Raw genomic sequence first — 42,391 nt, 5'->3', positions numbered from 1 at the left:
TACTAATATCTGTAACATCTGTATTTTACAAAATATATCTAACAATTTGGGATATTAATTCAACAGTCTTTTTGATTTTTTAGTAACCATGGCTTACTTACAACTACCAAGCCTGTTCAGTGGTATACTGTAAAAGGTGGTAGTAAAACTTATGTTAATAAAATCATCAAAGAATTAAAGAATGCTAATGTAAAATTTGCTCCAATGGCAAAAATTGTATCAAGAACTGATAAAATCTCTATTACAGATAACCAAAATAATATTAATGAGTTTGATAAAGTTGTGTTTGCTTGTCATTCGAATGAAGTTCTTGAGCTACTTGATGATCCAAACCAAAATGAAAAAGAGCTAATATCTGCAATCAAATATCAACCTAACTCTGTTATATTACATACAGATAATGCTATTATGCCAAAACGCAAAACTGCTTGGTCAAGTTGGAATTACCTAAGTGCTGAAACTAAAGATAAACGTAATGTTGTATCTCTAAGCTATTGGATGAACAATCTACAGCCATTAAATACAGATACAGATTACTTTGTAACAGTAAATCCAGATCAAAAACCAGATCAAAAGAAAATAATTAACGAACATATTTTTGAGCATCCTGTTTTTGACAAAAAAGCAATACAAGCTCAACAGCAAATTGATAAAATACAAGGTGTAAACAATACATATTTCTGTGGTGCGTATTTAAGATATGGCTTCCATGAAGATGGTATACTTAGTGCAGTAAATGTTGCATCAAAATTAGGAGTAGATACTCCATGGTAAAAGATTTTGTTTTAAGCTCAAAAGTCTACCATAAAAGACATCATCCCAAACAAAACTCTTTTAGATATAGATCTTACTATATAATTTTAGATATGCTTGACCTAATAAGTAACAAACCAAAAATCTTTAGTTTAAATAAACTAAACTTGTATAGCTTTTATGATAAAGATCATGGCTATCGAGATGGCTCAAACTGCATAAAATGGGCTATTAACTTACTCGAGCAAAATAACCTAGAGTATGACAATATTAAACTTATGACAATGCCAAGAGTTCTTGGCTATCTTTTTAATCCTGTAAGTTTTTGGCTTTGTTACAATCAAAATAAACTTATCGCCGTAATTGCCGAAGTAAATAATACCTTTAAAGAAACTCATAGCTATATTTGTCATAAATCTGGTCAAGAGATCACCGATAAATGTTGGTTTGAAGCAGAAAAAGATTTTCATGTATCACCCTTTTACCCTCGTAAAGGTTTTTATAAGTTTAATTTCTCATTAAATCTAGAGAATAACGCTAAGAACCAAGTTATTATAAGCTACTATGATAATAACCAATTACAGCTTGGTACAGCTATAACAGCACATACAAAACCGTTAACTAGTCTAAACTTAATTAAAGAATTTTTTAGATCTCCACTGTTAACTTTAAAAGTAATATATTTAATCCATTGGCAAGCTTTAAAAATTGTATTTAAACGCATTAAATATATCCCAAAGCCTGAGCAGAAAAATATTAAAGTTAGTGTGGCCAAACCAGTTTAAAGACTATGAAACACCTAAGCACTCAAACCATCTTCTTTGATAAAACATTTATTAACAAAATTTAATTTTGCAGCAATATTACCACAATATTTTTTTGGTAATATTTAAACAAGTTATAAAATTGGTATTTACAAAATGTTTGAAAAACTAGTAAAGAAAAATCTCCTCGAATCACTAAAAAAAATACAATACGGCGAATTACATCTAACTACTCCTGAAGGTGACACAATATTTACCAAAGGTGAAAAATCTGGTCCAACAGCAGATCTTAAATTTAAAGATTGGCGTACAGTTGTAAACTTAAAACTAAAATCTGATATTGGTTTCGCCGCTGACTACCGTGATGGCTATTGGGAAACTTCTGATCTAAAATCACTTATCTTTCTAGGCTTAGAAAATGAAGAGGCTTTTGGCCAATATATGAAACCAAACCTACTTTTCAAGTTATTACAAAAGCTTGGTTATTTAACTAAACGTAATAATATCAAGCAAAGTAAAAAAAACATCCATGCACATTATGATTTAGGTAACGAATTTTATAAATTATGGTTAGATAAAACTATGACCTACTCTTCTGCTTTATATAAAAATGCTAATGAAACATTAGAGCAAGCACAAATAAATAAATACCAAAATATTATTGATAAATTTGGTAAAAAAGAAGGTTCAATTATTGAGATTGGTTGTGGTTGGGGAGGCTTTGCTGAGACCGCTTTAAATAATGGTAACTACTCTGTCAAAGGTATTACACTTTCTCAAGAACAACATGACTATGCTAAAGAGCGTTTAACTGGTAAAAATGCTGATATAGTTATCGAAGATTATCGTATCCAAGAAGGCAAATATGATTATTTAGTTTCTATTGAAATGATCGAGGCAGTAGGTAGAGAATACTGGAATACATATTTTTCAAAGCTTAAATCACTAATAAAACAAGATGGCAAAATTATCATCCAAAGTATAGTTATTGATGACAAGCTTTTTGCTGACTATGCAAAAGGTACAGACATGATTAGAACTTTTATATTTCCTGGTGGATTCTTACCATCTATCGAACAAATAAATATTGAACTTGATAAAGTAGGATTAAAATGTATCAATAAAGAATTCTTTGGTAAAGATTATGCTAAAACTTTAGATGAATGGGACAAAAGTTTTATCAATGTAGAGCAAGATCTAATTAAACTTGGTTTTGATAAACGTTTTCAACGAATGTGGCGTTTCTACCTAAACTCATGCAGCGCAGCATTTACTCATGGTCGTATTAATGTTGCTCAACTGGAGATAGTCCATGCTTAGGAAACTACTAATAATAGTATTTATCAGTTTTCCACTTCTAGCTACTTCTAAACCTTTGTCTTTAGCGCAAGTAAAAAAACAAGAATCCCAGCAAGTAGGTAAAATACATTTTAAAAAATGGTTCTTTAGTATTTATGATGCAACTCTTTTTACCCAAAATGGTACTTTTAGTTGGAATAAACCATTTCTATTAAAAATTCACTATCTAAGAAATATTAGTGGCCAAATTATTGCTAAACACACTATACAACAGATCTACGAACAACACCCAATGGATGTAAATGATAATTCCAAAGAATATAGTGAAATATTTAACAAGCTAATTCCTAATGTAAAAAAAGGTTCTAACCTATATGGTTACATGGATTAAAATGGTAATGGTTATTTATATTCAGACTCCGGATTTATTGGTGAAATACCCTCTAAAAAACTTTCAAGATACTTCTTTGAAATATGGCTAAGTGATAGATCATCAAATATTAAGCTTTCGAAGCAACTAAGGGGATTATTATGAAAAAATTAATATACAAAATAGGAGTAATTATTATGGCATTAGGACTTTTTGGATGCTCTGCAGATATTTCTAGTTACAAAGGCGAAGGTCCAAAGCTAGATCTTCAAAAATATCTGCAAGGTAAAATAGTTGGTACGGGAATTATCCAAGATTATAAAGTAAAGTTATCAAAAAATTTGATTTCTCTGGTATTGCTAGCTGGGATGGTGATATTGGTACATTTGATGAGAATATGGTTTATTATAATGGTGAAAAAGATCATCGCATTTGGAAAATTAAAAAGATATCTGACAACTATTATGAAGGCACAACAGGAGATGTAATTGGCAAAGCTAAGATTTATGTCGAAGGTAATGCTATGAACTGGCAATATCAAATGAATATCCCTGTTGGTGATAAAAAATATAAAATTAGTTTTGATGACTGGATGTATCTAATGCATGATGGAGTATTAATAAACAAAAATACTTTCAAAAAATTTGGCATAACTGTCGGATCGCTAACACTATTTATGCATAAGGAAAATACTGGAGAGTAGTATGCAAAAATTTGCAAATAAAACTATATGGATAATAGGTGCTACAGATGGCATAGGCAAAGCACTTTTACAAAGGCTAGATAGCTCCATAGAAGCTAAGTTTATAATCTCTTCTCGTTCTGAAGAGAAGCTTCAAAATATAGCCAGCCAACTGAAAAATAAAGCTGAAATAATAAGCTTTGATGTAGCTAACTTCTCAGAGTTCGAAAAAGCTGTTAAACCTGCCCTAGCCTATAAACCAGATTTCATAATCTATTTGCCTGCTTTTTATGAACCTTCACTAATTAGTGATATTGCTATTTCAAATCTAGATAAAACAATACAGACAAATCTTACAGCAGTATTTTATCTAATTAGATTTGTACTTCCATATTTAAAAAGCAATCCTAAATGTCAGCTAGCTATAACAGCAAGTGTCGCAGGCTATATTGGTTTGCCAAAATCACAACCTTATGCAGCAACCAAAGCTGGTGTAATCAATCTAGTTGAAAGCTTAAAGGCAGAGAACCCTAATTTAGATATTCGCCTAATTAATCCAAGCTTTGTAAAAACTAAACTAACTGATAAAAATAACTTTAAAATGCCTGCTTTACTTGAGCCAGAACAAGCAGCAAATAGTATTATAAAAGGTCTAGAGTCTAACAAGTTTGAAATTCATTTTACAAAAAAGTTCACTATAATTCTAAAGCTAATTGCATCACTACCTTATAAACTATACTTTAAAATTGCAAAAAAAATGATCTAAAATGGAGCGCTTATTATGAATCAACAATCAAATAAATTCACAATAATAGCCTTTAGTGCAATGCACTTAGCATGCTTAGCAATATTTTTTGTGAACTATAATATTACCGCTCTTTTAGTATTTCTTATAACCTTTAGTATGAGGACATTTGCCCTTACTGCTGGCTATCACCGTTATTTCTCGCATAAATCCTTTCAAACATCGCGAGTATTTCAGTTTATATTAGCTTTAGTAGGTACATGGGCTTCACAAAAAGGACCTCTCTGGTGGTCAGGACATCATAGATATCACCATATTCATTCAGATAAAGAAACAGATATGCACTCTCCTAAAAATGGTGTTTTTCAAGCTCATGTTGGTTGGGTTTTTGAAGCAAGAAGTGATGAGGTCGATCCAAAGTTTATTAAAGACTGGAATAAATATCCTGAACTAGTATGGCTTGATAAATATGCTCATGAATCTTTTGCATTATACTTAGTTGGACTTTTCATACTAGGCAGTTGTATTAGCTACTTCTATCCAACCCTTGAGACTTCAGGACTCGATTTTGTATTTTGGGATGGTATATTAAGTACAGTGTTACTTTATCATACTACTTTTAGTGTAAATTCAATTTGCCATATTTTTGGCTCTAGAGATTATCAAACCACAGATAACAGCCGTAATAATTTGTTAATCGCACTAATAACATTTGGTGAGGGTTGGCATAATAACCATCATAAGTTTGCATATTCAATAAGAAATAATCTCAAATTCTGGCAGATAGATATAACATATATGATTTTATGTATACTTAAGAAGTTTAGAATTGTTTGGGATTTTAAACAGCCTAGAAAAACTACCTAAATTAATTAAGAATGTTTTGAATAAAAATCTCTCCAGGTATCTATTAAAGCTCTATAAGACTTACCCGTTACCTTTCTACATAAATCTCTTGTACTATGACAATCTGATTCACTAGTGTCACCTGATTCAAGACGATTAACTTCTCTCTGGAGTAAATGAAAGTTTCTACGGTTTACTGCAAATTTTAAAGAAAACAGAAATCCTATAACGATCAAAACTAATGGTACTAATATAAATACCCAATGCAAATAAAATAAGGTCTCTGGTGTTTGGATCGTTGCATTTTTCTTATAGCCAATCACTGTTAGCAAAAGCCCTATTCCTGGTAAGATCAGAACACCTTGATAGAATTTCCTAGCAAAAGACATTGCTCCGGCATATATCCCTGTTCTTCTTTTACAGCTCATCAAAGTATCGACTTCTGTAACAAAGCTAAGCATAGTCATAGGCATTACGTAACATGCTGATAAACCTAGCCCAATCAAGCCAAAGTGAAGACTTACTGTGAATGGAGAGGCATTCTCAGGAGTTAAGCCTAGCATAGCAACTACAACTACAGCTACAAACCAAATGCAAGCTCCTATACGATATGCTGTAGCTTTACTATATTTACTAGCAATAAAAATATAAATAGGTAAAACTAACAATTGTACTATCCACATCGAGCTCACATATGACATAAGTTCAGGTTTATTTAAGTAAACATTTATATAATATGCTGAAAAACTCATAAGAATATCTAAGCCAGCAAATGCAAATAGATACAGTCCAAGATGATAACGAAATGTCTTGTTCTTAATAGCTGAGAAGAAACTTATAAATCCACTTAATGGTACCATAAACCATCTTAGACTTTTTTCTTTATAATTATTTTTAGGGGATATCTCACTTGTGCCTAAAAATACTATTACCCAAACACTTGAATAAAGTATTGCAAATACAGTAGCCATAACTACATAAGCTTTAGCACTATATGAAAAACTAACTAAAAGTAAAGGGGCAATAGCTGTAGATAATATCGCTGAGAACTGAGATGAACCCATTCTAAATGCCGATAAATATAACCTTTCTTTATAGTCATGGCTCATATCAGCAGCTAAAGAGGCATAAGGTGTATCTAATATCGAGTAGATAAAGTCAAATATACAATACATTACTAAATAATATAAAAATACCTAAAACTCATTGGAATGCTCTACATAAGATTCGTCCTATGGCTTGGTCACCTCTAGCTGGCGGTAAAATTTTTAACCCAGAAACAGCTAAAGAAAAAGAGCTTGTTGGATTTATGCAAACTCTAGTTACTAAATACAATGTAACTAGTATTGATCAAATTGCTATGGCATGGTTACTTAAGCATCTAGCTAATCCTCAAGTAATTATAGGTAGTCAAAATATTTCAAGACTAGAAAATACTGTAAAATCTCAAGAAATAGATTTAGAAATCCAAGATTGGTTTAAAATCTTAGAAATATCAAATGGACACGAAGCACCTTAAGCTTTATTTACTTCTTTCTTACTAGAATTATTCCTTTTTCTGCGCCTTGCTCTCTTCTTTTTGATATTTTTGTTTTTCTTTGGCTTTTTAGTAGCTGGTCTCTCAGAAGAACTCTCATTTAAAGGCTTACTAGAGCGAGGATCATACAATTCAAAATCAATATGAATTCTATCTAAATCAGCTCTAACAACTCTTACCGTTATATCCTGTCCAATCTTATAAACTTTGTGTGTTCTCTTACCGATTAATATATCTTTGTTTTCATCATAAATATAATAATCTCCAGGAATAGCTGAGACATGTATTAGGCCTTCTATATACATATCTTTTAATTCTGCAAAAAGTCCTAAACCATTAATATGCTTAACTTGAGCTTCTAAAACATGGCCAATATAATCTTGCATGAAATAGCATTTAAGCCAGTTTTCTACCTGCTTAGAAGCCCCATCAGCATTACGCTCTTGTTGTGAAGCGTTATCACAAATATTAGCTAATTCTGAAGCCTTATAGTCTGCTGCACCATGCTTATACTCACCAATAATTGATTTAATAATTCTATGTACTACTAAATCAGGATATCTACGAATTGGTGAAGTAAAATGTGTATATTCTTTATATGCTAGGCCAAAGTGTCCATCATTATTTATACTATAAACAGCCTGATTCATACTACGCAGAGTCATCATTTGGATATCATCATAATCAGCACGGTCTTTTATACTCTCAAGCATTTCTGACAATGCCTTTGGAGTGACCTTACCATTCTTACCATAAGCTAGATGAATACCGTGTCTAGATAAATATTTCTTCAACGTCTTCATTCGATCTTCTTTAGGTTCACTATGAACCCTAAATGGTGAAGTCTTTTTATGCTTAATCATAAATTTAGCAGCTGCTACATTTGCTACAAGCATACACTCTTCAATCAATCTGTGAGCATCATTACGATGTCTTGGAATAATTGACTCTATATGATTATGTTCATTAAGTATTATTTGTGTTTCAACGGTATCAAAATCTATTGCACCTCTTATTTCCCTAGCACCATGTAATACTTTAAACAACTCATATAAATCAAATAAATTAGGTACTAATTCAGGAGTCTTTTCAACAATAGTATTCTGTTTTTTCTCTAGAAGCTTAGCCACCTCTGTATAAGTAAGTCTAGCTTTTGAATTAATAACTGCTGAGTAAAAATTATATCTTGAAAGTTTACCTTCTTTACTAATATTCATCTCACAAACAAGAGAATATCGATCTTCTTTAGGTCTTAGTGAACATAGTCCATTAGAAAGTTTTTCAGGTAACATCGGTATAACATAACCAGGAAAATAAACTGACGTTGAGCGACGTTTTGCATCTAAATCTAGAGCTGAATCTTTTGCCACATAATTAGAAACATCCGCAATTGCAACATACAGTTTCCAGCTACCACTTTTAGTCTTATGTCCATATACAGCATCATCAAAATCTTTAGCATCTTCACCATCAATGGTGACAAAATGCTTATCACGTAAATCAACTCTACTTCCAACAACAACTTCTTCTGAAATATTATCTAAATATCTAAGTGCCTTTTTACTCCACTGTTCAATTAAGTCATATTTCTGAGTGGCCATCATCATAGCTTCTTTAACTGGAGATACAGCCTCTACTTCTTGTTTAAATCTAGCAACAGCGCAGCTATTTATACTTGGTTGAATGACTATTTCTGCTTCTATTAACGAATTATGTTCAATTTTTTCTTTTGGCGGTAAAAGAACTATATCATTAGTTATATTTTTGCTTATTGGTTTCAAAAAATGACAATCAAAATTCTTATAGTAATATCCTGTAACTGTTTTCTGAGCTCTTGAAACAATAGTTTTTATTTCAGCCTCAATTCTTCCTCTTTTATTTACGCCTAAAACCTTAGCAGTAACCTCATCACCAACCATTACTAATTTAGATTGATTTGATAGGATACTAACTTTAGTATTCAAAGTATTACTAAATAGCTCTAAACGTGAATCTTTATCCGATGTAACTTTTGAAGTTATATAAATAGGAATCATATCTGGCAAACTATAGTATGATCTATCTTTCTCTAATTGCTCATCTCTAACCATCGCTCCAAGACGATTGATTAAGCCTTCAAATAGGCTTTTCTTAAAAATCTCTAACGCAGTCGCGATATTTTCAATACTTACTGGTAGTTTCGTATCTCTTATATAATTTAATATAACCTCTCTACTTGGTATAGGATTATCATATTTTTGCGCTTCTAAATCCCTATTTGGATCATTTTGTATGCTGTATTTACTCACTTATCAATATATCCTGATCAAAAAATTTTTTATTTATTAATTTACCTTTCTCAAATTCAGCTATAGCAACAAACTTTCCATCATCATATATTCTAACTGTTTTATCTAAGTTTGGTTTATCTGCGAATAGCCCTCTTTTATATAAGTCTTCCTTCTCATTTTCTTCAAGAGAATATATTGGCTTATCAACAAACACACTCTCTATATTAGCTATACTAGCAATTTTTTCTTCAAAGTTTAAATCTTTTAGTTGTTCTAAACTAAATGCTTGGTCCAAGCTAAAAGGACCACTTTGAGTTCTTTGCAGGGAGATTAAATGTCCACCACAGCCTAATTCTTTACCAATATCTATAGCTAAGCTTCTAATATAAGTTCCTTTTGAACACTTAACTCTAACCTTTAGAGTTGTTTCAGAAAAATCTAATAACTCTAATTTATATATTTTTATATCACGAGACTTTATTTCTATACTTTTACCTTCTCTAGCAAGCTTATATAGTGGTTGACCATTATACTTAAGTGCTGAATACATTGGTGGAGTTTGAGATATTTCTCCACGAAACTTTTCTAAAATGGCTTCTACTAAAGATTCTGTTAGAATAGGTATATTGTTATTTTGGGCAATTATATTACCTTCAGCATCACCACTATCAGTTTCAATACCAAGCTTAATTGTTGTTATATATTCTTTATCTGCATCAAGTAAGTATTGAGCTATTTTAGTAGCTCTACCAAAGCATATTGGTAAAACTCCTGTCGCCATAGGATCTAATGTCCCTGTATGACCTGCTTTTTGCGCATTAAATAAATATTTTAATTGTTGTAGAACTTTATTTGAACTAATATCTTTATCTTTATCGACTACTATTACACCATTTAGGTTTAGTCTATTTTTTTTCATGTAAGCCTTGTTTTGCTAATATTTCTATCATCTTTCCTGCAGCTTGTTGTTCTGCTTTTCTCCGAGATGTACCTTGAGCTTTTACATTAATATTTAGCTCAATTGAGCTAGCTTTAATAGTAAAAATCTGCTCATGATCCTTACCTTCTATAGTTTCTATACTATACTCGGGCAAGCTTAAAGAGTTTTGTAAAAGAATTTCTTGAAGCTTTGATTTATTATCTTTTATTTTAACACTATCTAAATTTATATTTGCTATTACATCTTTGTACCAGCCAATAACAACCTTTTTAACGGTTGCAAAATCACTATCTAAATAAATAGCTCCAATTATAGCTTCAAAAATATCTTCGAGAATTTTTTCTCTTTTTTGACCGCCTTGTTCACTTGCACCCAAGATAACATACTCATCTATCTTAAACTGCAAAGCTAACTGGGCTAAAGTTGCTCCTTTGACAAGTTTTGATCTTATTTGAGAAAGCTTTCCTTCTGCTAAATCTGGAAACTTAGTATATAACTCTTCTGCTATTACAAAACCAAGTATTGAATCTCCTAAGAATTCTAATCTTTCATAGTTCTTTTTAGTTTTGCTACGGTGAGTTAGAGCCCTTAATAAAAGAGTTTGATCTTTGAAGTTATAACCAAGAATTTTGTAAAATCTAGAGTATTCAGGAATCATTTATCTAAAAGACCTTTCCTATTTGATCCCAACGAACCCTTTTATCTATTTTATCCCAGCTCATCCATACTAACTTAGCTTTACCTACTAAATCTTTTTCTGGAACAAATCCCCAATAGCGACTATCTTCACTATTATCACGGTTATCTCCCATAACAAAATAATACCCAGCAGGAATTTTAAGATTTTCAAAATCAGTGCCTTTAATTGACTCTACCCAATCAACTCTATGTTTGACACCATCTAGATCTTCTGTGCAAACAGTATCACCTGCGCCACCAGATATAGATTGATTGTAATAATTAGTAGCATCTCTATCACAATCAGTATATTTAAGTTTTTTACCATTTATTGTTAACATTTTATCTTTGTAAGATATTACATCTCCTGGTAACCCTATAACTCTTTTAACAAAGTCAACATTTGGATTAACTGGAAAATGAAACACTACAATATCACCACGCTTAGGTTCACCCATTTTTATCAAAGTTTCATTTGAAAATGGCGCTCTTATACCATACGCAGTTTTATTAACAAATATAAAATCCCCAACTGGTAGTGTTGGAGTCATCGATGCAGTAGGAATCAGAAAATTTCCAATAAAAAATGTTCTTATAAAAAATACTATAATAAAAACACTAAATAAAGATCTTGCTTGATCCGCTATAAATGGTGCTTTCAGGCCATTATCTTTATAAAATTGTCTTTTCTGTTTTTTACTAAGACCTTTCAGATTTTCTTTATACGGCGCTAATCTAGTTTTTTGAAAAAAAATATAATCAATAGCGTAAATTATGCCACTGGCTAATGTTAAAAATAAAAGCCAAAATGTAAAACCCAAATCTAAAAAGTAATTGAACAACTCCATAAGATTACTTAACTATTTTATCCTTTTGCACAAAATAGCCAACGCCCCTAATCGTTTGGATAAAACCTGGAATATTAAGTTTCTTTCTTAAGTTATGCATATGAACTTCTAGAGTATTTGTATCCATTTCTTTATCAGTTTCATATACTTCTTCTAAAAGTTGGGTCTTTGGAACAACTCTACCGGCATTTTGTACCAGTATAGCAAGAAGAGCTAACTCTTTCTTCGATACAGGTATAATCATACCATCTTTAGTAACTGTTTCTGAATTAGGGTTAAAACTATACTCGCCAAACTTAATTTCTTCATTAACTTTTTTATCAAATCTCTTGTCTATTCTACGAGAAATAGCTTTAATTCTAGCAATTAACTCTTTAAGTTCAAATGGCTTTGTCAGGTAATCATCAGCACCCAAATCTAAGCCTTTGATTCTATCTTCTAGACCATCCCTAGCTGTCAATAATAAGATAGGCACTTTAATACCTCTATTTCTTATATTTCTAAGAACTTCTAAGCCAGTCTTAATTGGCAACCCAATATCCAATACTATTATGTCATAAAGACCAGACTCTATAAAAGTTTGTGCTGCCTCACCATCAGAAACTAAATTTACAATAAAACCCTCTTTCTGTAAAGCTTCCAGCAACCCTTCTCCTAGATTCAGATCATCTTCTGCTAATAATAGTCTCATAGTTCATGTACCTTATATTTATTAAAAATTAATTCTACTTAGACATAATATTATGTCATGACAAGTATACCTTACAAGGTGGTTAAAGCAAATATTTATTTAAGTTTGAAAAGCCATAAACTCTTCTTATTTAGTTTAGTTACAAATTCTTAAAATTTATAAACTACTGCTAAACTCTTTAGTTAACTCCTTTGCTCTATCAATATTCGCTTGAATAGCTTTATCTACAATGCTCCCAAGATCATATTTCTCAAAAGTTTTTAAAGCTTCAAATGTTATTCCTTTTTTAGAGGTAACATTTTTTCTTAAATTCGCAATATCTTCATCACTATTTAACGCCATCTGTGCAGCTCCCAAACATGTTTGAGCAACCAACTTTTCAGCTTGTAGTTTTGTTAAGCCTCTTTTAGTAGCAGCATTAATCATATGCTCCATAAATTGAAAATAGTAGGCTGGGCCCGAGCTGGCTACAGCAGCTATCACATCAATTTCTTTTTCGGCATCAACTACAATTACTACACCCATAGTTTTCATAATATCTATGACTAAATCTTTCTTGCTATTACTCACATTATTATTAAAGTAAATTCCTGTTGCTCCATATCCTAAACTGCTAGGCGTATTTGGAATTGTTCTAACAAAAGATATTTCTTTATTAAAAAGCTTTTCATATGCAATAGTCTCAATTCCTGCTGCTACGGTTACAATTATTTGTTCAGCCACAACAAGACTTCTAATATTTTTAATTAAATCAGCCATACCTTGAGGCTTGATTGCTAATATTAAGATATCTGCCTGCTTAACTGTTTCTTCTAAGGAGGTTGAGGTTGCAATAGAATACTTATCGAATAAATCTTGGCGTTTTTGTTCATTTCTATCAAAAACAACTATATCTTGAGCATTATAACCATGAGTTACCATTCCGGCCACCATTGCTGATGCCATATTTCCACCACCAATAAAACATATTTTCATAAAAGCGCCTCTATTTATACTTTCTAAATAATTTAAAAGGATAACATTTATAACAAATATTGCTAATATATATGCAATACAGCTTTGATAAATGTTTAAAGATATGAAAAAAATAGTTCTAGCATCAAGTAATAAGGGTAAAATAAAAGAGTTTAAAGAGATCTTTGCTAATATTAATATTGAAATAATTCCTCAAACTGACTTTCATGTTTCAGATATTGATGAAACAGGACTTAGTTTTATTGAAAATGCTATTTTAAAAGCACGTAACTGTTCCAAACACACCGGATTACCCGCAATAGCTGATGATTCTGGACTAGAGGTTTTTTCATTAAATGGCGAGCCTGGCATATATTCAGCAAGATACTCAGGAGAGCATGGAAATGATAAAGCCAACATTGATAAATTACTTACTAAAATGAATAGCAAAACATCTAGAGCTGCTAGATTCGTATGTGCATTAGCTCACGTAAAACATGCTCAAGATCCAACTCCAACAATATCACTAGGTTTTCTTAATGGTGAAATTGCAGACATCCCTAAAGGGGGATATGGATTTGGTTACGATCCTATTTTTAAAATCCCTGAGTTTAAAAAAACTTTAGCTGAAATTTCACCTGAAGACAAAAACAAAATTAGCCATAGAGCTATTGCTCTAAATAATATTATTAAAAATTTAACTTAAGCTTTATAACATCTGGGGTTATCTAAATTTTAGATTATATGTTAGAATAGTTTGACATGTGAGTGATTATTAATTATTAAGCTATACTTAGGTTAGAGTGTGAAACATTTAAAAACTTTCTTTTATTCTATTCTATCTCATCTTTACTCGAGCTTGTTTACTATTATCATACCTATAATATATCTAAAAAAACTACGCCGTAGTCTAAAAAACCCAAATTATAGAAAACGTTGGTCAGAAAGATTTGGACAAACCAAAATTCGTTTAAAAGATTGTATATGGTTACACTCAGTATCTGTTGGTGAGTCAGTCTCTGCAGAGCCACTAGTTAAAAAATTAATTGAGAACTATCCAAATGATAATTTTGTAATCACAACTACAACACCTACAGGAAGTGATGTTGTTAAACGTTTATATGCAAACTATAGTAATGTTCATCATCTTTATATCCCTTATGATACCTTACCGTTTATAAATAGTTTTTTTACAAAATTAAATCCTAAAATATTTATAATAATTGAAACTGAAATTTGGCCAAATATATTAAATAAATGCTTCAATGAAAAAATTCCAGTAGTAATAACTAACGCACGACTTTCAAAAAGATCTATGCGTAATTATACAAAGCTACCTTTTGGTAAAGAGCTTTTATTTAGCAAAATATCTCAAGTTAACGCTCAAACAGAAAAAGATGCTAAAAGATATCATTCTCTAGGTATTCCAAAAGATAGAATCTCATTAACAGGTAATTTAAAATATAATCTAATTACTCCTGAGAATTTAGACGAAAAAATGTCTGCGTTAAAGGAAAGTCTAAACTCAAGACCTATTTGGATTGCTGGCAGTACCCATCAAGGAGAAGAAGAAGAAATTCTCAAAGCACATAAAGAAATTTTAAAAGTTTTTCCAAAATGCTTACTAATAATTGTTCCTAGACATAAGGAAAGATTTTTAAAAATAGAAAAACTCATAAGTAACGAATGCTTCTCCTATCAAAAAAGAAGTCTCTTTAAAAATGAAATTTTCAACCATACACAAGTCTACCTTGGTGATACAATGGGAGAGCTTCTTGATTTATACTATGTATCAGATATTACTTTTGTCGGAGGAAGCTTAATTGATAACGGTGGGCATAATCTGCTTGAACCCGCAGCATTAGCAAAACCTATTATTAGTGGCATAAGCTTATTTAACTTCAGTAAAATCTCTAAAGAATTACTCGAAAATGATGCTTTAATAAAAGTAAATGATTATGAAGAATTAGCAAATAATGTAATAGAGATTTTGAGTGATAAAAACTTATCAGATAAAATGTCTCAAGGATCGCTAAAAACTTTTAAAGAACATAGTGATGTATTAGAAAAACAATACAATAATATTATAAAGTTTTTATGAAAACTGAAGATATCTTAATAGACTTTAATAGCTTTGCTGAAAATATATTTAATAATACTTCTTGCCCTTCTGACACTTTATTAGAAGCTATGAAGTATAGTTTTTTTAGTGGAGGAAAAAGAATAAGAGCTCAATTTGTTTACTCTATAGGCAAAATCTTTAATTTAAATATTAAAAATTGTCATATAATTGCTTTTGCTGTAGAAGCTATTCACACTTATTCTTTAATTCACGATGATTTACCTGCTATGGATAATGATAACTTACGTAGAGGTAAACCAACATGTCATATAAAATTTAATGAGGCTACTGCAATTCTCGCTGGAGATGCTCTACAAGCACTTGCCTTTGAAGTAATGCAAGACATTCAAATACCTAACATTGAACAATTAAAGAAAATCAATACAGTTTTTTGTCAATGTTGTGGCTTAGCAGGCATGGTAGCTGGCCAACAGCTTGATATTGAAGGAGAAAATAAGAAACTTGAATTAAATAAACTAGAGACTATACATATAAATAAAACTGCAAAAATGTTTATAGCAAGTATATTACTTCCTTATTTAACTTCTGATGACTATTGCACCAGTATAGAGAATTCATTGATTAAACTTTCTACATTAATTGGTCTATGTTTTCAAATTAAAGATGATATTTTAGATGTTACAAAAACATCTACAGAACTTGGAAAAACAAGTGCTAAAGATATAGCTGCAAATAAATCAACTTATGTTTCTTTAATGGGTTTAGATAAAGCTAATAGATATCTCAATGAGAAAAAAAATCAAATTGACAGTATTCTTTTAGAATTTAAAGGAGAAAAAGAAAGTCTAGTAAACTTTGAAAAACTCATTAATCTAGTTATTAATAGAAACTATTAATTATTTTTGCTACAATTTTGTAACTTTATTTATAAAAAATCAATTTAAGATGCAAACAATACAAAAAATATATGCTTGGTTAGTACACCTCTTTACATCTCTAGGTGCTGTATTTGGCATATTAGCTATTATTTTTTCAATTGAAGCAGCTAAGGCAAGTGTTACTGGTCAAATTACTCTACACCAATATTACATTAAGCTTTCTATGTTTAGCATTATTATGGCAATATTTATTGATTCCATAGATGGTAGCTTAGCTCGACTAGTAGATATTAAAAAACTTGCTCTTCTAGATGGAGCACTCTTGGATAATATAATTGATTTTACAACATACTCTATTGTTCCTTGTATTTGGATATATGTTTCTGGGGTTGTTAGCCAAGGATGGTTAATTCCTGTAGTAATAATGATAACAATTTCTTCGTCATATCAATTTTGTCAGCCGAATGCTAAAACTAATAATAATTTCTTTGTTGGCTTTCCAAGCTACTGGAATGTAATAGTTATGTTTATGCTTTGTTTTCAATCCTCGCAACTAGTCAACGTAACTACTATTATTGTATTAACAATATTTTCTTTTATACCTATAAAATATATTTATCTTTCAAGAACTGAAAATATAAGCAATAGTAAATTTGTAAAATCTTTTACTTTTATGTTTACTATGCTTGCCTCAATATCAACTTTCTTAGCTGTCCTTCTTTATCCAATGAAAACTCCTTCACCACTTATTATTATAATAGTTCTATTTATGATTTTTTATATACTATTTAGCTTTAAACTTAACATAAAACCAGTACAAAATTAATCTATCTATTTACTATCTCTATATGCTAATATATTACTCAAATCAATTATTTGAGTGTTGTTTATGAAAGTTCTAAGTCAAGAAGAGCGACAAAAACTTTTTGTTGAAAATATATTTCCATATAAACACAAGATACCTCGTAAAGTCTATGAGAAGCAGAAGCACCACTTACAAATAGAGTTATTAAAATTTCAACGCTGGGTTAAAGAAAATAATAAAAAAGTATTAATAATATTTGAAGGTCGTGATGCTGCAGGAAAAGGTGGAACAATCAAGCGAATGATGGAACATCTTAATCCACGTGGCGCCAAAGTTATAGCTCTTGAGAAGCCCTCTGAAAGAGAAAGAAATCAATGGTACTTCCAACGCTATATTGAACACCTACCATCAGGAGGAGAAATAGTTCTTTTTGATAGATCATGGTATAACAGAGCAGGAGTTGAAAGAGTTATGGGATTTTGTACTGAAAGAGAGTATTTTTCATTCTTAGAACAAGCTCCTCAGCTTGAAAAAATGTTAGTAGATAGTGGGACAATGATATTTAAGTTCTGGTTCTCTGTGAGTCAACAAGAACAAAAAAATAGGTTTATAGCAAGAGAATCCCATCCACTAAAACAATGGAAACTTAGCCCTATAGATAAAGCATCTCTTGACAAATGGGATGACTACACCGAAGCTAAAGAAAGGATGTTTATTTATACAGATAAACCATATGCTCCTTGGGTGATTGTCAAATCAGATGATAAAAAGAGAGCACGATTAAATGCAATTAGACATATATTAAATAGTGTTGACTATGATAATAAAGATCTTGAAGTAGCTATTTCACCTGACCCTCTAATTGTTGGGACATCTTCAAAGATATATAAATAAAATACTTAAAAAATTAAAAATAAATATTGACTAACAGCATTACTTCAAATATAATCATGCTTATGTTTTGGGCCTATAGCTCAGTTGGTTAGAGCGCCGGACTCATAATCCGTAGGTCGTAGGTTCGAGTCCTACTGGGCCCACCATTACAAATTATCAAATAATTATCTCTGTATTCATCATAAAATAATATGCATGTTAATCTCAGTATATAGTAGAATTATTATATTTCCTATTACTATCCCAAATTTCATTTTCTGTTAAATCAGTTTGTATAAATTCCATTAGCATTCCATTTTCCTCAATCATAGCTACTTTAAAATTTTCTATTGGAAAGTATGGTCCTAAAAGAATATTTTTACCTTTAATAGCCATATCTAAATCTGTTACTTTATATGCGATATGAGGCACTGTCTGTATTAATTTATCTAATGGACAATTAGGTCCAAAGCGATGATATTGTATTCTTGATGGCAACTCACCTCCCGATGTATACATATCCATAACAGAGCTATATCTCTCTCCTGCACGAGCTTCATTAATAGGTATTCCTATATGATGATATTCATATTTCATTTTTATTCCGATTTGTTATTTTAATAACTACATTGTAGAGGGTTCTATATTAAAAATTAAGCGAAATAATTTCATTATTTATAAATCTATAGTTTACAATTAAAATATATTACATAAAATTACTTTACAAATATGCTGAATTATTCTCAAATTAAATATTTTGTAAAAGTCGCAGAGTATTTAAATTACAGAAAGGCTGCTGATAACTTATGTGTATCACCAACCGCTGTAAGCAAACAAGTAATAGCTTTTGAAAGCTACTTATCTGAAAAATTATTTTATCGTAATACTAGAAAAGTGGAACTAACCCCTTTTGGAATAACAATGTTAGATAAATGTAAAAAATTAACCCAAGAAGTTACTAATCTAGAGGATTTTATTGAATCTAGACAAAAAATTCCTCAAGGACAACTAACTATACTTGTATCAAAAATACTCGCAAGAGAACTAATTTTAGAAAATTTAGATCACTTTATACAAAAGTATCCTCTAATTCAATGTGAGCTAATCTTTTCTGAACAAGATAACGATCTTGCAAGGAATGATATTGATATAATGGTTGGATTTCCACAAATACCTCCCTTAACAGACTCTCTTAAGTATAAAAGGATGCAACCAATATCAAATATTTTATGTGGGTCACCAGAATTAATTAAAAAATATGGAACTCCTAAGTCAGTTAAGGATCTAATAAATTATCCTTTTATTTCACATAGTTTAAGAAAACCTGCAACAGAATTACCTCTAAAAAATGGCAACTATATAACATGCTCTTCTCCAGTATTATTCATCGATGACTTTAATGCTCTTAACCAAGCATGTAAAAAAGGTATAGGGCTTTTTCTAACAGGAGATAGATTAGTTGAAAAAGATATCAAAGATGGTACTCTAATACAAGTATTACCAGAAATCAAGTTTAAAGAATATGAAATATTTACCTTCTATCAGACTTATGGATATGAAATTCCTAAAATAAAAGCTTTTTTAGATTTTTATCTTTAAAAATAGGTCTGTAATTATAATATAGCTTCTAAGTAATTTTGTTTATCTTTATTTGTAAGTCTAATCTTATGTTCATTCATTAAAGTACCATGAAAAGATTTACCCATAGCTTCAAGAATATCCATCATTAGCTCATAACATGTTTTAACATCATACTCCATAGAAGCTAGCTTTCTATAATTCATCACAGCTATAATTCCTTGTACATATCCCTCTTTAGAATCAACAAATATTTGATCCTGATTATCAGGCAAAATGCTAAATATTACATCATCATAATTTAGTTTTTGAAAAACCTTTTCATCTGTATATTTAACACCATAGTATTTTAAAAATGTTGCTAAATCTTTTACTTGAATTTTTTCAATCCCTTCAAAATAAAATAGTAAAAAACCATCTCTTAATAATGGATATTCGCTCTGAACACTCTCAATATATGCATTTTCTGAAGAGCTTTTTGCTTGTTCAAGAAGTTGCTCTCCATCTCTCTGTTGAGAACCTTCAAGAATATCTTTTTGCTTAAGACGAAGACTTTTACGATATAAATCTATTATAACCAAGACTACTAAAACTAAAACTAAAACTAATATTAACGTCATCTACCTAACACCTAAATACTATTTTTTCTACACATGTATTATATCTATAAAGCTTTTAAAAATTAAGATTTTTCTAATAACATAGCATCTAATACCTCTATTATTTTATTATCGGTATCTACTATCATACTTTTATGAATTTTCTCAAACTCTTGTACAATATAGTCGTTTCTTTGTTTATCATCAAACAACTTCTTTAACTCGATAAATAAGTTATCTACTGTACAATCTTCTTGTATTAATTCTTTAATAATCTCACTTTTATGTAAAATATTAGGAAAAGCCCAATAACTGTGACTCCCCACAAGTAATCTACCCAGAAAAGCTGATATAGTTGACAATTTATACCCAACAACCATAGGTAGCTTGCATAACATTGCCTCTAAAGTAGCTGTCCCAGAAGCTAGTAAACTAAAATCTGAGGCTTTTAATACATCATGTGAATTTGTTTTGTATACTTTTATGCCAAGCTTATTAATTTGCTCTTGATACTTATCAAACAAAGGTTCTAATGATGGTTTTGCCAAAGGCATGATTGCTTTAAATTTATAACCCGAACTTACTAACTTTTCTAATGCTTCAAGAAATAAAGGTAAAAGTCTAGTTACTTCAGTACTTCTACTTCCAGGTAATACTGATAATATAGGTAAAGAAACATTCTCAAGACCAAGGTTTTTCCTATAACTAGAACGATCTATATTTACTGGGATCTCTTTCGCTAAAGGGTGTCCAACATATATAGCTTCAAAATCATGCCTCTTTCTATAGTAATCCACTTCAAAAGGCAATATTGCTAAAACTTTATCTGTTGCTTTTCTAATTTTTTTAATACGATATTCGCGCCACACCCATATTTTAGGACTAACGTAATGAATCGTTTTAATACCGACAGATCTTAATTTTTTTTCAACCGTTAAATTAAAATCAGGAGCATCAATACCTATAAAAATATCGGGCTTATTTTGCTTAAAATAATTAATGATTTTCTTACGAATACCTAAGATACTTAAGCCTTTTGATATGATCTCAAAAAAACCTATTAAAGAGAGAGCATCCATAGGATACAAGCTTTTAAAACCTGCTGCCTGCATCTTAGGACCACCTATTCCTTCAATAATAGCATCTGGATATTTCTGCCTAAGAGCTTTTACCAAAGTTCCACCAAGTTGATCTCCAGATAGCTCTCCAGCAACAATACCTATTCTCATTATCTTAAAATACCTCTTCTTGAAGTAGTTATAAGATCTACAAAAGGCTCTAGAATAGGGTCATCTTTTGCCATATCTTTAATGACTTCAGTAGCCTCTTTCATCATTAAACCCCGACGATAAAGAACTTTATAAACATCCTTTATTTTTTTAATATCTTCTGGACTAAATCCTCGACGCTTTAATCCTTCCGTATTAATTCCACAAGGTGTAGATCCCGCTGTAACAGCCGTTACCATAAGATATGGAGGAACATCTTTTCCTATCAAAGCAGCATGGGCAATAAACGCATGCTTACCAACTCTACAGAATTGATGAACGCCAACATTCGAACTAATTATAACAAAGTCATCAATATGAACATGACCAGCTAAACCAACACCATTAACCAAATTGATATAATTACCAATTTTACAATCATGGCCAATATGGACATAACACATGATGATATTATTACTTCCTATAGAAGTTACGCCAATTTCTTTAGATGTTCCACCATGAATTGTCGCACACTCTCTAATAATATTATTATCACCAATAGTAACTTGTGAAAAGTCGCCTTTTTTATAAGTATAATCAATAGGGTCATCCCCTATTGATGCATATTGAAAAATACGATTATTTTTTCCAATAATTGTATTATCTCCAATAGTTACATGACTTTTTAGCTCTGTACCTTCACCAATAACAACATTTTCTCCAATAACACAGAATGGCCCGATTATAGCACTTTCTGCTATTTTGGCACTTTCATGTACTACTGCCAAACTATGTATCACGATTAATAATCCTTATATGCTGCCATTAATTGAGCCGAACAAACTACTTGTCCATCTACCTTCGCTACAGACTCTGCTGTACAGATAATATTTTTTTGCTTAACCATTTTTGATTCAATTATTAATACATCACCTGGCATAACAGGTTTTTTAACCCTCACCTTATCAATACCTGCAAGCATAAAAGTTCTTCTACCACCTCCAGCTTTTGCAACCACATGAGCAAATAGTTTTTCTGCCATCAATTCACCCAATATTGCTGTAGCTTGCGCCATTGCTTCAACTATTAATACACCAGGCATAACAGGAAAATCAGGGAAGTGCCCATTAAAAAAATCTTCATTTATCGTTACATTTTTTTGAGCAGTAATAGTTCTCTCTTCGATATCCCAATCAACAATTTTATCTAAAAGAGCAAAAGGATATCTATGTGGTAAAATCTTTCTGATTCCCATAATATCAATTTGCTTATTTTTTTCATCAAACTGGCTCATCAAACAATCCTTACTTATTTTAATTTTTCTTCTAATTCTTTTACTTTTGCCATTAGTTTATCTATTTTAGATAACTTAGCTACAAACCTACCCCACTGAATTCTTGGCTTAGCCTCAAAAGCAGCATAATACATACCTGGCTTAGTTATAGATTTACCTATATTTGAGGCTCCTCCAATCACAGCATTATCACAGATAGTAATATGTCCAGTTATTGCTGACTGACCACCAATAAGGCAATTATTCCCTATTTTTGTACTTCCTGCAACAGCAGTGACTCCTGCCAGCGCGGTATTTCTACCTATAATTACATTATGAGCTATCTGCACCAAATTATCAATACGCGCGCCTTCTTTAATCACTGTATCATCAATCGCGCCTCTATCAACAGTTGTGCATGAACCAATCTCAACATTATTTTCTATAACCACTCTTCCTAACTGAGGAATCTTAGTCCAGCTACCATCTTCATCTCGCGCATTTCCAAATCCATCGCAACCTATAGTAGCATTTTGATGAATTATACAGTCAGAGCCGATTCTAACATCATGGGCAATAGATACATTACTTTTTATAATAGTACCTTTACCTATCCTTGTACCATCATGAATAGTTGCACACGCACCTATAGTGACATTATCTTCAAGAACAACATTTTCTCCTATTACTGCATTTGCATCTATAGTTACATTTTCACCAATAACTGCACTTGCAGCGATAACAGCTTTACTATGAATCTTACCATTAGGTTGTGGTGACTTATCAAACAACTCCATAACTTTTGCTAATGCCATATATGGATTAGCTAAAACTACAGCATTTGTATTACAATAAGGTAAGGCTTCTTCAGTAATTAAGACTGCTGAGGCTTTTGTCTCAGATAAATCCTTCAAATACTTTGGGTTAGTGCAAAATGAAATATCTCCCTCACCAGCTTGAGATAAAGTTGCTATTTTATTTATCTCTATATTACCATTTCCCTTAACAACACCATCCAAGTTTGATGCTAAAAAATCTAAAGTATACATTAAAAAATTCCTCTAATTAATTAGAATCCTTATTCATTAAGGTTATTACATCACTTGATATATCATCAATACCATTAACATATGCTAGAGCTTGCGTTGTAAGAACAGCATTATACCCTTTTTGCTTAGCTATAGTTTGTACCGCTCTATCAAATGACGCTTGGAATTTTTTTGCAAGCTCATCTTTAGATGTATTTTCTTTTTTCTGTAAGACCATAGCTTTTTCTCTAAATGCTATCTCTTCTTTTTGTATTTGTTGCTGCTTTTGAGTTAACTCTTGTTTAGTCATAGTAGCAGAATTTTCTTGCAATGTTTTCATCTGCTGCATTATATTATCTTGCTCTTGCTTTAATTGTGTTGCTTGAGGTTTAAGATCATTTTCTAACTTTTTCACACTAACTGAACCAAGATCTGAATCATTAAAAATCTCAACAGGATTAACAACTGCTATTTTAACATCAGCATAAGCTCCTGTAAAAGCTGCTGCCATAACTGATAATGATAAAATTATTTTCTTCATACTCTTTAATCTCCTTGATTATTTATATTTAAAAGTTTTGTCCTAATGAGAACTGAAATTGTTGTGTTATATCTCCTGATTGTACATTAAAAGGCTGAGCAAATGAAACAGCTAATGGACCCATTGGCGAATCCCACCTAAACTCAACACCAACAGAATACTTTAAGTTAGTAAATGTTGGAGTAGTTGGATGTGGTGGCGTTGGCGATAACACATTCCCCGGAATATTATATGTAAGATAAGTATTACCTAAATCAAAAAAAGCACCTATTCTCATTTTTGAACTATCCTTAATAAAAGGTACTGGAAACAGTAAATCATAATTATTATAAATATTAAGGTTACCACCAATTGAGTTCCCTGTCGAGGCTGGATTAGTAGCTAAGTTCATATCACGTGCACCTAATGATCCTTGTAGGAAACCACGGACACTTCCCCAACCCCCTCCATAGTAGTTCTCATAAAAAGGAAGCTCTTGAGTCTTACCATAACCACCACCATAGCCAACACCAGCTCTAATTTGTAAAGCTGATTGATCTGTATTTGGTACAGCTATGTTATAAGTGCCTCCAATTTCTATTTTATATGCATTTATATTACTGACACCTGGAATATTTATTGATCCATTTAGTTTAAATGATCCACCAGCTGTAGGAAATATATATCTATTTGAGTTATCATAATTCCACCCTGCTGTAAGTGCAGTTTCATAGAAGTTATTAGTCCCTTGTTGTGCAGTAAACCAATCTACAACAGCTGACTGATATCCTTCAGATTGCTTAACAGTATTATCAGCAAAAGTAAGTCCTCCACTTACATTACTAAATGTTGATACTGGTACACCATATATTAGTCTTGCACCCCAAGTATCTAATTGGTATGCAGCAATGGCATTCGTTTGAGCAAAGTTAGAACGACTTACATATGCTGAAATACTTTGACTAATTCCTGAGGTAGTAAAATACGGATCGATATAGCTTACATCTAAATTTTGATATGGGACAGCTAACTGAGCATTTACATTAAATGTATTCCCCGTACCAAAAACGTTTGGCATATTTAGCCTACCACCGATCATAAATCCATATAGATCGGAGTATCCTAAGCTACCACTAACTGAGTTAGCATTTCGCTCTTTAATATCATAATTAACATCAACTAAATCATTAGATCCTTTTACAGGAACAAGCTCCATATCTGCAGACCCGACATAAGGCAACTGCTCTAGTCTTCTTTGCGATTTATCTATTTGTTCTTTATTATATTGGCTTTGCTCATAGTACTGCAGCTGTCTACGAAAAACATAGTCATTAGTTACATTATTACCAAAGAAATTAACTCTATTTACATAAACTTTTTTACCCGCGTCTACCACAAACTTGAAAGAAACTATTCTTTTCTTTTTATCAACAGTGGGAATAGGGTTAACTGTAACAAAAGCATAACCTTTACTTCCAAGCAAAGTCTTTATAGCTTCAACACTCTCTACAAGTTTTTTCTTAGAAAAAACCTCTCCCTGTTTTATCTTAATTAAAGACTGAATTTCAGATCTTGGTAGAAGAAATTTACCACTTAATGAAATGCTACCTACTTTGTATACCTTACCTTCAACAACGTCAAAAGTTATATACGAATGTTCACGATCTTTTGACATCGCCGCTTGCTTAGATGTAACTTTAAAATCTAAATATCCTCTGTCCAAGTAGTAATTAGTTACTCCTTGAACTGATTGACCCATCCCTTGAGGAGAGTAGGTATCAAACTTAGACAAAAACCCCCAAAGATTCCACATAGAAGGAACCGCGAAAGCAACCCCGCTCTTTAAATCACTATCATCGAACTCCTTATTACCAATAAAATTTATAGCATTAATTTTAGCAGGCTCACCTTCTTTAATATCAATACTTATATCTATCCTATTATTAGGGAGCTTTCTTATATGCTCTTCAATTTTTGCCCCGTATAACCCCATCATAGAATACTGATTTAATAATGACTGTTTTAATAAAAACATAGTATTCGGATTATATACATTACCAACATAGATACCCGCATCTGTAAAGACTTTCTGCAAATCATCTTTACTAAGTTTTTTATTACCACTAAAACTAAAACCCGAAATAATTGGTCTTTCTTTTACATTAATAAAAAGATTACTACCTTTTCGGTAAAGGTCTACACTATTAAAGAATCCCGTTCCATAAAGATTATTAATAATTTGGTTTGTATCCTCAGGAGTGACATAACTACCTTTTTTATAGCCTATACGGCTTTTAACTACATCACTCTGTAAGCCTTGCAATCCCTCTATAGATACATCATTCAAGACAAAGCTGCTATCATCAGCCCAACCATTTAATGCAATACCCATAAGAAGAGAGGCTAATACAAACTTCTTTCTAAAAAAAACCACTCTTATTTACCCCAAAATAGAGTCCACATATTCTCGAGTTTTCCTATCTATATCAAAAACTTCTTCTATACTATGTGGATTCCTAAAACTCATTTTTTCTGTTATTTCTTTATTTAATTTAACAATTTCTAAATATTTAATTTTATTATTCAAAAAGGCAGCTACTAACTTTTCATTAGCCGCATTAAAAACTATATTTGCAGCATAATTTTTACTTTTCAAATTATCAAACACAATTTTCAAGGCTTCAAACCTTTGAAAACATGCTTTTTTAAACGTTAATTCTTTTTCAGTAAAATCAAGCTCTTCAACGTCTACAACCCCTCTGTCAGGATAGTACAACGCATTTGCAATAGGAGTTCTCATGTCTGGAACACCTAATTGAGCCAGATAACTACCATCTATATACTTCACCATCGAGTGTATTATACTCTGAGGATGAATTAAAACGCTTATTTTATCAACTTCAACATCAAAAAGCCAATATGCTTCTATCACTTCTAAAGCTTTATTCACCATTGTCGATGAATCAATGGAAATTTTCCTACCCATATCCCAATTAGGATGAGCACACGCCTGCTCAGGAGTCACATCGACAAGCTCATCTAAAGTCTTATCCCTAAAAGGTCCTCCTGATGCCGTCAAAATTATCTGACTAATATCTACAGCATATTTTTTAATATTATTATCAATACACTGAAAAATTGCATTATGTTCACTATCAACTGGTATCAATTGAGCATTATTCTTAGCAACTTCATCAACAAGTAAATGTCCAGCAGTTACTAATGCTTCTTTATTCGCTAAGAGTATTTTCTTTCCTGCTTTAGCTGCTGCAAAAGTAGGCTTAAGACCAGCTATACCAACAATAGCAGACATAACAACATCAACATCATGAGCACTAGCAACTCTTTCAAGCCCTTCATTCCCAACTAAAATATCAACATCAGTCACAAGTAATTTTAACTGGTGTTTTCTATCTAAATCAGGAACTACTGCAAATTTCGGCTTAAACTCTTCACAAAGTCTTGCTAATTTTTCAATATTACTAAATGCTGTTAAAGCGAAAACCTCAAATAATTTGTTTTCTCTAATTACAGCAAGAGTACTATCTCCAATAGATCCAGTAGCCCCTAACACAGTTATCTTACACACTCTAGTCATAGTGCTTATTCACTTTCTGATAAGTTATCTTGCGATAGCTCTTGAACTTCTTCACCATCATCTTCTTCAAGACTCTCATCATCTTGCTTAACTACTTTTAAGCTTATAAGCTTTTCATTATTTCTTAAATTAATAAGTCGAACACCTTGAGCAGAGCGTCCACACTCTCTAACTTGATCAGAGGATGTTCTAACTAAAGTTCCATTATCTGTAATTAAGACAATATCTTCATCGTTCTCAACAAGTACAGCGACTACAACCTTACCGTTACGCTCTGAAGTTGAAATCGCGATAACGCCTTGACTCGCTCGTTTTGTCTTTCTGTACTCAGAAACAGCTGTTCTTTTACCATAACCGTTCTCTGTTGCTGCTAAAACAACACCTTCATCAGGATTTGTAACAATCATAGATACTATTTTTTGATTTGACTGTAGACGCATACCTGTCACACCTGCAGCAGAACGTCCCATAGCTCTAACATCAGATTCATCAAATCGTATAGCCTTACCAGCATCTGAGAACATCATAATCTGTTTGTTACCATCTGTAAGAGCAACATATGATAACTCATCACCATTATTCAAACCAATTGCTATTTTACCTGTTGATCTAGGTCTAGAAAACTGAGATAAATCAACCTTTTTAACCCTACCCAATTTAGTAGTCATAAACACAAACCAACCTTCCTCAAATTGAGATATTGGCATTAATGCTGTAATCTTTTCATTTTTCTCTAGAGGTAAAATATTATTAATTGGCCTACCTTTAGAAATTCTACTTGCAACAGGGAAGTCATAAACTTTTGACCAGTAAACTCGACCCAAACTTGAAAAACATAGCATAGTATCATGAGTAGAAGCTAACATCAGTTTAAAGATACTATCTTCTTCTTTAGTTTTAGTCGCTGATTTACCTACTCCACCACGTTTTTGCGCATTATACATACTAAGAGGTTGTGTTTTAACATAGCCATCCATAGACAACGTTACAACCATATCTTCTTCCGCAATTAAGTCTTCTCTTGTTAGATCAAGCCTAGAAGAGATTATCTCAGACTTTCTCTCATCTCCATAGTTATCTCTAATTTCAACAAGTTCTTCCTTAACCACACGAATTAGCTCACTAGTATCACTTAGAATACCTATTAAATATTTAATTCTATCTATAAGCTCTTTAAATTCGTTAGTTATTTTATCCTGCTCAAGACCAGTTAATCTATGAAGCCTTAAAGCTAAGATAGCTTCAGCCTGCTCTTGAGTTAAATTATATGATGTGTCTTCTTGAATACCATAATGCGATGCTAAAGTTTCTTTACGATACATTTTAACATCAACGCCCTCAAGCATACTTTTTACTAAAGTACCATTCCATGATCTAGCTAACATAGCTTCTTTAGCATCCATTGGAGATGGTGAAGCCTTAATAAGATCAATCATCTCATCAATATTTGCTAAAGAAAGTAATAAGCCTTCTAAAATATGCGCTCTTTCTTTTGACTTTCTTAATTCAAAGATAGTTCTTCTAGTTACAACTTCTTTTCTATGCTTAATAAACTGTTCTAGAATTTCTTTTAAATTTAAAAGTTTTGGCTTATTATCACTAAGAGCAACCATATTTATACCAAAACTACACTGAAGTTGTGTTTGAGCATACAATGTATTTAAAACGACCTCTGGAGACTCATCTCTTTTAAGATCAACAACAACTCTTATACCATCCTTATCAGATTCATCTCTTAGCTCTGAAATGCCAGTTACTTTCTTATCTTTTACTAGCTCAGCTATTTTCTCAACAAGTTTTGCTTTATTAACTTGATATGGAATTTCTGTAATAATTATCTGTGACCTACCAGAAGCTTCATCCTCATGAATATCTGCTTTTGCACGCATAATCACACGACCACGACCTGTCTTATACGCTTCTAAAATGCCATCTGTACCATTTATGTATGACCCAGTAGGGAAATCTGGTGCTGGGATATAATGAATAAGATCTTCTATTGTAAGTTTTGAATCATCAATAAGAGCAATAGTTCCATTTATGACTTCAGTCATATTATGAGGAGGTATGTTTGTCGCCATACCAACAGCAATACCTGAAGAGCCATTAACTAAAAGATTTGGCACCCTTGTTGGTAAAACATCAGGAACTAATTCGGTATTGTCATAGTTTGGAGAAAAATCTACAGTCTCTTTATCTATATCTATTAAAAGCTCATGAGTAAGCTTTTGCATTCTAATTTCAGTATAACGCATCGCTGCTGGAGAATCTCCATCAACAGATCCGAAGTTACCTTGGCCATCAACAAGGGTATAACGCAAAGAGAATGGCTGAGCCATCCTAACGATAGTATCATAAACAGCCGTATCACCATGAGGATGATATTTACCTATAACATCACCGACAACCCTTGCAGACTTTTTATACGGTCTATTGTAATAGTTTGATAACTCATTCATTGCAAAAAGTACACGACGATGCACTGGCTTTAAACCATCTCTAACATCTGGCAGAGCTCTACCAACAATCACACTCATTGCATAATCAAGATATGACTGTCTTAATTCTTTTTCTATATTTATAGATGATTCTTTAGTAGCTATAGACATTACTTACCGCTTTTAATAAAGATATAACATATAGTCGATATTCTATCACATTAAGAAACAAAAAAGTATCCCTTAACTGATGATCAAAAAATACCTCCTAGTTGAGTCTCCAATCAATTTGTGTCAAACCATTCCTAGTTAGATACTCATTACACTCAACAAAATGATTACACCCTAAAAATCCCCTATGAGCTGATAAAGGCGATGGGTGCGCAGACTCTAAGATCAAATGCTTTGAACTATCTATAAGATCTTTTTTCTTACGCGCATGAGATCCCCACAACATAAAAACAACATGTTCTTTATGCTTTGAAATCTTTTCTATAACCATATCTGTAAACAGCTGCCAACCAATATCTTTATGAGAGTTTGCTTTATGAGCCTCTACAGTAAGAGTTGTATTCAGAAGAAAGACTCCTTGCTTTGCCCAGTCTGTTAAGCACCCATGATTAGGGATTTGAAAACCATCTACACTATTTGATAATTCTTTATACATATTTCGTAAAGACGGCGGTACATCTACACCTTTTTGCACTGAAAAAGCTAATCCATGTGCTTGATTATAATTATGGTAAGGATCCTGCCCCAATATAACAACTTTTAAATTATCTAAATCAGTATATTTAAAAGCATTAAAAATATCTTCCTTGATCGGAAAAATTACCTTCCCACCATTAGTTTCATTAGAAAGAAATTCCAATATATGCTTAAAATAAGGCTTTTGCTTTTCATCTGCTAAAATATCTGACCATATCATATAAACACTTACTAACTCCACATACTTAGTAGCTCTTTAGCTTTCGCACTACCCATTTCACTAGCAGTCTCTAGCATTTGTTTGCCTTTTTCTTTATTAGAACCAGAAACTAGACCTTCAACATTCTCTTCGCCATACTGTGTAAATAGAGCTTTAGCTATTTTCTTAACATTATCACTATGAGGTGCTTTTGGATCATAGTTATCAGTAAATATTTTGGCATATTTAGAGCCTTCATCAATATTACCGATTTTCATATTTGACAATGCCGTCACGCCCACAGCATAAAGATCTGTAGGATTAGCCAAAGGTTTACAATAAGTTATGGCATCAAGATATTGTTTATTTTGCCATGCATCCATACAATTTTTCATTGCAGTTTCTGTAGTTGCAAAAGCTGTTAACGATGTTGTTGCTAAAATAGTTGATAATAATATTTTTTTCATAGCTCTAAAATAATATCTAAAAATTAAACACAAAGTCAGTATATCAAATAGTTTAAAATAAAAAAAACTTGGGTTCTTAAATAATTAAGAAATTTAGAAACTAAAACTCACCAAAATGGTGGGTGCAGAGGGGTTCGAACCCCCGACCCTCGCCTTGTAAGGGCGATGCTCTCCCAGCTGAGCTATGCACCCGATTTTTAAAAAGATCGAAAACTTTTAATGGCGGAGAGGAAGAGATTCGAACTCTCGATAGGGTTTAACGCCTATACTCCCTTAGCAGGGGAGCGCCTTCAGCCTCTCGGCCACCTCTCCTAAACCATGTGAGAAACTATTATATCTAGATAAAATAGCCTGTCAAGAGCTATATAGTATTTTCAAGGTAATTATTTATTATACTACTGAGCTAAATTTTCTAAGCAAAATGATTTAAAATCATTATAATATTTAAAATCAATATAAAATTTCTAATTAGTTTAATATAAAATGCGAAAGATTCTAGTTACAAATGCCCTTCCTTATGCAAATGGAGATCTTCATTTAGGCCATATGCTTGGCTACATCCAATCAGATATCTGGGTTAGGTTTCAAAAATTACAAGGAAACAAATGTATATTTATCTGCGGAAGCGACACTCATGGCACACCAATTATGCTAAAAGCAAAAAATTTAGGCATAACTCCGGATGAATTAGTGAAGAAATATTCAGATAATCATCAAAAAGATTTTTCAGACTTTGAAATTGCTTTTGACAACTATCATTCCACTCATAGTCCACTAAATAAAGAGATTGTTGAAGATATATATAACAAACTAGTTAATCAAAAACTTATATCAAGAAAAGAGATAGCTCAAGCATATGACCCTGAAGCTAAAATGTTTTTACCTGATAGATTTGTAAAAGGGACATGCCCAAAATGTAAAGCTGAGGATCAATATGGCGATAGCTGTGAGGTTTGTGGAGCAACTTATGACCCTACTGATTTAATAAACCCTAAATCTGTAGTTTCTGGAAAAGCCCCTATACAAAAAAACTCAGAACACTTCTTCTTCGACCTTCCAGCATTAGCAAATGATATAGAAAACTGGATTAAATCTAATAAAAATTTACAACCAGAAGTTGCTAATAAGTTAGCTGAATGGTTTGAGCAAGGTTTACAAAGCTGGGATATATCTCGTGATGCCCCATATTTTGGTTTTGCTATACCAGGCACCAATGAACAGAAATTCTTCTATGTATGGTTAGACGCCCCTATGGGCTATATTGCAAGTTTTAGAGATTTCTGCAATAAAAATAACGTTGATTTTGATGAATATTGGGGTGATAACTCTAGCAAAAGTGAGCTCTATCATTTTATTGGCAAAGACATTATTTATTTTCATGCGCTATTTTGGCCAGCAATTTTAGCTTCTACAGGCTATAAGACCCCTACAAGTGTTTTTGCCAATGGTTTTCTAACTGTAAACGGTAAGAAAATGTCTAAATCTCGAGGAACATTCATCCAAGCTAGGACATATTTAAATAGTCTAGAACCTAGTTATTTAAGATATTATTTTGCATCAAGACTAACATCTCGTATTGATGATATCGACTTAAATCTAGAAGAATTTATTACAAAATCAAATTCTGATATTGTTGGTAAAGTAGTAAATATAGCTAGTCGTTGTTCCGGATTTATTTATAAAAAATTTAATGCAACCTTAGCTGATGAAGTTTTTGATAAGGAACTAGAAAAAGAGTTTGCAGAAAGTCATAACGCTATAACGCAAGCTTTTGAAAAAAGAGAATTTGCAAATGCTGTGCGCTTAATAATGTCTTTAGCTGATAAAGCAAACCAATTTATTGACCATCATAAGCCTTGGCAACTTGCTAAAGAAGAAGGACAAGAACAAAAAATTCATCAAGTTTGCTCTCAAGGTATAAACATGTTTAAGGTTTTAGTTTCATACCTTAAGCCAATTGTTCCAAGCATTGTTGCAAAAGCAGAAGACTTCTTAAACATAGAAATTTCTAACTGGAATGATGCTCCAACTTTTTTTAAAAACCATAAAATAAATAAATTCAAACCTCTTGCTACTCGTATAGAAAAAGAAAAAGTTGATAAAATTATAGAGGATACTAAAGAAATGTTAGAACAAGAGCAACCTCAACAAGTAAAAAAAGAAGAGCAAAAACTAGATATAGCTGATGAGTGTACTTTTGATGATTTTATGAAGATAGACCTACGTGTAGCTAAAATCGCAGAAGCATCACATGTTGAAGGGGCAGACAAATTACTTAAACTAGTGCTAGACCTTGGTGGAATCAAGAAGCAAGTTTTTGCTGGTATAAAATCATGCTACAATCCCGAAGACTTAGTTGGAAAACATACTGTAATGGTCGCAAACTTAGCACCTAGAAAAATGAAATTTGGTATTTCTGAAGGTATGGTACTTGCAGCTGGAGATGGCAAAGGAGTATATATCCTAGAACCTCACGATGGTGCTCAACCTGGCATGCGTGTCAAATAATTAATAATTATGAAAAAGTCATACTACATAGTAATAATTCTTTTAATGTTCTTTTTGGCATTACTGAATTACCTTGATCGCGCCACCCTAAGTATCGCCAACACTGAAATAGCTAGTACTTTTAGTTTCTCGCCTACAGAAATGGGGGTTTTACTCTCTGCATTTATGTGGCCATATGCTTTAGCTAGCCTACCTGCAGGCTATCTAGTTGATCGCCTTGGAATAAGTAAAGTAATGCTAATAAGTATGGTTGCATGGTCAACAGCTTGTATACTTGGAGGATTAGTTATTGGCTTTTACTCAATACTCTTTACAAGATTGCTCTTAGGAATTGCTGAAGCACCCTTTTTTATAGTTGCTACAAAAATAATTCAACAAAACTTTCCAACTTCACAGCGAGGCCTAATATCTTCAATCGTTTCCCTAGGCCCAAGAATTGCCAACATTCTAGCTCCAATAGTATTAGTTGCTCTTATGATATTAATAAGCTGGCGAGGGATGTTTATCCTCTTAGGAGTTGCAGGTCTAGCTGCCGCTATACTATGGCAGCATTTGCAAAAAAAAGGGATATTAAAAGAAGTTAGACATGTTAAAAAAACTCAGCAAATTTCAATTTCGAAAGTGCTAAAAAATAGAAATGTGATTTTCCTATGTATAGGAAATCTTTGTTCATCATACGCTTATTGGCTATTTTTAACATGGTTACCTTACTATTTCATCAAAGTAAAAGGTTTAAGCTTATCTGAGATGAGTATTGCCACATCTGCCTCATTTATATCAGGTATAGCATCAGTTATGCTTGGTGGAATAATTTCTGACTTTATGATTAAGCGTAACTTTACTGCTGTATCTTCTCGCCTAACTCCAATAATAAGTGGTTGCCTAGTAGCTTCTGCAACTATACTTGTATTACCTTATATAGAAAATATCTTTTTAATAGTTATTGTAATTGGCATAACAATATTTTGTCTTGGACTTAGAGTTTCTCCAACATGGGCTCTTGTAGCAGATATCTCTCCTAGACATTTAGTAGGTACAATAGGTGGCGCACAAAATTTTGCTAACTTTGTTGGTGGTGGTTTAGCTCCATTAATTACAGGGATAATATTACAAGTTACAAACAATGATTTTTTTATTGTTTTCGTTTTTAGTGGCATTGTATGCTTGTTTGGATCTATTATTTACATGTTTATTAGAAGTGCTAGAACCATATAGTAAAGTCTTTTATTTACTTAAAAAATTAAGCCTAACTTTACCCTTTGTTATGTTATTAATCTCTTCAATAAAGTTTAACTTATCTGAATCATTAATTTGAACATCTAACATAACCGTATCAAGATATTCTTGACTTAATATCACCGCATTATAGTGTTTTAAAACAGTCTCTATATGAGCTGTTTCATCATAATCATATATTATTCGAATATAGCAACTAGGCATCATATCTATAATATTTGCTATATTTAAAACCTCTTTAGCAGCTTGACCATAAGCTCTTATCAATCCTCCAACGCCAAGCTTAGTTCCACCAAAATATCTTACAACAATAACTAAAACATTTGATAAATTAGCTCCCTGAATATGAGATAGTATTGGTTTACCTGCTGAACCGCTTGGCTCACCATCATCATTAAATCTAAATTTATTATCTTTAGTAAGCGCATAAGCCCAGCAGTGATGATTTGCATCACTATAAGTCGCTTTAATATTATCAATATGATCGAAAACCTCTTGCTCATTCTCAATATAAAAAGCATAAGCAATAAAACGTGATTTTTTTATAGGCTCAATTTCAATATGTATATTTTCAGATATAGTTCTATAAAAACTCATTATTAGCTATTCTTAAATTCCTCTAAAAGATCATTTAACTTACTTTGCACCACCTTTAACCTGATAATTTTAGGCTTCAAGTTAATCATGACAGAAGTTGTGTAGAATAATACTTTTTTTCTTTTAACATACTAATATTCTATATATTTAAATATCTATACTACCAGCACCTTGTCTTAGAATTTTGTATGGAAGTTCCAACATTTCTACAACAGTCGTTGACTCATAACCACAATAATCAGATTCTATAACTGCATCAATACTATTCATAACTTGATCATCAAGCTCAGAGCAATCGGTAATTACATTTTCTTGGCCAGGCAAAATAAATGTACTAATGACCAAAGGCTCGCCAATTTCTGCAGATATCGCTTTTGGTACATAATGCTCACTAACCCGTATCCCTACCGTATTTTTTGACTTAGTAACAAGTAATGATGAAACTTTTTTTGTCGCATTTAAAATAAAAGTGTACGGACCAGGAGTATATCTTTTTAATAATCTATATGCATTATTATCAACCTTTGCATACTCTGATATTTCAGACAAATCCTTACAAGAAAGTGTAAAGTTATGACTATTATTTAAATCTCGTATTTTTATAATTTTATTGATTCCTTTCTTAGACTTCATTTTGCAAGCTAAAGCATATCCAGAATCTGTAGGAATAGCTATAACCCCATCATTTTCTAAGATATTATCTATATCTTTTAGCTCTAAATCATTATTCCCATAACTATATAATTCGATTAATCTCTTCATAATCTCTGCAACAACCGTTATACTTCTAGGACATTATACAACACTTATTATTATAAAAATGAATAAAATGATTAATGATTTGCTTCCAGCAATCGTATTTTTTACTGTTTATAAAGTTTATGATATTTTCTTTGCTACTGCTGCACTGATTATTGTTACCTTAGCTCAAGTTATTTGGGAATACATTGCTCATCGTAGAGTTGCCAAAGCCCAAATTATTATAGCAATTCTAGTTGTTATATTTGGTAGTGCTACATTATATTTCCATAATGAAGAATTCATTAAGTGGAAAGTTAGCATTATTAACTGGCTAATGGGAGTTGGCTTGATTATAACTACTTACACAATGAAAGAAACTCCAATGCAAAAAATCCTTAAGGAAACTGTAGATCTTAAACAACATAAATGGAAAGAGCTTAATAATATGTGGGGAGCTTACTTTACAGTTCTTGGCACATTAAATCTATTTGTGGCATATTTCTTTTCTACAAATGTTTGGATGAATTTCAAACTCTTTGGTCTATTAGGTATAACCTTTGTATTTTTAATAATTCAATCAATATACTTATCTAAACATATTAAAAGATAATTTTAATTTTTAGTTTGCAAAGAATTCTTTTACAAATGTATAATAACAGCATAATAATAAAAAATTAGACAAATGAGCGAAAATAACACTGAAATCAATGATGCAATCATTTCTAAAAAGCCTGCTTGTTCATATAAAAGTTTTTTAGGATGTGCCTCTTTAGTATTTATATTAGCTATTTTTAGTATAGCAGAACTAGCTATAATGGTAGGTATCTTTATAACGTTCCTGTTTTTCTATGCCATCATAGCTATATTTGGTGGAATATATTTGCTATTTCTTACAATGATGAAATTTTCAAAACATTTAAAAGAAAAAAAAAGTAATTCTAATAAAAACTAATCTAAACTTACTTTACCAAACCTGCAGCATAAGTGCGTGCGCCTATCAAGCCAACATCAGTATTAGTTATTATATGAATAGGAAAGTCTTTCATCATGTTTGACATTCTTCCTTTATCTCTAAATTTCTCTAAGAATTTACTCTCTTTTATTTGCTTAATAAGTCTAGGGGCTATACCTCCTGCAATATACAACCCTCTAAAAGGCAAACTTGTAAGAGCTAAGTTTCCTGCTACAGACCCATAAATACTTAGAAATATATCTATAGTTCTCAAAGCTGATGGCTCTCTATGCTCAATTGCATATTTAACAATAACAGCAGCCTTATCCGAATCTGAAACACTAAATAATTCTCTTCTTAACTGCATGCATTCTGGCTGGTCATATAATGGATTACGCACAACATATTTATAGATATTGTATATACCATAACCACTACAGAATCTCTCAGGTGAAATTCGATGAAAAGTCTTACGCATAAATTTAAATAACTCTACCTGCTCATCATCAACTGGAGAAAAATCAACATGACCACCCTCAGTTTTATAGACTCTTGGATTATGATCATTATCATAACTTACCAAACACATTCCAAGACCTGTACCAGCTCCAATAACGGCACAAAGAGTATCTTCATCTTTTTGACCATCTTGGATAGTTAAAATATCCTTATCTTTATCAAGAGACTCTATTCCATACCCTATTGCTTCAAAATCATTTATAACTTTGACCATACTCTTGTCTATACCTAAGCTCTCAGATATATATTGCTCAGAAACCATCCATGGTAAATTAGTAACTTCTACCTCACCATTTGAGACAAACCCTGCAACAGCTAAGCACGCAGAATCAATTTGACCCGCTAAATCAACTTCTGCAAGAAACTTCTCAATAATAGCAGATAGACAATTAAAGTTAGCTCCTTTATATTTTCTTACAGCTATACTTTGAGTTATACCATTTTCTAAAAGAGAAACTTCTAACCTTGTATTAGTTCCTCCGATATCTCCAGATAATATATACATTTTTTATACTCCTATTTAGTAGTATCTTGCCAATACAAATAAATCATATTCTGCTATAATGAAACAATAGCTTAATATTATAATTTTTAGTTTAAATGTCTAAAGAAAATAAAACAACTGATTTTGGCTTCACAGAAGTACCTTGGGAAGAAAAACAAAAAAAAGTTGCTGGAGTATTTCATTCAGTAGCTGCAAAGTATGACCTAATGAATGATTTAATGTCTTTTGGTATACACCGTATCTGGAAAAAGCTAACTCTTGCAAAAACAGGAGTTCGTAAAGGTGATAAAGTATTAGATCTTGCAGGAGGAACTGGAGATTTAGCATATAAATTTTGTCAAATGGTCGGCTCAAATGGTAAAGTCGTCTTAAGTGACATAAACTCTTCTATGCTAGAAGTAGGTAAAGAAAAACTAACTAATAAAGGTTGTGTTGGCAATATTGAGTATGTCCAAGCAAATGCAGAATGTCTACCTTTCCCTGATAATTATTTTGATTGTATAACAATCTCTTTTGGCCTTAGAAATGTAACTGATAAAGCAAAAGCGCTAGCCTCTATGTGCAGAGTTTTAAAGCCAGGTGGCCGTCTTTTAGTTCTAGAATTTTCTAAACCAATTGTACCTTTACTTTCAAAGGTTTATGATGAATATTCTTTCAAGGCGTTACCATTTTTAGGTAAAGTGATCACACAAGATGCAGAGAGCTATAAATATCTTGCTGAGTCAATACGCAAGCACCCAGATCAAGAGACTCTAAAAAAAATGATGTTCGATGCTGGTTTTGATAATGTTGAGTACCAAAATATGACTGGTGGAATTGTAGCACTCCATATTGGATATAAATATTAAGATGATACAGACAATAAATAAAGTCCTAAGCTTTTTACCAAAAGTTGATCCACAGGTAAATGCTTTACTTATCCCTCTTAAAGATAAAGTCATAAGTGTAACTATTACTGATCTTGACTATAATATTTCTCTAAAAGTAGAGAATAACAACTTACATGCTACTAACGATATTTCTGAAAATGTTTTAAAAGGAAAGTTAGCATATATTCTAGAGCTTATTTTTAATAAAAACTTACAAGAGCTTATAATTGCTGAAAAGCTTGACTATCAAGGTAGCCTAAAAGATCTTAATGAATTCAATAAGTTTTTAAATGCTATTGATATAGACCTAGTTTATAAAATATCTAACCTAACTAGTCCAGAGTTTGCTAGTGTTATAGAAAAACCATTTAATAAATTAAAAGGATATTTAAAAACTTCTCGTCAAGAAACAGTTTTAGATATTAAAGACTACTTAACAGAAGAGAAAAAAACATTAATCTCACAAAATGAAATAAATATCTTCTATAAAGAAATACAAGAGCTAAAACAAGCTACTGATAGAATAGAAGCAAAACTACAACTAATACAAGGCTCATACAATGATTAGGAAGTTTTTAAGGCTTACATATATCTTTTATATCATAAATAGATATTGTTTACTTAATGAACCAATTCGCGCTACAAAAATAAAATCATTAAAAGCATTACTTTTGCTTAACCCTTTTTATTACTCAAGAAAAATTCGTAGACTTGAACATGGTGTACGTATTAGAGAAGCATTAGTAAAATTAGGTCCAATATTTATTAAATTTGGTCAAGCACTATCAGTTAGAGCAGATTTACTTCCTCCAGAGGTTATAAAAGAAGTTGCTAAACTCCAAGATAATGTACCACCATTTGATAGCAATATAGCTATAGCCCAAATTGAAAAAGCTACTAAACAGTCTATTAATGATATATTTAAAAGTTTTGACAGCTCTGCACTTGCATCAGCATCAGTTGCACAAGTTCATCAAGCTGTTCTTAATAATAATGATGAAGTTGTCGTTAAAGTATTGCGCCCAGGAATTGAGAAAATTCTAAAACTAGATACATCTTTGATGCTAATCTTTGCCCAAGCCTTAAATAAGTTAAAAGAAATTCGCCGCTTTAAACCAGTAGAAATCGTTAAAGAAATTAACCAAAGCTTCTTTGACGAGCTTGATCTAGTTCGTGAAGCATCTAACGCTTCACAAATTCGCAGAAACTTTGAAAATTCTCCGATACATTATGTCCCTAAAATATATTGGGAGTACACTAGCTCAACCGTAATGGTAATGGAAAAAGTTGGTGGTGTAAGAGTGTCAGACATTGAAACTTTAGATGCTTTAGGTGTTGATCGTCGATTATTAGCTCAACGTGGTGTAGAAATATTTTATTCACAAGTTTTTGATGACTGTTTCTTCCATGCGGATATGCACCCTGGCAATATGTTTATTGATGTATCAAATCCAGCTGACCCTAAGTATATTTCTATTGATTTTGGGATTGTGGGGACTTTAAATCGTGATGATCAGCGTTATCTAGCAGGAAATTTTTTAGCTTTTTTCAAACGTAACTACAGGAAAGTTGCAGAGCTACACATAGAATCAGGTTGGGTACCAAGTGACACTAGAGTAGATGTACTAGAGTCTGCAATTAGAACTGTTTGCGAACCCATATTTGAAAAACCTATGCGTGAAATATCTCTAGGATATACGCTAATGCAACTATTCTCTGTTGCAAGACGCTTTAATATGAATATTCAACCACAACTAACTTTGTTACAAAAAACTCTCTTTCATGTTGAGGGATTAGGTCAAAGACTTTGCCCAGAACTAAATATATGGGAGACATCCCGTCCCATTTTAGAAAAATGGATGAAAGAGCAAATGGGATTAAGAGGTTTTTATCATCGCTCTGTGGAGAATATGCCAAGAGTCAGTGATAAGCTACCTGAATTACCTCGCATGGTTTTTGATATACTACAACAGACACAAACAAACTTAAAACAGATAAAACCTAATCAGCAAAATATCTTTAAAGAACCAAAGAAAAAATATAACTTTGCATTAGCTACTGGAATTATTTTAACTGGGTTAGGTGTTATATATACCTTACACAAAAATCTATCACCATTAGTTAAACTACAAGGATTTATCGAAAATCATAGTACAGGTTTTATTGTAGTCGGTATAGCTTGTTTAATTTATTATGGTTTCAAAAAGGAGAAGTAAATGTCTGACTGTATTTTTTGCAAAATAATTACAGGAGAAATTCCGTGTAAAAAAGTTTATGAAGATGATCACGTATTAGCATTTCATGATATTAATCCAGTAGCAGATGTACATGTCTTAGTTATCCCTAAAAAACATATTGCAAGTTTAAATGAACTATCTACTACAGATGAAGAACTTATTGGAAAATTTATGCTAAGTATTCCCAAAGTTGCTAAACAAATGGGATTAAATGGATTTAAAACAGTATTTAACACTGGTAAAGAAGGTGGACAAACTGTTTTTCATATTCATGCTCATATCCTTGGTGGCACTATCCACTCTATGCCACAATAATTTAAGCAAAATTCATAACTGGCGGAGGAAATGAGCCCGTTGAGATTCCTCCTACTTGATGAAGCCCTGCACCAAAGCTTGTTGTTATAACACCTATCATTACTACTATTGAAAGAATTACTTTGTTCATTACATTACCTTTTAAGAATATTATTTTTTTAATTTTATGAGGGTATTATGACAACTATATTCTTTAAATAAAAATAAAGACTGTTGAATAAATCTTTCAATTTCTATGAATAGGAATATTTTTGCTATTTTTAGTAAAAACTTAGCCTTA

Annotated in this window: 41 protein-coding genes, 3 tRNA genes and 4 pseudogenes; 23 read left to right on the top strand and 25 right to left on the bottom strand. The window is 31.8% G+C overall.

What is annotated here, in order from left to right; all coding sequences use genetic code 11:
* Positions 1-75: 75 nt before the first annotated feature.
* The 7 genes and pseudogenes from R8535_RS05795 to R8535_RS05765 form a co-directional block, all read left to right on the top strand.
* Positions 76-774, top strand: a pseudogene (locus R8535_RS05795) (FAD-dependent oxidoreductase); the annotation flags it as partial.
* A complete protein-coding gene (locus R8535_RS05790) occupies positions 768-1,538 on the top strand; it encodes a DUF1365 domain-containing protein (RefSeq protein WP_329497345.1) in 771 nt (256 codons plus the stop codon). The pseudogene R8535_RS05795 and the gene R8535_RS05790, both read left to right, overlap by 7 nt.
* A 135-nt stretch (positions 1,539-1,673) precedes the next feature.
* Entirely contained in the window at positions 1,674-2,837 is a 1,164-nt protein-coding gene (locus R8535_RS05785) for a cyclopropane-fatty-acyl-phospholipid synthase family protein (RefSeq protein ID WP_329497343.1), read from the top strand.
* A pseudogene (locus tag R8535_RS05780) lies at positions 2,830-3,351 on the top strand (hypothetical protein). The gene R8535_RS05785 and the pseudogene R8535_RS05780 overlap by 8 nt, the downstream one beginning before the upstream one ends.
* Positions 3,348-3,889 (top strand): annotated as a pseudogene (locus tag R8535_RS05775) (DUF3833 domain-containing protein). The pseudogenes R8535_RS05780 and R8535_RS05775 overlap by 4 nt, the downstream one beginning before the upstream one ends.
* Position 3,890: 1 nt before the next feature.
* Complete coding sequence (locus R8535_RS05770) at positions 3,891-4,634, top strand: SDR family NAD(P)-dependent oxidoreductase (RefSeq protein ID WP_329497341.1); 744 nt, start codon at positions 3,891-3,893, stop codon at positions 4,632-4,634.
* A 15-nt stretch (positions 4,635-4,649) separates the two neighbouring features.
* Positions 4,650-5,480 (top strand): acyl-CoA desaturase, encoded by an 831-nt coding sequence (locus tag R8535_RS05765; RefSeq protein WP_329497340.1) that lies wholly within the window; start codon positions 4,650-4,652, stop codon positions 5,478-5,480.
* 5 nt (positions 5,481-5,485) lie between these two features.
* Here the strand turns inward: R8535_RS05765 and R8535_RS05760 are convergent.
* Positions 5,486-6,640: pseudogene (locus R8535_RS05760) on the bottom strand (MFS transporter); the annotation flags it as partial.
* Between R8535_RS05760 and R8535_RS05755 the strand changes: the two are divergent.
* A complete protein-coding gene (locus R8535_RS05755) occupies positions 6,622-6,978 on the top strand; it encodes an aldo/keto reductase (protein WP_329497347.1) in 357 nt (118 codons plus the stop codon). The pseudogene R8535_RS05760 and the gene R8535_RS05755 overlap by 19 nt on opposite strands.
* Here R8535_RS05755 and rnr read toward each other — a convergent pair.
* The 6 genes from rnr to proC all read right to left on the bottom strand — a co-directional run bounded on the left by rnr (position 6,975) and on the right by proC (position 13,398).
* Positions 6,975-9,284: a ribonuclease R gene (gene rnr / locus R8535_RS05750; RefSeq protein ID WP_329497338.1), complete on the bottom strand. Its 2,310-nt coding sequence runs from the start codon at positions 9,282-9,284 to the stop codon at positions 6,975-6,977. The two genes, R8535_RS05755 and rnr, sit on opposite strands and share 4 nt — an antisense overlap.
* Positions 9,277-10,185 carry a tRNA pseudouridine(55) synthase TruB gene (gene truB / locus R8535_RS05745; protein WP_329497336.1) on the bottom strand — a complete coding sequence of 303 codons (909 nt, stop codon included), beginning with the start codon at positions 10,183-10,185 and terminating at the stop codon, positions 9,277-9,279. The genes rnr and truB overlap by 8 nt, the downstream gene beginning before the upstream one ends.
* On the bottom strand, positions 10,172-10,864 hold the full coding sequence (gene rnc / locus R8535_RS05740; protein WP_329497334.1) for a ribonuclease III: 693 nt from the start codon (positions 10,862-10,864) through the stop codon (positions 10,172-10,174). The genes truB and rnc overlap by 14 nt, the downstream gene beginning before the upstream one ends.
* Positions 10,865-10,868: 4 nt before the next feature.
* Entirely contained in the window at positions 10,869-11,732 is an 864-nt protein-coding gene (gene lepB / locus R8535_RS05735) for a signal peptidase I (protein ID WP_329497332.1), read from the bottom strand.
* Between the two features lie 4 nt (positions 11,733-11,736).
* Complete coding sequence (locus R8535_RS05730; protein ID WP_329497330.1) at positions 11,737-12,423, bottom strand: response regulator transcription factor; 687 nt, start codon at positions 12,421-12,423, stop codon at positions 11,737-11,739.
* 156 nt (positions 12,424-12,579) lie between these two features.
* Complete coding sequence (gene proC / locus R8535_RS05725; RefSeq protein ID WP_329497328.1) at positions 12,580-13,398, bottom strand: pyrroline-5-carboxylate reductase; 819 nt, start codon at positions 13,396-13,398, stop codon at positions 12,580-12,582.
* Between the two features lie 103 nt (positions 13,399-13,501).
* Between proC and rdgB the strand changes: the two genes are divergently transcribed.
* The 6 genes from rdgB to R8535_RS05695 all read left to right on the top strand — a co-directional run bounded on the left by rdgB (position 13,502) and on the right by R8535_RS05695 (position 18,183).
* Positions 13,502-14,083, top strand: a complete 582-nt coding sequence (rdgB, locus tag R8535_RS05720) for an RdgB/HAM1 family non-canonical purine NTP pyrophosphatase (protein WP_329497326.1) — start codon at positions 13,502-13,504, stop codon at positions 14,081-14,083.
* A 99-nt stretch (positions 14,084-14,182) separates the two neighbouring features.
* On the top strand, positions 14,183-15,478 hold the full coding sequence (waaA, locus tag R8535_RS05715; protein ID WP_329497324.1) for a lipid IV(A) 3-deoxy-D-manno-octulosonic acid transferase: 1,296 nt from the start codon (positions 14,183-14,185) through the stop codon (positions 15,476-15,478).
* Positions 15,475-16,356, top strand: a complete 882-nt coding sequence (locus R8535_RS05710) for a polyprenyl synthetase family protein (protein WP_329497322.1) — start codon at positions 15,475-15,477, stop codon at positions 16,354-16,356. Before waaA ends, R8535_RS05710 begins: the two co-directional genes overlap by 4 nt.
* A 49-nt stretch (positions 16,357-16,405) precedes the next feature.
* Positions 16,406-17,164, top strand: a complete 759-nt coding sequence (locus R8535_RS05705) for a CDP-alcohol phosphatidyltransferase family protein (RefSeq protein ID WP_329497320.1) — start codon at positions 16,406-16,408, stop codon at positions 17,162-17,164.
* Positions 17,165-17,227: 63 nt separating this feature from the next.
* Positions 17,228-18,037 carry a polyphosphate kinase 2 gene (gene ppk2, locus R8535_RS05700; protein WP_329497318.1) on the top strand — a complete coding sequence of 270 codons (810 nt, stop codon included), beginning with the start codon at positions 17,228-17,230 and terminating at the stop codon, positions 18,035-18,037.
* 69 nt (positions 18,038-18,106) lie between these two features.
* Positions 18,107-18,183, top strand: a tRNA-Ile gene (locus R8535_RS05695).
* A 58-nt stretch (positions 18,184-18,241) separates the two neighbouring features.
* Here R8535_RS05695 and R8535_RS05690 read toward each other — a convergent pair.
* Positions 18,242-18,613 (bottom strand): helicase, encoded by a 372-nt coding sequence (locus R8535_RS05690; protein ID WP_329497316.1) that lies wholly within the window; start codon positions 18,611-18,613, stop codon positions 18,242-18,244.
* A 132-nt stretch (positions 18,614-18,745) separates the two neighbouring features.
* On the opposite strand from R8535_RS05690, the gene R8535_RS05685 reads away from it, so the two are divergent.
* Positions 18,746-19,615, top strand: coding sequence for a LysR family transcriptional regulator (locus R8535_RS05685; protein WP_329497314.1), 870 nt, complete (start codon positions 18,746-18,748; stop codon positions 19,613-19,615).
* 14 nt (positions 19,616-19,629) lie between these two features.
* Here R8535_RS05685 and R8535_RS05680 read toward each other — a convergent pair whose 3' ends face one another.
* The 13 genes from R8535_RS05680 to R8535_RS05620 form a co-directional block, all read right to left on the bottom strand.
* A complete protein-coding gene (locus R8535_RS05680; RefSeq protein WP_329497312.1) occupies positions 19,630-20,214 on the bottom strand; it encodes a cell division protein ZipA C-terminal FtsZ-binding domain-containing protein in 585 nt (194 codons plus the stop codon).
* Between the two features lie 62 nt (positions 20,215-20,276).
* Entirely contained in the window at positions 20,277-21,422 is a 1,146-nt protein-coding gene (gene lpxB, locus R8535_RS05675; RefSeq protein WP_329497310.1) for a lipid-A-disaccharide synthase, read from the bottom strand.
* The gene (gene lpxA / locus R8535_RS05670) at positions 21,422-22,201 is read right to left on the bottom strand and encodes an acyl-ACP--UDP-N-acetylglucosamine O-acyltransferase (RefSeq protein WP_329497308.1); all 780 of its coding nucleotides are present in this window, start codon (positions 22,199-22,201) and stop codon (positions 21,422-21,424) included. Before lpxA ends, lpxB begins: the two co-directional genes overlap by 1 nt.
* A 2-nt stretch (positions 22,202-22,203) precedes the next feature.
* Positions 22,204-22,695 (bottom strand): 3-hydroxyacyl-ACP dehydratase FabZ, encoded by a 492-nt coding sequence (gene fabZ, locus R8535_RS05665; RefSeq protein WP_329497306.1) that lies wholly within the window; start codon positions 22,693-22,695, stop codon positions 22,204-22,206.
* A gap of 14 nt (positions 22,696-22,709) precedes the next feature.
* Complete coding sequence (gene lpxD, locus R8535_RS05660) at positions 22,710-23,723, bottom strand: UDP-3-O-(3-hydroxymyristoyl)glucosamine N-acyltransferase (RefSeq protein ID WP_329497304.1); 1,014 nt, start codon at positions 23,721-23,723, stop codon at positions 22,710-22,712.
* A gap of 16 nt (positions 23,724-23,739) precedes the next feature.
* Positions 23,740-24,243 carry an OmpH family outer membrane protein gene (locus R8535_RS05655; protein ID WP_329497302.1) on the bottom strand — a complete coding sequence of 168 codons (504 nt, stop codon included), beginning with the start codon at positions 24,241-24,243 and terminating at the stop codon, positions 23,740-23,742.
* A gap of 28 nt (positions 24,244-24,271) precedes the next feature.
* A complete protein-coding gene (bamA, locus tag R8535_RS05650) occupies positions 24,272-26,656 on the bottom strand; it encodes an outer membrane protein assembly factor BamA (RefSeq protein WP_329497301.1) in 2,385 nt (794 codons plus the stop codon).
* A 6-nt stretch (positions 26,657-26,662) separates the two neighbouring features.
* Positions 26,663-27,820, bottom strand: a complete 1,158-nt coding sequence (gene dxr, locus R8535_RS05645; RefSeq protein ID WP_329497299.1) for a 1-deoxy-D-xylulose-5-phosphate reductoisomerase — start codon at positions 27,818-27,820, stop codon at positions 26,663-26,665.
* Between the two features lie 5 nt (positions 27,821-27,825).
* Positions 27,826-30,429: a DNA gyrase subunit A gene (gyrA, locus tag R8535_RS05640; RefSeq protein WP_329497298.1), complete on the bottom strand. Its 2,604-nt coding sequence runs from the start codon at positions 30,427-30,429 to the stop codon at positions 27,826-27,828.
* A gap of 97 nt (positions 30,430-30,526) precedes the next feature.
* Entirely contained in the window at positions 30,527-31,186 is a 660-nt protein-coding gene (ung, locus tag R8535_RS05635; RefSeq protein WP_329497296.1) for a uracil-DNA glycosylase, read from the bottom strand.
* 11 nt (positions 31,187-31,197) lie between these two features.
* Positions 31,198-31,632 (bottom strand): hypothetical protein, encoded by a 435-nt coding sequence (locus R8535_RS05630; protein ID WP_329497294.1) that lies wholly within the window; start codon positions 31,630-31,632, stop codon positions 31,198-31,200.
* Between the two features lie 116 nt (positions 31,633-31,748).
* Positions 31,749-31,824: transfer RNA gene (locus R8535_RS05625), tRNA-Val, on the bottom strand.
* Between the two features lie 28 nt (positions 31,825-31,852).
* Positions 31,853-31,944 (bottom strand) — tRNA-Ser (locus tag R8535_RS05620).
* Positions 31,945-32,115: 171 nt separating this feature from the next.
* Here R8535_RS05620 and metG point away from each other — a divergent pair.
* Entirely contained in the window at positions 32,116-34,140 is a 2,025-nt protein-coding gene (gene metG, locus R8535_RS05615; protein ID WP_329497292.1) for a methionine--tRNA ligase, read from the top strand.
* 9 nt (positions 34,141-34,149) lie between these two features.
* Positions 34,150-35,355 carry an MFS transporter gene (locus R8535_RS05610; RefSeq protein ID WP_329497290.1) on the top strand — a complete coding sequence of 402 codons (1,206 nt, stop codon included), beginning with the start codon at positions 34,150-34,152 and terminating at the stop codon, positions 35,353-35,355.
* A gap of 9 nt (positions 35,356-35,364) precedes the next feature.
* Here the strand turns inward: R8535_RS05610 and R8535_RS05605 are convergent, their stop codons facing one another.
* On the bottom strand, positions 35,365-35,973 hold the full coding sequence (locus tag R8535_RS05605; RefSeq protein WP_329497288.1) for a YigZ family protein: 609 nt from the start codon (positions 35,971-35,973) through the stop codon (positions 35,365-35,367).
* A gap of 147 nt (positions 35,974-36,120) precedes the next feature.
* The gene (locus tag R8535_RS05600) at positions 36,121-36,735 is read right to left on the bottom strand and encodes an L-threonylcarbamoyladenylate synthase (RefSeq protein WP_329497286.1); all 615 of its coding nucleotides are present in this window, start codon (positions 36,733-36,735) and stop codon (positions 36,121-36,123) included.
* 58 nt (positions 36,736-36,793) lie between these two features.
* Between R8535_RS05600 and R8535_RS05595 the strand changes: the two genes are divergently transcribed.
* Positions 36,794-37,324: a septation protein A gene (locus tag R8535_RS05595; RefSeq protein WP_329497284.1), complete on the top strand. Its 531-nt coding sequence runs from the start codon at positions 36,794-36,796 to the stop codon at positions 37,322-37,324.
* 72 nt (positions 37,325-37,396) lie between these two features.
* Positions 37,397-37,666 (top strand): hypothetical protein, encoded by a 270-nt coding sequence (locus tag R8535_RS05590; protein ID WP_329497282.1) that lies wholly within the window; start codon positions 37,397-37,399, stop codon positions 37,664-37,666.
* 7 nt (positions 37,667-37,673) lie between these two features.
* Here the strand turns inward: R8535_RS05590 and glk are convergent, their stop codons facing one another.
* A complete protein-coding gene (gene glk, locus R8535_RS05585; protein WP_329497281.1) occupies positions 37,674-38,690 on the bottom strand; it encodes a glucokinase in 1,017 nt (338 codons plus the stop codon).
* 95 nt (positions 38,691-38,785) lie between these two features.
* Here glk and ubiE point away from each other — a divergent pair, with 95 nt between their 5' ends.
* The 4 genes from ubiE to R8535_RS05565 are packed head-to-tail and all read left to right on the top strand — an operon-like array spanning position 38,786 to position 42,111.
* Positions 38,786-39,538 (top strand): bifunctional demethylmenaquinone methyltransferase/2-methoxy-6-polyprenyl-1,4-benzoquinol methylase UbiE, encoded by a 753-nt coding sequence (gene ubiE, locus R8535_RS05580; protein ID WP_329497279.1) that lies wholly within the window; start codon positions 38,786-38,788, stop codon positions 39,536-39,538.
* A 1-nt stretch (position 39,539) separates the two neighbouring features.
* Positions 39,540-40,127, top strand: coding sequence for a ubiquinone biosynthesis accessory factor UbiJ (locus R8535_RS05575; protein WP_329497278.1), 588 nt, complete (start codon positions 39,540-39,542; stop codon positions 40,125-40,127).
* Positions 40,120-41,775: a ubiquinone biosynthesis regulatory protein kinase UbiB gene (ubiB, locus tag R8535_RS05570; protein ID WP_329497276.1), complete on the top strand. Its 1,656-nt coding sequence runs from the start codon at positions 40,120-40,122 to the stop codon at positions 41,773-41,775. The genes R8535_RS05575 and ubiB overlap by 8 nt, the downstream gene beginning before the upstream one ends.
* Positions 41,776-42,111 carry a histidine triad nucleotide-binding protein gene (locus R8535_RS05565; protein ID WP_329497274.1) on the top strand — a complete coding sequence of 112 codons (336 nt, stop codon included), beginning with the start codon at positions 41,776-41,778 and terminating at the stop codon, positions 42,109-42,111.
* A gap of 1 nt (position 42,112) precedes the next feature.
* Here R8535_RS05565 and R8535_RS05560 read toward each other — a convergent pair whose 3' ends face one another.
* A complete protein-coding gene (locus R8535_RS05560) occupies positions 42,113-42,241 on the bottom strand; it encodes a hypothetical protein (RefSeq protein ID WP_329497272.1) in 129 nt (42 codons plus the stop codon).
* Between the last annotated feature and the right edge of the window lie 150 nt (positions 42,242-42,391).

This window comes from Francisella sp. 19S2-4, from assembly GCF_036281795.1.
GTDB lineage: Bacteria > Pseudomonadota > Gammaproteobacteria > Francisellales > Francisellaceae > Francisella.
The sequence above is the reverse complement of the archived record's forward strand: the minus strand, read 5'-3'. Positions and strand labels throughout refer to the sequence as shown.

Excerpts from the sequence above, each read along its gene's own strand:
- truB (WP_329497336.1), bottom strand. The coding sequence starts at position 10,185 with ATGAAAAAAAATAGACTAAACCTAAATGGTGTAATAGTAGTCGATAAA.
- proC (WP_329497328.1), bottom strand. The coding sequence starts at position 13,398 with ATGAAAATATGTTTTATTGGTGGTGGAAATATGGCATCAGCAATGGTG.
- R8535_RS05610 (WP_329497290.1), top strand. The coding sequence starts at position 34,150 with ATGAAAAAGTCATACTACATAGTAATAATTCTTTTAATGTTCTTTTTG.
- lpxB (WP_329497310.1), bottom strand. The coding sequence starts at position 21,422 with ATGAGAATAGGTATTGTTGCTGGAGAGCTATCTGGAGATCAACTTGGT.
- ubiE (WP_329497279.1), top strand. The coding sequence starts at position 38,786 with ATGTCTAAAGAAAATAAAACAACTGATTTTGGCTTCACAGAAGTACCT.
- R8535_RS05710 (WP_329497322.1), top strand. The coding sequence starts at position 15,475 with ATGAAAACTGAAGATATCTTAATAGACTTTAATAGCTTTGCTGAAAAT.
- fabZ (WP_329497306.1), bottom strand. The coding sequence starts at position 22,695 with ATGAGCCAGTTTGATGAAAAAAATAAGCAAATTGATATTATGGGAATC.
- rdgB (WP_329497326.1), top strand. The coding sequence starts at position 13,502 with ATGAAAAAAATAGTTCTAGCATCAAGTAATAAGGGTAAAATAAAAGAG.
- R8535_RS05655 (WP_329497302.1), bottom strand. The coding sequence starts at position 24,243 with ATGAAGAAAATAATTTTATCATTATCAGTTATGGCAGCAGCTTTTACA.
- gyrA (WP_329497298.1), bottom strand. The coding sequence starts at position 30,429 with ATGTCTATAGCTACTAAAGAATCATCTATAAATATAGAAAAAGAATTA.
- R8535_RS05685 (WP_329497314.1), top strand. The coding sequence starts at position 18,746 with ATGCTGAATTATTCTCAAATTAAATATTTTGTAAAAGTCGCAGAGTAT.
- metG (WP_329497292.1), top strand. The coding sequence starts at position 32,116 with ATGCGAAAGATTCTAGTTACAAATGCCCTTCCTTATGCAAATGGAGAT.
- R8535_RS05705 (WP_329497320.1), top strand. The coding sequence starts at position 16,406 with ATGCAAACAATACAAAAAATATATGCTTGGTTAGTACACCTCTTTACA.
- R8535_RS05630 (WP_329497294.1), bottom strand. The coding sequence starts at position 31,632 with ATGAAAAAAATATTATTATCAACTATTTTAGCAACAACATCGTTAACA.
- ubiB (WP_329497276.1), top strand. The coding sequence starts at position 40,120 with ATGATTAGGAAGTTTTTAAGGCTTACATATATCTTTTATATCATAAAT.
- lpxD (WP_329497304.1), bottom strand. The coding sequence starts at position 23,723 with ATGTATACTTTAGATTTTTTAGCATCAAACTTGGATGGTGTTGTTAAG.
- dxr (WP_329497299.1), bottom strand. The coding sequence starts at position 27,820 with ATGACTAGAGTGTGTAAGATAACTGTGTTAGGGGCTACTGGATCTATT.
- rnc (WP_329497334.1), bottom strand. The coding sequence starts at position 10,864 with ATGATTCCTGAATACTCTAGATTTTACAAAATTCTTGGTTATAACTTC.
- R8535_RS05565 (WP_329497274.1), top strand. The coding sequence starts at position 41,776 with ATGTCTGACTGTATTTTTTGCAAAATAATTACAGGAGAAATTCCGTGT.
- R8535_RS05765 (WP_329497340.1), top strand. The coding sequence starts at position 4,650 with ATGAATCAACAATCAAATAAATTCACAATAATAGCCTTTAGTGCAATG.
- R8535_RS05690 (WP_329497316.1), bottom strand. The coding sequence starts at position 18,613 with ATGAAATATGAATATCATCATATAGGAATACCTATTAATGAAGCTCGT.
- R8535_RS05560 (WP_329497272.1), bottom strand. The coding sequence starts at position 42,241 with ATGAACAAAGTAATTCTTTCAATAGTAGTAATGATAGGTGTTATAACA.
- R8535_RS05790 (WP_329497345.1), top strand. The coding sequence starts at position 768 with ATGGTAAAAGATTTTGTTTTAAGCTCAAAAGTCTACCATAAAAGACAT.
- R8535_RS05590 (WP_329497282.1), top strand. The coding sequence starts at position 37,397 with ATGAGCGAAAATAACACTGAAATCAATGATGCAATCATTTCTAAAAAG.
- R8535_RS05595 (WP_329497284.1), top strand. The coding sequence starts at position 36,794 with ATGAATAAAATGATTAATGATTTGCTTCCAGCAATCGTATTTTTTACT.
- R8535_RS05605 (WP_329497288.1), bottom strand. The coding sequence starts at position 35,973 with ATGAGTTTTTATAGAACTATATCTGAAAATATACATATTGAAATTGAG.
- R8535_RS05680 (WP_329497312.1), bottom strand. The coding sequence starts at position 20,214 with ATGACGTTAATATTAGTTTTAGTTTTAGTTTTAGTAGTCTTGGTTATA.
- R8535_RS05785 (WP_329497343.1), top strand. The coding sequence starts at position 1,674 with ATGTTTGAAAAACTAGTAAAGAAAAATCTCCTCGAATCACTAAAAAAA.
- ppk2 (WP_329497318.1), top strand. The coding sequence starts at position 17,228 with ATGAAAGTTCTAAGTCAAGAAGAGCGACAAAAACTTTTTGTTGAAAAT.
- ung (WP_329497296.1), bottom strand. The coding sequence starts at position 31,186 with ATGATATGGTCAGATATTTTAGCAGATGAAAAGCAAAAGCCTTATTTT.
- R8535_RS05770 (WP_329497341.1), top strand. The coding sequence starts at position 3,891 with ATGCAAAAATTTGCAAATAAAACTATATGGATAATAGGTGCTACAGAT.
- R8535_RS05730 (WP_329497330.1), bottom strand. The coding sequence starts at position 12,423 with ATGAGACTATTATTAGCAGAAGATGATCTGAATCTAGGAGAAGGGTTG.
- R8535_RS05600 (WP_329497286.1), bottom strand. The coding sequence starts at position 36,735 with ATGAAGAGATTAATCGAATTATATAGTTATGGGAATAATGATTTAGAG.
- R8535_RS05575 (WP_329497278.1), top strand. The coding sequence starts at position 39,540 with ATGATACAGACAATAAATAAAGTCCTAAGCTTTTTACCAAAAGTTGAT.
- lepB (WP_329497332.1), bottom strand. The coding sequence starts at position 11,732 with ATGGAGTTGTTCAATTACTTTTTAGATTTGGGTTTTACATTTTGGCTT.
- glk (WP_329497281.1), bottom strand. The coding sequence starts at position 38,690 with ATGTATATATTATCTGGAGATATCGGAGGAACTAATACAAGGTTAGAA.